General features: G+C 40.0%; 52 protein-coding genes, 1 rRNA gene and 1 pseudogene. 1 reads left to right on the top strand and 53 read right to left on the bottom strand.

Annotation, left to right across the window (positions count from 1 at the left end):
- Window positions 1–561: 561 nt before the first annotated feature.
- From lysS to metG, 42 genes and pseudogenes are all read right to left on the bottom strand, one after another.
- A complete protein-coding gene (gene lysS, locus M5A78_RS21825) occupies window positions 562–2,046 on the bottom strand; it encodes a lysine--tRNA ligase (protein WP_248737388.1) in 1,485 nt (494 codons plus the stop codon).
- Window positions 2,047–2,251: 205 nt separating this feature from the next.
- A complete protein-coding gene (gene dusB, locus M5A78_RS21820; RefSeq protein ID WP_248737387.1) occupies window positions 2,252–3,253 on the bottom strand; it encodes a tRNA dihydrouridine synthase DusB in 1,002 nt (333 codons plus the stop codon).
- Between the two features lie 113 nt (window positions 3,254–3,366).
- Entirely contained in the window at window positions 3,367–3,573 is a 207-nt protein-coding gene (locus M5A78_RS21815; RefSeq protein WP_248737386.1) for a helix-turn-helix domain-containing protein, read from the bottom strand.
- Window positions 3,525–4,046 (bottom strand): 2-amino-4-hydroxy-6-hydroxymethyldihydropteridine diphosphokinase, encoded by a 522-nt coding sequence (gene folK, locus M5A78_RS21810; RefSeq protein ID WP_248737385.1) that lies wholly within the window; start codon window positions 4,044–4,046, stop codon window positions 3,525–3,527. The genes M5A78_RS21815 and folK overlap by 49 nt, the downstream gene beginning before the upstream one ends.
- Before the next feature lie 2 nt (window positions 4,047–4,048).
- Window positions 4,049–4,408: a dihydroneopterin aldolase gene (gene folB, locus M5A78_RS21805; protein WP_248737384.1), complete on the bottom strand. Its 360-nt coding sequence runs from the start codon at window positions 4,406–4,408 to the stop codon at window positions 4,049–4,051.
- The gene (folP, locus tag M5A78_RS21800; RefSeq protein WP_248737383.1) at window positions 4,401–5,243 is read right to left on the bottom strand and encodes a dihydropteroate synthase; all 843 of its coding nucleotides are present in this window, start codon (window positions 5,241–5,243) and stop codon (window positions 4,401–4,403) included. The genes folB and folP overlap by 8 nt, the downstream gene beginning before the upstream one ends.
- 109 nt (window positions 5,244–5,352) lie before the next feature.
- Window positions 5,353–6,279 (bottom strand): cysteine synthase A, encoded by a 927-nt coding sequence (gene cysK / locus M5A78_RS21795; protein ID WP_248737382.1) that lies wholly within the window; start codon window positions 6,277–6,279, stop codon window positions 5,353–5,355.
- Window positions 6,280–6,568: 289 nt separating this feature from the next.
- Complete coding sequence (locus tag M5A78_RS21790; RefSeq protein WP_248737381.1) at window positions 6,569–7,468, bottom strand: peptidyl-prolyl cis-trans isomerase; 900 nt, start codon at window positions 7,466–7,468, stop codon at window positions 6,569–6,571.
- Between the two features lie 285 nt (window positions 7,469–7,753).
- Window positions 7,754–8,632 (bottom strand): Hsp33 family molecular chaperone HslO, encoded by an 879-nt coding sequence (gene hslO, locus M5A78_RS21785; RefSeq protein WP_248737380.1) that lies wholly within the window; start codon window positions 8,630–8,632, stop codon window positions 7,754–7,756.
- A gap of 179 nt (window positions 8,633–8,811) precedes the next feature.
- A complete protein-coding gene (locus tag M5A78_RS21780) occupies window positions 8,812–9,579 on the bottom strand; it encodes a type III pantothenate kinase (protein WP_248737379.1) in 768 nt (255 codons plus the stop codon).
- Window positions 9,580–9,687: 108 nt separating this feature from the next.
- Entirely contained in the window at window positions 9,688–11,646 is a 1,959-nt protein-coding gene (gene ftsH, locus M5A78_RS21775) for an ATP-dependent zinc metalloprotease FtsH (RefSeq protein WP_248737378.1), read from the bottom strand.
- A gap of 144 nt (window positions 11,647–11,790) precedes the next feature.
- Window positions 11,791–12,336, bottom strand: coding sequence for a hypoxanthine phosphoribosyltransferase (hpt, locus tag M5A78_RS21770; protein ID WP_454786408.1), 546 nt, complete (start codon window positions 12,334–12,336; stop codon window positions 11,791–11,793).
- Window positions 12,337–12,361: 25 nt separating this feature from the next.
- Window positions 12,362–13,747, bottom strand: a complete 1,386-nt coding sequence (gene tilS / locus M5A78_RS21765) for a tRNA lysidine(34) synthetase TilS (RefSeq protein ID WP_248737376.1) — start codon at window positions 13,745–13,747, stop codon at window positions 12,362–12,364.
- Window positions 13,748–13,979: 232 nt separating this feature from the next.
- Entirely contained in the window at window positions 13,980–14,990 is a 1,011-nt protein-coding gene (locus M5A78_RS21760) for a serine/threonine protein kinase (RefSeq protein ID WP_248737393.1), read from the bottom strand.
- A complete protein-coding gene (locus M5A78_RS21755) occupies window positions 14,959–15,696 on the bottom strand; it encodes a VWA domain-containing protein (RefSeq protein ID WP_248737375.1) in 738 nt (245 codons plus the stop codon). Before M5A78_RS21755 ends, M5A78_RS21760 begins: the two co-directional genes overlap by 32 nt.
- Window positions 15,697–15,789: 93 nt before the next feature.
- Complete coding sequence (gene spoIIE, locus M5A78_RS21750; RefSeq protein WP_248737374.1) at window positions 15,790–18,264, bottom strand: stage II sporulation protein E; 2,475 nt, start codon at window positions 18,262–18,264, stop codon at window positions 15,790–15,792.
- A 285-nt stretch (window positions 18,265–18,549) separates the two neighbouring features.
- Window positions 18,550–18,987 carry a S1 domain-containing RNA-binding protein gene (locus M5A78_RS21745; protein ID WP_248737373.1) on the bottom strand — a complete coding sequence of 146 codons (438 nt, stop codon included), beginning with the start codon at window positions 18,985–18,987 and terminating at the stop codon, window positions 18,550–18,552.
- Between the two features lie 95 nt (window positions 18,988–19,082).
- The gene (locus M5A78_RS21740) at window positions 19,083–19,466 is read right to left on the bottom strand and encodes an FtsB family cell division protein (RefSeq protein ID WP_248737372.1); all 384 of its coding nucleotides are present in this window, start codon (window positions 19,464–19,466) and stop codon (window positions 19,083–19,085) included.
- Between the two features lie 15 nt (window positions 19,467–19,481).
- Window positions 19,482–20,114: a spore cortex biosynthesis protein YabQ gene (gene yabQ, locus M5A78_RS21735; protein ID WP_248737371.1), complete on the bottom strand. Its 633-nt coding sequence runs from the start codon at window positions 20,112–20,114 to the stop codon at window positions 19,482–19,484.
- Complete coding sequence (yabP, locus tag M5A78_RS21730) at window positions 20,111–20,413, bottom strand: sporulation protein YabP (protein WP_248737370.1); 303 nt, start codon at window positions 20,411–20,413, stop codon at window positions 20,111–20,113. Before yabP ends, yabQ begins: the two co-directional genes overlap by 4 nt.
- A 180-nt stretch (window positions 20,414–20,593) precedes the next feature.
- Window positions 20,594–20,872, bottom strand: a complete 279-nt coding sequence (locus M5A78_RS21725) for an RNA-binding S4 domain-containing protein (protein WP_248737369.1) — start codon at window positions 20,870–20,872, stop codon at window positions 20,594–20,596.
- A gap of 93 nt (window positions 20,873–20,965) precedes the next feature.
- A complete protein-coding gene (locus tag M5A78_RS21720; protein WP_248737368.1) occupies window positions 20,966–22,432 on the bottom strand; it encodes a bifunctional methyltransferase/pyrophosphohydrolase YabN in 1,467 nt (488 codons plus the stop codon).
- A gap of 165 nt (window positions 22,433–22,597) precedes the next feature.
- Window positions 22,598–24,223 (bottom strand): putative polysaccharide biosynthesis protein, encoded by a 1,626-nt coding sequence (locus M5A78_RS21715; protein ID WP_319942325.1) that lies wholly within the window; start codon window positions 24,221–24,223, stop codon window positions 22,598–22,600.
- Between the two features lie 142 nt (window positions 24,224–24,365).
- Entirely contained in the window at window positions 24,366–24,902 is a 537-nt protein-coding gene (gene spoVT, locus M5A78_RS21710; protein WP_319942324.1) for a stage V sporulation protein T, read from the bottom strand.
- Between the two features lie 223 nt (window positions 24,903–25,125).
- Window positions 25,126–28,668: a transcription-repair coupling factor gene (gene mfd / locus M5A78_RS21705; protein ID WP_248737367.1), complete on the bottom strand. Its 3,543-nt coding sequence runs from the start codon at window positions 28,666–28,668 to the stop codon at window positions 25,126–25,128.
- Window positions 28,669–28,945: 277 nt separating this feature from the next.
- Entirely contained in the window at window positions 28,946–29,176 is a 231-nt protein-coding gene (locus M5A78_RS21700) for an anti-sigma-F factor Fin family protein (RefSeq protein ID WP_248737366.1), read from the bottom strand.
- 149 nt (window positions 29,177–29,325) lie between these two features.
- A complete protein-coding gene (gene pth / locus M5A78_RS21695) occupies window positions 29,326–29,889 on the bottom strand; it encodes an aminoacyl-tRNA hydrolase (protein WP_248737390.1) in 564 nt (187 codons plus the stop codon).
- 131 nt (window positions 29,890–30,020) lie between these two features.
- Window positions 30,021–30,656, bottom strand: coding sequence for a 50S ribosomal protein L25/general stress protein Ctc (locus M5A78_RS21690; protein ID WP_248737365.1), 636 nt, complete (start codon window positions 30,654–30,656; stop codon window positions 30,021–30,023).
- A gap of 162 nt (window positions 30,657–30,818) precedes the next feature.
- Entirely contained in the window at window positions 30,819–31,775 is a 957-nt protein-coding gene (locus M5A78_RS21685; protein WP_248737364.1) for a ribose-phosphate diphosphokinase, read from the bottom strand.
- A 23-nt stretch (window positions 31,776–31,798) separates the two neighbouring features.
- Window positions 31,799–33,172 carry a bifunctional UDP-N-acetylglucosamine diphosphorylase/glucosamine-1-phosphate N-acetyltransferase GlmU gene (glmU, locus tag M5A78_RS21680; protein ID WP_248737363.1) on the bottom strand — a complete coding sequence of 458 codons (1,374 nt, stop codon included), beginning with the start codon at window positions 33,170–33,172 and terminating at the stop codon, window positions 31,799–31,801.
- Between the two features lie 222 nt (window positions 33,173–33,394).
- Entirely contained in the window at window positions 33,395–33,685 is a 291-nt protein-coding gene (spoVG, locus tag M5A78_RS21675; RefSeq protein ID WP_003347151.1) for a septation regulator SpoVG, read from the bottom strand.
- A 186-nt stretch (window positions 33,686–33,871) separates the two neighbouring features.
- The gene (ridA, locus tag M5A78_RS21670) at window positions 33,872–34,246 is read right to left on the bottom strand and encodes a 2-iminobutanoate/2-iminopropanoate deaminase (RefSeq protein ID WP_248737362.1); all 375 of its coding nucleotides are present in this window, start codon (window positions 34,244–34,246) and stop codon (window positions 33,872–33,874) included.
- Between the two features lies 1 nt (window position 34,247).
- The gene (purR, locus tag M5A78_RS21665) at window positions 34,248–35,075 is read right to left on the bottom strand and encodes a pur operon repressor (RefSeq protein WP_248737361.1); all 828 of its coding nucleotides are present in this window, start codon (window positions 35,073–35,075) and stop codon (window positions 34,248–34,250) included.
- Between the two features lie 56 nt (window positions 35,076–35,131).
- Window positions 35,132–36,001 (bottom strand): 4-(cytidine 5'-diphospho)-2-C-methyl-D-erythritol kinase, encoded by an 870-nt coding sequence (gene ispE, locus M5A78_RS21660; RefSeq protein WP_248737360.1) that lies wholly within the window; start codon window positions 35,999–36,001, stop codon window positions 35,132–35,134.
- A gap of 251 nt (window positions 36,002–36,252) precedes the next feature.
- Window positions 36,253–36,438 (bottom strand): small, acid-soluble spore protein, alpha/beta type, encoded by a 186-nt coding sequence (locus M5A78_RS21655; protein ID WP_248737359.1) that lies wholly within the window; start codon window positions 36,436–36,438, stop codon window positions 36,253–36,255.
- A 209-nt stretch (window positions 36,439–36,647) separates the two neighbouring features.
- Complete coding sequence (gene veg / locus M5A78_RS21650; RefSeq protein ID WP_007084178.1) at window positions 36,648–36,911, bottom strand: biofilm formation stimulator Veg; 264 nt, start codon at window positions 36,909–36,911, stop codon at window positions 36,648–36,650.
- Between the two features lie 205 nt (window positions 36,912–37,116).
- Entirely contained in the window at window positions 37,117–38,010 is an 894-nt protein-coding gene (yabG, locus tag M5A78_RS21645; protein ID WP_406603736.1) for a sporulation peptidase YabG, read from the bottom strand.
- A 113-nt stretch (window positions 38,011–38,123) separates the two neighbouring features.
- Window positions 38,124–39,002, bottom strand: a complete 879-nt coding sequence (gene rsmA, locus M5A78_RS21640; protein WP_248737357.1) for a 16S rRNA (adenine(1518)-N(6)/adenine(1519)-N(6))-dimethyltransferase RsmA — start codon at window positions 39,000–39,002, stop codon at window positions 38,124–38,126.
- Window positions 38,995–39,555: a ribonuclease M5 gene (rnmV, locus tag M5A78_RS21635; protein ID WP_248737356.1), complete on the bottom strand. Its 561-nt coding sequence runs from the start codon at window positions 39,553–39,555 to the stop codon at window positions 38,995–38,997. Before rnmV ends, rsmA begins: the two co-directional genes overlap by 8 nt.
- 383 nt (window positions 39,556–39,938) lie before the next feature.
- Window positions 39,939–41,120 (bottom strand): annotated as a pseudogene (locus tag M5A78_RS25040) (ubiquitin-like domain-containing protein).
- A gap of 233 nt (window positions 41,121–41,353) precedes the next feature.
- Window positions 41,354–42,124, bottom strand: a complete 771-nt coding sequence (locus M5A78_RS21620) for a TatD family hydrolase (RefSeq protein ID WP_248737354.1) — start codon at window positions 42,122–42,124, stop codon at window positions 41,354–41,356.
- A 219-nt stretch (window positions 42,125–42,343) separates the two neighbouring features.
- Window positions 42,344–44,314: a methionine--tRNA ligase gene (metG, locus tag M5A78_RS21615; protein ID WP_248737353.1), complete on the bottom strand. Its 1,971-nt coding sequence runs from the start codon at window positions 44,312–44,314 to the stop codon at window positions 42,344–42,346.
- 481 nt (window positions 44,315–44,795) lie between these two features.
- Here metG and M5A78_RS21610 point away from each other — a divergent pair, with 481 nt between their 5' ends.
- Window positions 44,796–45,080 carry an AbrB/MazE/SpoVT family DNA-binding domain-containing protein gene (locus M5A78_RS21610; protein ID WP_248737352.1) on the top strand — a complete coding sequence of 95 codons (285 nt, stop codon included), beginning with the start codon at window positions 44,796–44,798 and terminating at the stop codon, window positions 45,078–45,080.
- A gap of 96 nt (window positions 45,081–45,176) precedes the next feature.
- Here the strand turns inward: M5A78_RS21610 and rsmI are convergent, their stop codons facing one another.
- The 11 genes from rsmI to rrf all read right to left on the bottom strand — a co-directional run.
- Entirely contained in the window at window positions 45,177–46,055 is an 879-nt protein-coding gene (gene rsmI, locus M5A78_RS21605; protein WP_248737351.1) for a 16S rRNA (cytidine(1402)-2'-O)-methyltransferase, read from the bottom strand.
- Window positions 46,033–46,320: a GIY-YIG nuclease family protein gene (locus tag M5A78_RS21600; protein ID WP_248737350.1), complete on the bottom strand. Its 288-nt coding sequence runs from the start codon at window positions 46,318–46,320 to the stop codon at window positions 46,033–46,035. The genes rsmI and M5A78_RS21600 overlap by 23 nt, the downstream gene beginning before the upstream one ends.
- Window positions 46,310–47,050 carry a tRNA1(Val) (adenine(37)-N6)-methyltransferase gene (locus M5A78_RS21595; RefSeq protein WP_248737349.1) on the bottom strand — a complete coding sequence of 247 codons (741 nt, stop codon included), beginning with the start codon at window positions 47,048–47,050 and terminating at the stop codon, window positions 46,310–46,312. The genes M5A78_RS21600 and M5A78_RS21595 overlap by 11 nt, the downstream gene beginning before the upstream one ends.
- Window positions 47,051–47,298: 248 nt before the next feature.
- A complete protein-coding gene (yabA, locus tag M5A78_RS21590; protein WP_248737348.1) occupies window positions 47,299–47,670 on the bottom strand; it encodes a DNA replication initiation control protein YabA in 372 nt (123 codons plus the stop codon).
- Window positions 47,671–47,683: 13 nt separating this feature from the next.
- A complete protein-coding gene (locus tag M5A78_RS21585; RefSeq protein ID WP_248737347.1) occupies window positions 47,684–48,511 on the bottom strand; it encodes a PSP1 domain-containing protein in 828 nt (275 codons plus the stop codon).
- Window positions 48,504–49,511 (bottom strand): DNA polymerase III subunit delta', encoded by a 1,008-nt coding sequence (gene holB / locus M5A78_RS21580; RefSeq protein ID WP_248737346.1) that lies wholly within the window; start codon window positions 49,509–49,511, stop codon window positions 48,504–48,506. The genes M5A78_RS21585 and holB overlap by 8 nt, the downstream gene beginning before the upstream one ends.
- Before the next feature lie 42 nt (window positions 49,512–49,553).
- Window positions 49,554–49,883 (bottom strand): cyclic-di-AMP receptor, encoded by a 330-nt coding sequence (locus M5A78_RS21575; RefSeq protein WP_248737345.1) that lies wholly within the window; start codon window positions 49,881–49,883, stop codon window positions 49,554–49,556.
- 326 nt (window positions 49,884–50,209) lie between these two features.
- Window positions 50,210–50,845, bottom strand: coding sequence for a dTMP kinase (tmk, locus tag M5A78_RS21570; protein ID WP_248737344.1), 636 nt, complete (start codon window positions 50,843–50,845; stop codon window positions 50,210–50,212).
- Between the two features lie 27 nt (window positions 50,846–50,872).
- Window positions 50,873–52,312, bottom strand: a complete 1,440-nt coding sequence (locus M5A78_RS21565; RefSeq protein WP_248737343.1) for an aminotransferase class I/II-fold pyridoxal phosphate-dependent enzyme — start codon at window positions 52,310–52,312, stop codon at window positions 50,873–50,875.
- An 85-nt stretch (window positions 52,313–52,397) separates the two neighbouring features.
- Window positions 52,398–52,601, bottom strand: a complete 204-nt coding sequence (locus tag M5A78_RS21560; protein ID WP_396954604.1) for a sigma factor G inhibitor Gin — start codon at window positions 52,599–52,601, stop codon at window positions 52,398–52,400.
- A 228-nt stretch (window positions 52,602–52,829) separates the two neighbouring features.
- A 5S ribosomal RNA gene (gene rrf, locus M5A78_RS21555) occupies window positions 52,830–52,914 on the bottom strand; the annotation flags it as partial.

Genomic DNA, 52,914 nt, shown 5'->3' with positions numbered 1-52,914 from the left:
TGAGCCAGGATCAAACTCTCCAAGAAAGTTGATTAGCTCATAAATGTTACGTTGGCTTAGTTTCAATTGAAACTAATAATTTTTTGTTTGTTGACGTTTTTGTTTGTTTAGTTTTCAAAGATCAATTTTTCTCTTTCGCTCAAAAGCGACTTTATAATCTTACCAAGTTATCAACTGAAAGTCAATAACTTTTTTTATTTCTTTTTTTCAATCGTGTTACTGTCTCGCAGCAACAGATATTAATATACCACCATTATTAATTCAGCGCAATAGTTTTTTGTGTTTTTTTACTTAAAAAAGTGAAAAAGGATTCAAACACTTCCTTTGTAACTAATAGTAAGAAAAGCGCAAGCGGCCGTTAAGCGGCGTATGGACTGGAGCTCTTTGACTGAGATAAAGGAAACACGGAGAGCGATAGCGATCCGATGTTGACTTATCGTAGGGAAAAGGGCGAAGTACACTAGACGCTGGCCGCTGGAGCTGGACAATTCTCAAAGTCAAAAATTTTATACTTTCTTATCTTTAAATAAAGTGCCGGCGGGTACCGGCACTTTAATACAATTAACGATGACGCATTAATGGGAATAACAGTACGTCACGGATAGATGGGGAGTTGGTTAACAGCATAACTAAGCGATCGACTCCAATTCCTAATCCTCCTGTTGGCGGCATCCCATATTCTAATGCCTCAACAAAGTCTTCATCCATCAAATGGGCTTCGTCATTACCTTGTTCACGCTCCATTAACTGCGCTTCAAACCGTTCTCTTTGGTCAATTGGATCATTTAATTCTGTAAAAGCATTTGCATGCTCACGCGCTACGATAAACAATTCAAACCGATCGGTGAATCGTGGATCTTCGTCATTTTTCTTTGCTAACGGTGAAATCTCCACTGGATGTCCATAAATAAAGGTAGGTTGGATTAACTTTTCCTCTACTTTCTGCTCGAAGAACTCATTCACAATATGACCATATAACATATTATCGTTAATTTCGACCTCATGTTCTTTAGCAAGTTCGCGTGCTTCTTCAACACTCATTTCTTTCCAGAAATCAGCACCTGTATATTCTTTAATTGCGTCTACCATATGGAGTCTTTTCCACTCTGGTTTAAGATCTACTTCATAATCTCCATATGGAATCGAAGTTGTTCCTACTACTTCTTGAGCAATATGGGCAATTAAATTTTCAGTAAGGCTCATGATATCGCGATAGTCTGCATATGCTTCATAAAGCTCAATCATTGTAAATTCTGGGTTATGACGGGTTGATACACCCTCATTTCTAAATACACGGCCAATTTCATAAACCTTTTCGAGACCGCCGACAATCAAACGCTTCAAATGAAGTTCGATGGCAATTCGCATGTATAACTCCATATCAAGAGCATTATGATGGGTAATGAAAGGACGTGCAGATGCGCCGCCTGCAATCGCATGCATCATCGGGGTTTCAACCTCCAGATAACCATGGCTATCCAGATAGCGCCGCATTGACTGAATGATCCGGCTGCGGGAAATAAAGGTCTGTTTACTTTCTTGGCTCATAATTAGATCCAAATAACGTTGGCGGTACCGCTGCTCAACATCTTTAAGACCATGGAATTTATCCGGTAATGGCCGAAGCGCTTTTGATAAAAAGGTAAAGTCTTGAACTTTCACCGAAAGTTCACCCGTTTTGGTTTTAAATACAATTCCAGTTGCTCCGATAATGTCGCCTAAGTCAGCGGAATTGAAAATTTGATACTGTTCTTCCCCAACAGCATCTTGCCTAACGTAAATTTGAATTTGTCCTTTTAAATCTTGAATGTGGGCAAAGCCAGCTTTCCCTTTACCGCGCTTTGTCATGATCCGACCGGCTATACTAACAGTAATATTTTTACTCTCTAGCTCTTCATTTTCTAATTCTCCATATTGTTCAAGCACTTCAGCACCGTAGTGGGAACGATCAAAACGCTTACCAAATGGATCTAGACCATTTTCACGCATTGCGCTCATTTTTTCACGTCTGACCCTTAATTGGTCATTTAATTCTTCCTGACTCATGATTAATTCAACTCCATTACTTTCTTTTTTATGTAAAACGTAAAGAATACTCACCGATTTTTTTTACATACTATATTATTTTACACAAACTTGAGAATTCAGACATCAAAAAAGTTTTTAATAGAATAAAAACTGCCAGTCATTCCACCGGCAGCCTCCGTTAGTAATCAACAGCATTTAGAAAATGAGAATAAGGAAGGCAAACTCAACCAACTATCGCCTGGCTTTGCTCCTTTTCTTCTACCTCAATTACCAAATCGGTTAACAAGGATACTAAATGTTCTCTTGTATTGCACTCATTAATAGCATTACGGACTCTAGCATTACCGCGAACACCTTTTAAATACCAAGCCGCATGCTTACGCATTTCTCGGACCGCTATATCTTCATTTTTCAGAGCAATCAATCGATCTAAATGAAGGATGCAGACATCCATTTTTTCACGAACAGATGGCTCACCCATTAATTTACCTGTTTCTAAATATTGAACCGTCCGGTAAATCATCCAAGGATCCCCAAGGGCCGCTCTACCAATCATGACTCCGTCGACACCTGTTTCATCGAGCATTCTCTTGGCATCTTGCGGTGTTTGGACATCACCGTTTCCAATAATCGGAATGTTAACGGACTGCTTTACCTCACGAATAATATCCCAATTTGCTTTTCCCTCATACATTTGTACCCGTGTGCGTCCATGGAGAGAAACAGCCTTTCCGCCTGCCCGTTCAACTGCTTGGGCATTTTTGACGGCATAAATATGTTCTTCATCCCACCCCATCCGCATTTTCACGGTAACAGGTTTTTCCACCTCTGCGACAACAGCCGAAACCATTTCATAAATCTTATTGGGGTCAAGCAGCCATTTTGCTCCGGCATCACATTTTGTGATTTTCGGAACTGGACAGCCCATATTGATATCGATAATATCGGCATTCGTGTTTTGATCAACAAATTTCGCTGCTTCAACAAGTGTTTCTCTTTCACCACCAAAAATTTGCAGGCTTAACGGTTTTTCACGCTCATCGATATAGAGCATATTCATCGTTTTTTCATTTTTATAAACGATTCCTTTGTCGCTGACCATTTCCGCACAAACTAACCCGGCTCCGAATTCTTTAACCGTTAGACGGAATGCAGAGTTACATACACCGGCCATTGGAGCCAAAACGACTGGATTCTTCATTTCAATATCGCCAATTTTCAACATCTAACAACCTCCTATTCTATGTTCTAAAATAGATTTTACCTCATTGAACTTCGATAACAGCCTAACATCAGCGCTTAGCGACGAATGAGCTTCGCTAACCGGGCGCTTCCGCTTTATTCTTTTGGTGCTAAATCATCTATTGTTATTTTTAAGGAATGAGCAATTCTCTCAAGTAAATCACCTGCTGGCAGGCGGTTACCTCTTTCAATCTCCCCTAAAATCGATACAGATACACCTAGTTCCCTCGAAAAGCTCTCCTGTGTGTAACCTTTCAGCTTCCGATAGGCTCGAATACGTCTTCCCCATTTTTCTGCTTCCATATTCGGACTCCTTCTTTATCAGGTAATTCAGCTAACATTTGGTTAAGAGGCTTTTCCATCCACAAAAAAGCAGGCTTCACTTCGATAAGTGGAATTAATACAAACGCCCGCTCAAACATCCTTGGATGTGGAACAATAAGCTTCTCTGTTTCAATATTTTCTTGGTTATATAGAAGAATGTCAAGGTCAATTGTTCGCGGACCCCATCTTGTTTCCCTTTTTCTCCCAAGTTCCAACTCCGTTTTTAAACATCTATCTAATAATTCATTTGCATCCAAATCAGTGGTAACCTCAATCACCATATTCAAAAATAAATCCTGATCTTCATAGCCAACTGGATCTGTTTCATAGATAGAGGAAAAATTCGCCAACCGTATGTCTGCATAACTAGTCAATTGTTTAATTGCCTTCGTTATATTATCATAACGGATTCCTACATTCGAGCCAAGAGCAATAAATGCTGTGTTTTCCACTTTTATCTTCCCCTTGTAATTTCTACGGCAACAGACTTGTAATGACCAGGAATGGGCGGATCCGGTTTAATTACTTTTACCGTGACATCGGATATGAGTGGGAATCCATTCAGGACACTCCCAGCAATTTTTTCCGCAACAGCTTCGACTAATTTATATGGACTTCCTTCTACGATTTCTTTACACAATTGATATAACTCACCATAATGGACCGAATATTCCAACTCATCGGTCTCCCCGGCCCTTTTCAAATCAACAGAAACCGATAAATCCACTGTAAAACGCTGCCCGAGCACTTTTTCTTCCGGAAAAACTCCATGGTAGCCATAAAACTCCATCCCATTTACATATATTTTATCCAATGAATTCACCCTTCCCCATCATAGCATCCATCATTTGGGCCATTCTGCTCATTTCCTTGACATCGTGAATACGAATGATTTGACAGCCCTTTTGAATCCCGTAGCAGACCGTTGCACCAGTACCTTCCATTCTTTCTTCAATTGGAAGATTTAATGCTTGTCCAATTATGGTTTTACGTGATGTTCCTAAAAGGACAGGGTAGCCAAGCATCACGAGCTTATCTAAATTTTGCATCATAAGCAGGTTTTCCTGAAAGTCCTTGGCAAAACCAATTCCAGGATCTAAGATAATATTCTCATCCTTGACTCCAGCTTTTTTTGCAATTGCGATGCTTTCATACAGGTCATTAATTACATCCCTAATAAATAATTGATAATTTCGGTCATGACGATTATGCATTAAAATAATAGGTACTTCATACTCGGCTGCAACCCGTCCCATCTTTTCATCCGCTTTTGCTCCCCAAACATCATTAATAATATGGGCACCAGCCTCTATAGCTTGTTTCGCTACCTCTGCTTTATAAGTATCAATAGAAATTGGTATTTGAACATGATCGGAAATGGCTTTGATAATTGGAATCACCCGCTCAAGTTCTTCCTCAACGGGAACAGCTGCAAAACCCGGGCGTGTGGACTCCCCGCCGATATCAATGATATCTGCACCGTTTGCTACCATTCCTTTCGCACGTTTCACAGCACTTTCAACTCCATTGAATTTACCGCCATCTGAAAAGGAATCTGGAGTGGCATTTAATATTCCCATCACAATTGTTTTTTTTGTAAAGTCCAAGGTAAATGGACCACACCGGATTTGTTCTTGGGCTGATTTCATTCCATAGTCCCCCAAAGCTTTTTTTCACTCATTTTATCATACCTAAACAATCATTGGTTTACAAAAAAAGAAGCATCGGCAATCGCCAACGCTACTGTTAATTTATTTATTAAACTTCATATTGGTATAGCTGTGTGCTTAGGTAACGTTCGCCGTTATCAGGGATAATAGCAAGTACCTTTTTACCTTTTCCTAGTTCCTTCGCTACTTTTAATGCTGCGTGTATAGCTGCTCCTGAAGAAATTCCACCAAGAATCCCTTCTTCTCTTGCCGCACGTCTTGCCGCAGCAAATGCTTCTTCGGTACCAACTTGAATAATTTCATCATATATATTGGTATTGAGGGTATCAGGGACAAATCCCGCCCCAATACCTTGAATTTTATGGGGACCTGGTTTACCGCCAGATAATACAGGGGAATCAACTGGTTCAACTGCATATATTTTGATATTTGGAAACTTTTCGCGAAGCACATCTCCAGCACCCGTGATTGTTCCGCCCGTTCCGATTCCTGAAACAAAACCGTCTACTTGATCCATTTGTTCAACAATTTCTTTACCTGTCGTTTTACGATGAACCTCAGGATTGGCTTCGTTCTTAAATTGCTGCGGCAGAAAATACCCATGTTCCTTTACAAGTGCTTCAGCCTTGGCAATTGCCCCTTTCATCCCTTCTGGTCCAGGTGTTAACACCAGCTCAGCCCCATATGCACGAAGCAGATTTCGTCGCTCTAAGCTCATTGTCTCAGGCATAACAAAAACGGCTTTATATCCCTTTGCTGCAGCAATCATCGCTAGCCCAATACCTGTATTTCCGCTCGTAGGCTCAATAATCGTATCAATATCTGGCTTAATTAACCCCTGTTCCTCAGCTGCTTCAATCATCGCTAAAGCGATTCGGTCCTTAACGCTACTGCCAGGATTAAAATATTCAAGCTTTAAATATACCTCTGCACTGTTTTCATCTACTAGTCTGTTTAGCTTAACAATTGGTGTTTGGCCGACTAAATCGGCTACTGAATTTGCAACACGAACCATAAAGGGCACCTCTATTCCGAGTATTTTTATTGGATTTATATAGAATTTACCAGTTTTATACTTGTTTTGTCAATCATTTTGAATGGAGAAATTTATGAACTTTTCAGCAAATTAATAAAGTGAAACTTTATCAGTGGGGTTCTGCTCATCCTCCACTAATTTTTAGTTGCACCAATCGGGATTTTCCAGGCCCTTAATCCCCCGCTTAGTTTCCTTAAGGTCTTGATGTGGGCGTCTTACTGCCAACCAATAAGGGATAAAAGAAAAACACAGAAATGCTCCTGTGCTTTTAGTTTGACTTATTATTGCTGCCATAAAACCAGTCCACCTTTGCTTCATCCCAAAAGGTAGCGGCAGAAGCAGGTGATTTCATTTGCTCGAGAGCAATTTGCCGGCGAATTTCTTCTTTAACTTCATCGTAAGAATAATTTTTCCCGTTAATTTTCCCTTCGAGTTTTAAAAGTGCGTACCCTTGCTCCACCTTAATTGGTTTACTGTATGTACCCTTTTTCAGCTTCTTTGCAGTTTCAATATAGGGCTTAGGGTAACGCTCATCCTCTTCACTAATATACCCAATATCCCCACCTTCATTAGCTGAAAACTCTTCAATAGAACGTTCCATTGCTAATGCAGAAAAACTTGAACCTTGAGACAGTTCCTTTGAAGCCTTCTCTGCCTCTTTTTTTGTTTTTACAATAATATGTGATATATGATAGAAAGTTGGAACATTGAAAAGGCTTTTATTTTTTGCATAATAGCTTTTTAACTCTTTATTCGATACGACAACGTCTTTGGTCAAAAGTTCTTCTAAAAGAAGGCTAGCACGAATTTGTTCCTTCCACTTTTTCTCATTCTTGATGTTTTTTTGGCTAAAAGAATGATTAGTGGTTTGGAGCATTCTGAATTCCCGTTCAACCTCTTGATCAGATATTTTTATCTTATATTTTGCTGCCATTTCTTCAATAACCCTTTGATCTATCATTTCCTTTAAAACATCTTTTCCATACCTTGCTTCTAGTTCATTAAGCCAATCCTGTCTTGAGATCGTCACTTTCCCTACCGTTGCTACGGCCTCTTCATTGGCCAATACTCCAGATGCTTCATTCACCTTCGATAGGAAAAAGACAAGAGTCAGGCAATTCAGCATAATAAGGGCAGCAATAACCATCCAAAGCTGCTTTTTCCCCAAATTTCTCTCCCCCATTAAGAAAAGCGCAAGCGCCTGTTTAGCGGCCTAAGGACTGGAATGCTTCGACTGAGATAAATGAAAACTCGCCGACTGGCAAGCCGTAAGGCGCTGACAGAGGCGAAGTTGAATGATGCGTTCAGAATTCAGGAAATAAACTCTGATTAGCTAAATAAAACACAGAGAGCGAAAGCAATCCACTGTTAATTTATCTTAGGGAGAAGCGTGAAGTACACTAGCCGCTAGGCACTGACCTAGTCAATAACTTTTCTAATCTTCTATAAAAGCTTATTTGGTAGCCTTTTTAAGCTCCTCTAATTCTTCCTTCGAAAAGAGGTATTTTTCATTACAGAAGTGGCAATGAGCCTCAGCCTGGCCGTCTTCTTCAATCATCGCATTTATTTCCGCAGTCCCTAAGCTCGCAATAGCATTAGCAAAGCGGTCCTTTGAACAATTACATTGGAATTGAACCGGCAAAGTTTCTAACACCTTCACTTGCTCTTTTCCAAAAAGCTCTTCAAGGATTTGCTCAGGTACTAGCCCTCGTTCAATTAATTTCGAAATAGGCTCAATCGTTTTTAACCGTTCTTCTAGTTTCGAAATAATTGGATCTGGAGTTCCAGGCATCAATTGGAAAATAAATCCCCCTGCCGCTAAAATAGTATCGTCCGGATTAACCAAAACCCCAACACCAACCGATGAAGGTACCTGTTCAGACGTTGCAAAATAATAAGTAAAGTCCTCTCCTAATTCTCCTGATACAAGTGGAACCTGACCGGAAAAAAAGTCGCGGAGTCCTATATCCTTGACAACAGCTAACATACCGTCCGTTCCAACAGCGCGGCGGACGTCGAGCTTACCATGCTCGGTTGATTCAAAATCAACCTCAGGATTTGTTACATAGCCGCGAACGTCCCCTTTCGCATTACTGTCAACCACAATTGGACCAAGCGGACCGCCGCCATTGATTTTTATCGTTAGTTTATCTTCACCCTTAAGCATGGCACCCATCATGACCCCTGCGGTCATCGCGCGGCCAAGCGCGGCTGAAGCCGTCCGCCATGTTTGATGACGGCGCTGCGCCTCACTAACTGTTTCCGTTGTGCGAACAGCGTATGCTCGAATATTACCATCAAAGGCTAGTGCCTTAACAAGATAATCTTTCATTGTAAAACCCCCTTCCAAAAAGCAAAGAAATATAAATTTTGACTTCGAGAATTGTCCAGCTCCATAAGAATAAGCTTCGGAAGCGATACCTCGCACGAAGGAAAAGCGTTAGCTTTTTCGAGGAGCGCCAAGCGGCTAGTGTACGCCGCGCAAAGGAAGCTTACGCTTTTCTTACTAGGTTATCCTATATTTCGTTTATAAATAAGCTGTAATCCTTTTAAAGTTAAAAATGGGTCAACTACATCAATGATCTTCGATTCTTGAGCAATTAATGGGGCTAGCCCTCCCGTCGCAATCACAGTTGGGTTCTTATCGCTTTGCTCCATCATCCGTTTGACAATTCCCTCTACTTGTCCAACATACCCATAGACAATACCGGCTTGCATGGCTGCCACAGTGTTTTTCCCAATTACCCCTTCAGGGCGGGCAATTTCAATTCGCGGTAATTTGGCCGCTCTCGAATAAAGGGCCTCTGTCGAGATACCTACACCAGGAGCTATCGCACCACCTAAATATTGACGTTCCTCATTCACATAACAATAAGTGGTTGCTGTTCCGAAATCGACTATAATTAGGGGGCTTCCATACTCATGAATGGCAGCAACTGCATTGACAATTCGGTCAGCACCAACCTCCCTAGGGTTTTCATATTTAATATTCAAGCCTGTTTTTATTCCTGGTCCAACAATGAGCGGCTTAATATGGAAATATTTTTGGCACATTCTTTCTAGTGCGAACATGATTGGAGGAACAACTGATGAAATAATAATCCCGTCAATATCGGAGAAATTGAGGCCGGAGTGATCAAACAAAGCCTTAATATTCATTCCAAACTCATCTTCAGTGCGGTTTCGATTCGTTTCAACCCGCCAATGGTATTTAAGTTCATCCCCATCATAAACGCCTAGAACAATATTGGTATTACCCACATCAAATACGAAAATCAAATCTATCACTCACTTTTCGGATTTTTCTTTTTTAACATGCCAACATCATACCATAAATCGTATAGGCGTGAAAAAAAGAGTGCTTCAGGGGAAGCACTCAGTCACAAATTACTTATAATCAATTTCGTCAGGAGGGGTTTCCAAAAAGGATTTTTCCTCTTTTGCGACCTCATCCTTTTTCGTACCAATGTTTACTTTCACATCTTCTGCCTTTTTTGGTTCAATCCTCACAGCTTCTAAGCTGATAGATGGATCCGGCATATGACCATGATCAACTAAATATCTTATTTGCTCAGCATTAAGAGTTTCCACTTCAAGAAGGGTTTTCGCAATGAGATCTAATTTATTGCGATTTTCAGTGAGAATCTGTCTTGCTCTTTCATAAGAATCTTTGATAATGCGTTGAATTTCAAGGTCAATTTCATAAGCAATTGCATCTGAATAATTTTGTTCATTATGAATATCACGACCAAGGAAAACCTGACCACCTGATCCCTGACCAAACTGAAGTGGACCAAGCTTATCACTCATGCCATATTCAGTAACCATCTTACGAGCAATTGCTGTCGCACGCTGGAAGTCATTATGGGCACCAGTACTTACTTCACCAAAAACAATTTCTTCAGCTACACGGCCGCCCAATAATCCAACAATCTTATCAAGCAATTCCGGCTTGGTCATAAAATAACGATCTTCTCTTGGAAGCATAACAGCATAGCCGCCGGCTTGACCACGCGGTACAATCGTTACCTTGTGAACCATATCGGCTTCATCGAGCACCAAACCAATAACGGTATGACCACCTTCATGAAAGGCAACAATATTACGTTCTTTTTCCGAAATGACGCGGCTCTTTTTCGCTGGTCCAGCAATAACACGGTCGGTTGCTTCATCAATATCAGTCATATCGACCTTCTTCTTATTTTGACGGGCTGCCACTAGGGCCGCTTCATTCAATAAGTTTTCTAGGTCTGCACCGGAAAAGCCCGGTGTACGCATGGCCACATTTTTTAAATTTACAGATTCATCTAATGGCTTATTACGGGCATGGACTCGAAGAACTGCCTCACGTCCAGTTACATCTGGTCGGTCAACGGTAATTTGACGGTCGAAACGTCCCGGACGAAGAAGTGCAGGGTCGAGAATATCCGGACGGTTGGTTGCCGCAACAATAATAATCCCTTCGTTTGCACCGAATCCATCCATTTCAACTAGCAATTGGTTCAAGGTTTGTTCGCGCTCATCGTGACCGCCGCCCAAACCTGCACCACGCTGTCGCCCTACAGCGTCAATCTCATCGATAAAAATGATACATGGCGCGTTTTTCTTTGCATTTTCAAATAAATCACGGACACGGGATGCTCCGACCCCAACAAACATTTCAACGAAGTCAGAACCACTGATGGAGAAGAACGGAACACCCGCCTCACCGGCAACCGCACGGGCAAGTAATGTTTTACCTGTCCCTGGAGGTCCGACAAGAAGGACACCTTTTGGAATCCGTGCTCCTAGTTCAGCAAATTTACGTGGGTCTTTAAGGAACTCGACGACCTCAACTAATTCAGCTTTTTCCTCATCTGCACCTGCAACGTCTTTAAAACGAGCCTTTTTCTTATCATCGTTATAAAGCTTTGCTTTCGATTTACCAAAGTTCATGACACGGCTGCCGCCGCCTTGAGCTTGGTTTAATAAGAAGAAAAATAAAATAAAGATAATCACGAACGGAATAATTGATGTAAAAAAGGTAACCCAGCCACTAGTTTCCTTTGCCGGCATCACTTCCACTTTTGAATCTGACTTATCAATACGATCCAAAATCTTTTCGCTGTTAGGAATATAGGTTATAAACTTTTTATTTTTCACTTGAAGCTCACCACGAACTTCATAAACCCCTCGTTCAGGCTGCATCGAAAATGATTTTACTTCACCACTCTCTAATTGCTGAACGAACTTATCATATGAAATATGATCGGTCGGTTCATTGCTTCCATTAAAGAAGCTCACTACGCCAATAATGACTAAAAATATCAATAAATAAAAGATGGTATTACGGAAAATCCGATTCATCTCTTACCTCCTCCCGCAAGTAAAAACTATCTTAAATAGTATCATAGAAAATCTTACTAATTCAAGGAATTGCTCTCAGTTAAATGGGTCTAGATTTCCAAAACTATTTGAACTTCCACCCGACAATTACTTATTACCTATTACCTATTGCTTATTGCTGTATACTTCTGGTTTTAATACACCAATATATGGAAGGTTTCGGTATTTTTCGATGTAATCCAAACCATAACCGACAACAAACTCATCTGGAACAATAAATCCAACATAATCTGCTTTAATCGCACTCTTTCTTCCCGTAGGTTTATCAAGTAAGGTGACAATCTTGATAGACTTTGCTTTCCGGTAACGGAATAAATCAACCAAATAACTGAGCGTCAGGCCGCTATCGATGATATCCTCGATAATTAATATATCCCTGCCTTCCACAGAAGTATCTAAATCCTTTAGGATTTTTACTTCTCCAGATGATACCATTGCATTACCATAGCTTGAAACATCCATAAAATCCATTTCTAGATAGCAATCCATTCGTTTTAATAAATCACCCATAAAAGGCATTGCACCTTTTAAAACACCAATCGCCAGCGGGTATAGGTCTTTATACTCTTCCGTTAACTCTGCCGCTAACGCTTTTATCTTCTCTTGAATTTCCTCTTCTGATACTAACACCTTTTCAATATCCTGTTTCATCATAAATGCGCCCCCTAGAAGATTGTTACTTATCATATGTGAGTAGTATATATCGTTTTGCCGTGTAATCTATACCTTCAAAAGAAGATTTTTTTAAACCTGGTAACCAAATAATACAATCTTCTTTATCCGTTATGACTGGCCATGTTTCTCGGTCTTGAATGGGAACCTTCTGATCAATAAAAATATCCTTTAACTTTTTCGACCCTCGCATCCCTTTTAGTGTCATTCGATCGCCCTTTTTCCTTGTTCGAACTACAATTGGTAAGTGAATACTTTCAACTTTAAACAAGGCTGTGTATTGATTTGTCTTAGGAAGTTCTCCATCTGAATAATCGATACGAATACTCCCACCATTTGGCAGTTCTATTTTCCCCGGCTCTTTTATTTCATAAAGATAAGCTTCAGCCTTAGTTACTTGTAACTGGAAAGATAGGTGATAGTAGGAGCGAATTACTTTTAATCCATTAGGAAAATCAAGTTTACCCGAAGGCTCCTGATGATGGATTAAGAAAAAAACTTGATCGATATGTATAGCAGAAAGTGAAGCTGGTTTTTCATTGTAAAGATATTTTAATATTAGTTGAATCCCTCTCCTTTGTAAAGGTAAAGGCACTCGAAGAAATCTTTTAATGTCAATAGTAATTTTGCCCTCTTCTTTGGCGGTGATTACTGGATTTATTTCCTTTTCAGTTAATTCCTGTAGAAATAGCTCATCGGATTGGATTTCTTCACTGAACCGCTGAAAATGTTCGTGAACATGATGATTTTCTGTCTTTAAAAAAGGAAGAACTTGTTTACGAATTCGATTTCTACTATAAATTCCCTTTTCATTGCTTGGGTCTATCCTAGGAGTAAGACTGTGGTTTTGACAATACTGCTGAATCTCATCCTTCGTTAAACCTAAGAAGGGGCGAAATAGGGTACCTTGCTTAAAAGGTCGTGAGAATGGAATTCCTGCTCTAGCCTTTCCACTGCTTCCTCTTGTTAACCGCATCAGGATGGTCTCAACTTGATCATCTCCATGATGGCCAAGAGCTAAATAAGAGCAATCATATCTCTCCATTATTTCCGCGTAAAAATGATATCGGACTTCTCTTGCGGCGATTTGCGAACTTTTTCCTGTAATGCCCATTAATTCTGTTACGTTTACTCTTGTCATTTCAAAAGGAATATCGTATTGTTCACACATCCTTTTGACAAACATTGCATCTTCGTATGACTCCTGACCACGAAACATATGATCAACATGGGCAACAATAATAGAAAGATTCCGCTTATCCTTTATCCCCTGAAGGTAGTGGAGAAGAGCTAAAGAATCCGGTCCACCTGATACACCAACAACAATTTTCTTATTATAAAGCTCGAATGAGTGTCGGTTAAGTAATGCTTCAACCTTGGATTCCAACATATGATTGCACTCTTTCTAAATCAAAATTTTTCTAGTTTATGCTTTGAGAATGATCAACATTAACGACTAGTGGTTATTGAACTTCACTAAACAGGCGTTTCTGTTTCTATTTAGCTTACCACTAACGATAATTAACTATCAAAACTTAGGCATTACAATCGAATTAGAAATTTTTTCATGTGTATTATTATCTCCTTTTATATACGAACTAAGTAATAAATAGTTACACACATTAAAGTAATTTATTAAATGTGTACCAGGCATATAAAATACCAAGAATGACAGCTATCAGTAAAAATTCCTTCCAGCCGCTCTTTTTTCTCTTCTTTCGATAGGTTTGCCTTGTCATTGGCTGACTTGCCTTTGCATTTTTCACTGAATTTTGACTGGATGCAGGACTAGTCGCTTTGATTGGTGGTAAAGGAGGGTCTGAAATCCTTTTATCAACCATTTGATCTAGTAAATCTGCTCTCATTTGCTTTGCATTCGTGTAATGCCCCTGCAGCGCTTTTAAGATTACTTTTTCAAATCTTAGCAGTTCTGGTTTTTGCTGAATCGCTTTTCTAAGCTGTGAGACACCTCCTGTTGTTTTCGTAAATCTTTTTGGATAAGCTGTGCTGATCATAATCATTGCTGCTGCAAATAAATCATAAGACGGCTCCGCTCTCCTGGAACCTAAGCCCCAATAGCCTCGGTCATAAAATTCAGTGAATTCCTTAATAGCCCTGCCTTGAATCGTTGTACCTCCCACATCAATGCATCGAATTTTAGGCGGAGGGCCTGTAACAATTAAGTTCTCTGGTTTTAAATCACCAAATACCCAGCCGTTTTCATGGAGTTTATCTAAATCGCTCAGCAACTGTAAAAATAAGACTGTCGTCCACGATCTACCCTTTTTCTGTAAAAAAGACAGGAGGTCGGGTCCTTGAATATATTCCATGACATAAAAAGAAATAGTTCCCCGATTACTTTTCCAATCGTCGACATCAAGCAAAGAAGGTCCGAGGGGAGACCCCTGGACCTTTGCAAAGGATTTTAATACATTTACCTCAGAGGTGATAGACATCCCATTATCACTCATTTTCAAAGCCACTTGAGTATTTTTGTGCTTTGCAAGGTAGACCACCCCGTTTGCTCCAAAACCAAGTTCCTTGATAACCGTATATTTATTTGCATGCCATTTCCCTGAAATGATTGTCCCGGGACCTACTTTACATTGACTCTTCAAAGTATGATTCATCATCACGTGAAAGTCGGCTCCTTAATGATTGTTTTTGATTGAACGAAGATAGGGCTGTCCGTAATGCCGGACCGGTCGGTGTAATCCCTCCGATAGACAGCTGGGAAAAGACATTTGTCAAAGATTGTAGCTTTGGTGTCCAATCCAGCAATTTTTCGACATCATTCTTTTTCCCGGGAAATACATAAACAGAAAATTGGTTTTCACCGGTTCGGGCATTTAGGCTTAGCGATAGGTCAAGAAGGGCTTCCTTTACTGTCGGAAGCTTATGTTTCATACTTGCGCTTGTATCGACAAGAATCAACACTTCTAATTCGACAGTTTCTCCTAATTCATCAACGACCTCCATAACCTCACCCCGTTTTTCAGGCGGCAGGTCCTCCATCGTTTGCGAACGACCCAATATTTGCTGCAATTGACTATTCACGACACCTTGAATCGTTTGATTCATCGCTTTACGGGTTACCATTTGCACAGTATGTGAAAGCTGCTGGGCATAGACTATCTGACTGACACCTCCACCTGATAAGGCAATTCCTTCAATTTCAGTCATTCCCTTTTCATCAATTACATCCTGTTCCATGACGCCAATGACATTGACCGTAATTCCCTGCTCCTTCGCAAGGGCAGCCATGGCAATTGGATCGTCTCCCTGATTTGAACAACCATCTGTTATTAATAAGATTTGGCGAATCTTCCCTGTATACATAATCTTCCCCTCCGCTTAGCGTATTGATACCATTTTCGACGGGATAAAGGTGATTTATACATATTTATCGAGAAGTCTGCCTAAAATAAGTGGTTAAGCCTGTCGTTTTAATTTGCTGACAGGAATGCTGGCCCATTTCGGTGTATTATGCTTTATTTTGGCCACCGTCACGGTCATATCATCATCAATAATATCCGCCTTAGAACGAATAACCTCCTCTAAAATTAAATCGGCTATCGCCTGTGGATCGTCTGTTTCTAATTCCAGCAGTTTTCGTTTCATCCATAAATCGGAATTTTCCACATGCTTTGGCCCCTCAAACACACCATCGCTCATCATGACTAACAAATCACCAGCTTTTAATTGCTCACTGACGACATCGACTTCCAACTCTTGGAGAATGCCCATCGGCAGATTACTAGCCTGGATTTTAATAATTTTTTTGCCTCTTTTAATAAAACTTGGTGTCGAACCAATTTTCAAAAATTTTGCTGAGGCATTTTTCAAATCAATCATCGCTAAATCCAGGGTAGAAAATATTTCATCTGTTGTCCGTAATGAAAGGATGGAATTAATTGATTTTATCGCCACCTTCTCTTCAATTCCTGATTGTAATATTTTTTGTAGCAGCTGCAGTGTTTCTTTACTTTCATAATGGGCTCTTTCACCATTTCCCATGCCATCACTAATCGCTATCGCATACTTGCCTAAACCGAGCTCTATGGTTGAAAAGCTGTCACCAGATACTAACCCACCATCCTTGGCAGCATGTGCCACCCCTGTTTCCACGGTAAAGGCCTTAGACGACCTGAATGTCACATGACAAAACCCATTAGGATAGGTTGCACATTCCTCCTTATTAACGACAATTGTTTCTCCAAGTATATCCGAAACACAAGGTGCAATTAATTTCTCACACTCTCCATACCCATTACAAAATGGAATGGACATTTCGATATCCACATTCCCTTGGTCCAAACTATAAATTTCTACCTGTTCAATATGAATCCCAAAGCCCTGAAGCGCTTCCATAATTTGTTCTTCCTGCTTGTGATGATTTTCCCTTTCGCGCTGAATCTCCTTTGCAAAATTTTCCATAACTTCAGAAACACCTAATAATTGATCAGCAACAAGCCTGCGGCTCTCCTGAACCTGTTTCTTTAATTTTTGATTGGCTTGAAAAAAGGTTAATTCCTGGCCAATCGTCTTATATACTTTTTTAGAACGGGTACAGAGCTTATCCCATTCTCTTGCAAGTTTTGGAGAAACATTCCCATCATTTTGATCCATTTCGTGAATAATTTCTTCCATATAGGCATAGGTTGTATTAAAATTCTTTGCCCAACATTGTTCTTTTTTGAAGCATGTTTGACATGTCTTTTCCGTTACATTGCTCATAAAGAGATCCATTTCCCGATGGTCTTTCTCTTCGTCCGGAAGTTCTTCCATTTGCGTAAAACTCTTTGAAAGGGCATGGAACACATTTGAAAATTGTGACACCCGTTGTGCTGTTACATCACGCATTTTCCTCATATATTTTTGCTGCTCGGCCGTGTATTCCGGTGTACCTGGAATATATTTTGCTAATCTGGAAGTAAACGTTTGTGGTGTAAGTAGAAATAAAAATACAGCAGCCGTTGTTTCTAACACCGTCAGTAATAAGGAGCCGCCGCCTTCGCCATACATGCCGATGAGAAGGGTGGCAATAAATAGTCCAATCGAAACACCGATTTTTTTCCCTTCCTTTAGTAAACCGCCAAGAACACCCGAAAAAGCTAATAAGCTCATGTGAGAAAAGCTCGAAACACTAGCCAAACTAAATATTAGCCCGGTCACTACACCTACTGTTGAACCAACCGTTGCACCGGCAATAAATGAAAATACCAATACTAGATAGCGGGACATGATATGTTCAAGCGACAAATCATAAATCTTCCAGCCAATGGTTCCTGTCATAATCGAGGCAAGCATGATAATTAAGCAGACGATTTCTTCTGTTTTTAACAACTGCCTCCTTTTATTCAAGGTTAATAATGGAATGCTTTGCAAAAAAATGAGTGTCAATATAAAAGCCAGACTTGCTTGTACACCGATCATCATTAAATCATACATCGTCAATTGCTGTGATAGGATGAGTGCTTCGCCCAATTTTCCAATTCCCAAAATAATGCCGACATAAAAAGGCAATGCTCTCAATTCATTTGTCAGCCACTTTTGACTGATTCGAAAAATAACTAAGAAGAAGATAGTGACTATGAAAGTAAAAGTTGCATTTGCGATTGACAAGGTTGCAGCACCGACAATGAGTCCGATTAGAGCAAGCGGTGCCCGGTCACGTTTAATTATATAAACGGAGGCGAAAAACGGGAGACAAAACGGGGTAAGCTTCGCTAAAATTAAGGCTCGCCCAAGCAAAAAGCCCACCAATAATAAGAGGTATCCCTTTTTTATAAAAAAGGATTCGATCACTTGGTAAAATTTCCTCAGCCCACTCTCCAAATTCCATTTTGATGAACGAAGGTTGACTTCTCCGACCGGTTCTATGAAACTTACGTTTACCTTTTCCATAAATCACACTCCCTATTCTTTCATCGTTGCCCACTATTATAGAATTAATAGAATTAAAAGTTTGTCAAATCAGTGAACAAGATAAATAAATCCTTCGACGGTTTTCACTATAATCATTCAAATAACATTACCTATCTTGATTTCTGTCGTAATAGGGTGACTCATTTTTACTGCGCTCCGCCCCTTTTTCCATACAAAAACAAAAAAGGCAGGTCATATAGACCTGCCTCTGTTTATAAGATATTAAGTGAAACCTGCCTTATCCGATTAAAAGCGAGCAACAAGTTAACCCCGTCTAGCTCCTCTTCCTCCGCGCTTGGACTCCGTATGACGCTTTAAGGAAGATAAACGATCCTCACTATCTTTTAGGAATTTTGCCATTTTTGTTTCAAAATTTTCTGGTCTTGCATTATTACGATCGTTTGCTCTGCCTTGACGAGGTCGTTGCGAGTGTGAGTGCGAATGTTGTTTTCTTTCTGGCTCTGGTCGATCCTTTGCCTTTTTAATCGATAGGCCTATTTTCCCATCTTTCTCAACATTGATGACTTTTACCTCAACTTGATCGCCAACTTTAAGATGGTCGTTGATATCTTTCACATAGTTATCAGCAACCTCACTGATGTGTACGAGTCCTGTTGAGCCATCAGGCAACTCCACAAACGCTCCGAAATTTGTAATCCCTGTTACCTTTCCTTGTAACTTGCTGCCTACTTCAATTGACATAAAAAGAATGTTCCTCCTTAAAATGATAAAAAATCAATCTTACTATATATTATACAGAAAGTAAAAATTCAGTGTCAATAAGACGCCTCATTGGTTCATTTTTCCTTCTTTTCTTTAGGGATATTAAAGATAATTTCATTTTTTTCTGAGAAAAAGTACTCTTTTCTTGCCAATTTGGCAATGTAATCATCATCATTTAACTTTATAATATCCTCTTTCAGAATTTCCTGCTGCTTTTTTAGTTCCGTCAGTTCTCCAGCAATCTGCTTCTTTTGCGCAATTTTCGCATCAAGTTTGGTGGTTTGGGAAAGATAACTGGAAATCATCAGATACGATAGTAAGCTCGCAAATACCAAAAATAGCGAGAGCCGCCTTATTAATAATTTCCTTTTTCTAGCTGATGCTATTTCCGCATATTCCTGCTGCTCGACATAACTTGTCTGGATTTTTGACACATTTCTTTTTCGTTCCGCTCCCAATTCCCGTTAACCTCCTCACTCTTTTTTCTTTTTCCATCTATCAATTAACTTACTAATATAATTCCTGATTTTCTTAAAATTTCCTGCTGCTCTATTATATAACTTCTCGACGGTTTTTTTAAGACCTTTCGGCAAAAGTTTCCATAAAATTAATAATATTTTTTGCAATGGTATTAAAAATACTTTTAGTATAAAGAATAAAACCTTTAAAGCAAAGTTGACAAGGGTCTTAAGTCCCCTGCCAAGTACAAGAATGATGGCCATCACTAGATGAATAAGACCACGTACGGGTTTATAAACCAGGAGATGAAAGGTTTTCTTCATAAATCTCGAAATGGAAATTATTGTATCAATTACCATCTCAAGCAAACTCTGATAGATCCCTTTTAACAAGCTCTGATAGGCTGCAAACCCGCAAATAAGCGCGATAAAGATATAAAATCTCAATTCTCCATTATTAACCGTATATAAGGTGTAAAAAATAAGCAAAGCTTGGATGATCCAAAATAACAAATCATTTAGGAAGACAATCCACATTTTTCGTTTCGGCCGATTTAAAAAGCGTTGATACGTATCAAACATGACGCCAAACAATGACCCCATTCCTATCATAGAAAGCATGGTAAGAAATTGCGTCGAAAGGGTCATCGGAATAACTTGCTAAAGAAGCCTTTAGCTTTCTCCCCATGCTGCTCATCTAAGTAGACTAAATCGAAAATCTTACCTTTGATGGAAACGATGCCTTTTTCAACATCTAGATTCTTCATTTGCAGATTTTGTCCTTTGATTGCCAAAAATCCCATCGAAGTTTCCAATAAGAATTCCTCATTATCAAAGCTTTCTACTTGCTTCACCCCGGTAATATCAAGAAGCTTTCTTCCTCTCATGATGACATCATGATCTGGAACACTGCTTTTCGGTGGATTGTTCTCATAGTAGTGGCTCATCCTTCATCCCTCACAATCATTTGTACAACCTTTTTGTAAAATGTATGTGAAAGACGTCTGAAATAGAACAAAAAGCGAAAAGCGCAAGCGCCTTCGGAACAAGCACAGCTTGTTCCTGCGAGGATTAATCTATGGAGCTTTCCTTAGTGATCAGGCGCTCAAGCTAGACACAGACTCCGTTTAGTCTGTTGGGTTTTCCACTGAACCAAGTCTCTCTTCCTTCAAAATGGTATACATCTCTGCCGCTTCCTCTTTACGAGACATTTCTTGAATCCGGTCAATTCTTGCAGTCACCTTTCTTTGCCCGAGTCGAATCGTTAATTCATCGCCCACTTTTACAGTCGAACTGGCCTTTGCCTCTTTTCCATTAATTTCAATCCTGCCTTGGTCGGATACCTCTTTGGCCAATGTTCTCCGTTTAATTAATCTTGATACTTTTAAAAACTTATCTAAACGCAAGATAACTTCCCCTCTTTTCTATAATACTAGAGTTACTATCATTTCACTTCGAGAAATGTCCGGATCCAGCGGCTGATGTACTTTGCTCTTTCCTTATAATCCTGTTGATTTTGCTTCGTCCCAGAACTGGTCGAGCTCCTCAAGCGTATATTCCTCAAACGGCTTGCCGCTTGCCTTTACTTTTCCTTCAATATACTGAAACCGGCGCCTAAACTTTTCGTTTGTTTCAAATAACGCTTCTTCCGGATGAATTTTTAAGAATCTTGCCACATTGACAAAAGCAAATAATAAATCACCAAATTCCTTTTTTGCACGTAGGAGGCCTTCCACGGTTCCATCCAATTCATCGATAAATTCATTAAGCTCTTCCTTCACTTTCGCCAAAGCAGGGGTAATTTCCTGCCAGTCAAAGCCAACCTTTGCCGCTTTCATTTGCAGCTCATATGCCCTTAACAAATTAGGTAAGGATTTAGGGACTCCCTCAAGGAAAGAAGCCGGTGCTTCTCCTTTTTCCTGTTTCTTAATTTCCTGCCAATTGTAAACGACCTCTTCGGCATTTGCAGCACTAACATTCCCAAATACATGGGGGTGCCTGCGAATCATTTTAGTGGACAGTCCTTCAATCACATCATCAATGGAATAATACCCATCGTCCTCACCAATTTGTGCGTGCAACATTACCTGCAGCAAGACGTCGCCAAGTTCTTCAATTAGGTGATCAATATCTTTGTTATCAATGGCCTCAATGACTTCATAGGTTTCTTCAATTAAGTACCTTTTTAATGATTCATGGGTTTGTTCCTTATCCCATGGGCAGCCATTAGGACCTCTTAATTCGGCAATAATCTCGCGCAGCTTGGAGAAATTTTTCAACAAGATTTGATCTTCTGTCACTGGCGGGACATAGACCGAAGTGAGGTTGTTGATGGATACATTCCGATCTAACTCATACAAGGGCACTTTTTCTATGATTTCATTTTTACTTCCTGCTGCTGTTACGATATACACTTGGTAATCATCCGGTAATTTGTCCATTAAGGTTAACTTTACATTTGAAGCAACGAATTGGTCGTATACCTGACTAATAAATATATGCTGATCTATTTGCAGCTGGCAAGCATGGAGTGCTGTGCCATCAAGCAATTGAAATCCTTCAATCGGGTCAATTTTTAATGAAGCAAATAGGGCATCAATAAAGCTCTGCCCGCCGCCAATGATGATTTCAATTTCTTCCTTCGGACCATATTCCAAAAGAAGCTGTACGGTCCGCTCGGCAACGAGCGGATGTCCCGGAACAGCATAAATTACAGGTTCAGTTTGTGCCCTTGTCAATAACGTCCTGGCGATTTCCTCATATACTTGCTCAAACTGATCGTATTTTTCATAGATACTGTCAAAGGAGATATAGTTCAATCCTTCTTTTTCCAGTTCAGAAATGACTGGATGTTCTTTTGTCCTTAAAAAAAGCAGACGTGCTTGAAGTAATTTCTTATACACTCCAACCGGCAGTTGCTCAAGGTCACCTGCTCCTAACCCAACAATTTCAATTTTTTTGACCATTGGTTAATTCCTGTCCTTTCATGAGAAAAGCGCAAGCGCCTTGCTCAGCCCCGTCAAGCACAAGACGAGCCGGCCGAAAGGTTGTTTTTTAACCTTTTGGACGGATTGGCTTGTGACCTCGAGGGGCTAGGCGCTGGAGCTAGACAATTCTCGAAGTCGAAAATTTTATACTTTCTTTTTAAGTAAATAAATTAGTTTGCTTCCAAATGGGAATAAACTTAGTTCTTCCTCTAGAAACACGTTCCCTCTAAAGATGATGACTAAAAATAGCACACCTCCGAGTGAAGCAGCACTTAAGGATTGCAAGGCAGCCCCTAACCGTTCTGACCCAAGCCTGTCAATAAAATAATTAGTCAAAAATAGATAGCCTTTTAAAAATAGAACCATCGTTATTGCCGCCGTTAATAATATCCCTAAAAAACGAATCTTTAACAGCCGAACTGGCATCATTTTTTTAAATTTAATACATAGGAGGATTGTTACCAGCCCCAAAGCCAGCAGGGTAGAAACAGCGGCCCCCATTGTTCCTAATAATGGGATGAACACAATATTTAACAAATATTTAATCGGGAATGACACCACCACTGCTAATGCAGGAAAAAACAGACTACCGAGTCCCTGCATTATGGCGATGATGGTTGAAATTATCGAAGTAAATAGAATAACAAAACTAAGAACTCCTAATACCGATGAGCCATTTGCATTCTCAAACAGCATGGTATTGGTAGGCTCGATAATAGCCCACAAACCTGCAGACGCACCCAGTCCAATGACCACGCTTACCTTAACGGCCACTTGAACTTTGTGATTTAAGAATTCTGGTGTTGCCGCTAATCGTGCGCGGCTAATGAGCGGGACAAGTGTTAACGACATGGAGGTAGCAGCGACTGTCCCCAATTGAATTAGGGGCTGACCGCGGTCAAAGACTCCCTTTAAGCTTTTGGCAAGATCTTGTTCCATCCCGCTTGATACCAATAAGGCATATAAATTTAGAGAATCCGCTAATTGCATAAATATGATTAGCATTCCGCTTAGACAAATCATCAGCCCTTGAAAAGAGAGCAGCTTAACAATCCGAATGGCTTCCAAAGAGTAATTTTGAAACATTCCCCGCCTTGGGGCGATTACTTTCCATTCTTTACGTATCCATAAAAACATAAACAAAATAAGGCCGGAGATTATACTTCCTGTAATAGAGCCAAACATTGCCCCGCCGCCGACCAGATAGAGGGAATACCCTTTTTGCATGAACAAATAAGATAAAAAGATAATCGTCAAGACACGGATCGTTTGTTCTCCAACTTGTGATAAAGCAGTCGGGACCATGTCGCCAATACCTTGATAATATCCTCTTAAGAGCGAAACAATCGGAAAAGTCAAAAACACAATCGAGACAACTCTTAATAATATCGATAGATGCGGGTCGTTCATCCAATGTGCAATTTGATCGGACCCGGTATAAAGAATAAGAAAACAAAGGAAGCCAACTATCTGTAAATAAACAAAGGATACGAGGAGAAGCAGACGGGATTTTCCATCGTCCCCTTTTTCCCTTTGCTCCGCATATAGCTTCGAAATCACAACCGGGAAGCCTGTCGTCGACAGGATCATCGCCATCCCATAAAACGGGTATACTTGTTGATAGATATAAAAACCAATATCCCCGACGATGTTTTGAAAAGGGATCCGGTAAAAGGAACTTAATATTTTTGTAATTATCGCCGCAATGGTTAGGATAGCGGCTCCTCTAAACAGTGCCTTCGATTGATTCACGGAATTCATTGAATTCATTACTTCACCCACTAAAATATAAACTCGACAGTTATTATAGCACATAGAAAAGCGGAACCGACGAAGCAAGACAGTTATTAATGTATAAAAAAGTAAAAAAGACAGCTTACGCTGCCTTTTTCCGATAGATAAGTTCGATGTACTATGACTCCATCTGTCTTGCTAAGAACCCTGCAGCTGTTTCCACAGCTTTTTGTTCTACTTCGCCTAATGTTCCTTCTTTAGAGAAAATAATAACTGCACCAATTGGGTCCCCATTTGCAATAATTGGCCCAATGGTATAGGAAGATACCGCTTCATCATTTCCATCAACTAAAGCTATATCTCCTTGCTGGGTATGAAGAATCGAGTTACGGTCCTCCATTGACTTTTCAACTAAATCACTGATTTTTTTATTTAAATAATCTTTTTTAGAACTGCCAGCAAGGGCAATATACGTATCTCGATCACAGATTAAAACAGGATTACCGAGGCTGTCAAATAGGGCTTCTGCATATTCTTTGGCAAAATCGCTTAATTCGCTGATTGGTGAATACTTCTTTAAAATGACTTCCCCGTCACGATCCACAAAAATCTCTAACGGATCCCCTTCGCGAATACGCAGTGTTCTGCGTATTTCTTTGGGAATGACAACACGACCCAAATCATCAATTCGACGAACTATTCCAGTTGCTTTCATCCAATGTTGCCTCACTTTCATCTGATGATTTTTCAACTTGGTAATGATAATCCTTCCTTTTATTGAATTCATCACCAACTTTGAACTTAGTATCTTTCATCTGGAAAGTTCTATACACAATCGGAATATTTTTTCACAAATATTGAGAAAAAGAAAAGCGGACGCTCCCAGCGATAGCGGCATTATGGCAGAAAAATAACATCTTATTTTCACTTTTATGTTTCTAATTCACAGGATTTTCCTGCCCTCTCTTAGCTAAAGGGATTCCTTTAATCATTTCAAGGGCCACATGGAGCCATTGTGTTGTCCTATACTCCTTAATACCAATGACTATTTTTAGCCTAGAGCCTTCCATTCCAGGGTTAACATTTCTCCCAAATTGACCGCCAATATGGAAGATTTTACTTCCGTCTATTGTTTTTGTAACCTCGTCACCAACTAAAATGGTTACCTCCTGCTTCGCTTGTTTAATCTGATCAACACCATTTTTTAAGGCATAAACCTTCATTTCAGCAATTTGGAACAAGTAAGAAACCTCATCCGGATATTCACCAAAACGGTCAAGCATTTCCGTTTGCAGCTCTTCAATATCCTCCAGTGACAATAAACCCCTGAACCGTTTATACATCTCAATCTTCTGATGCCCATCCTTTATGTATGTATCCGGAATATAAGCATCAATCTCAAGATCAATTTCAACTGATTTTTTTATTTCAGTTTCAGCTCCCAGCTTTCCTTTTCGTTCTTCAATCGCTTCCTTCAGCATTTGTGAATAAAGGTCAAAGCCGACGGAATCAATAAACCCGTGCTGCTGGGCTCCTAATAAGTTACCTGCACCCCTTATCGATAAATCACGCATTGCAATTTTAAAGCCCGATCCTAATTCCGTGAACTCTTTAATGGCTTGGAGGCGTTTTTCAGCGACTTCGGTTAACACTTTATCCTTTCGGTACGTGAAATAGGCGTAGGCTACACGATTGGACCTACCAACGCGCCCGCGGAGCTGATAAAGCTGAGAAAGTCCCATTCGGTCCGCATCAAAAACAATCAAGGTATTGACATTCGGAATATCAACCCCCGTTTCAATAATGGTCGTACTCACGAGGACATCAAATTCGCCAGCCAAGAAACTTATCATGACCGATTCTAATTCATTTTCCGACATCTGCCCGTGGGCGCACGTCACACGGGCGTCAGGGACAAGCATGGAAATTTCCTCTGCCTTCCGTTCAATATCTTCCACCCTGTTATATAAAAAGTAGACTTGTCCGTCACGGGCAAGTTCCCGTTCGATTGCCTCCCGCACCAGTGATCCATTGTACTCCATTACATAGGTCTGTACAGGAAAGCGATTTTCCGGTGGCGTTTCAATGACAGATAAATCTCTAACACCCAGCATCGACATATGAAGTGTTCTTGGAATCGGTGTTGCCGTCAATGTTAACACATCGACATTGGTTTTTAACTTCTTTATTTTCTCCTTGTGAGTAACACCAAATCTTTGCTCTTCGTCGATAATTAACAGCCCTAAATCACGGTAAACAATATCCTTTGAAAGCAGGCGATGGGTGCCGACCACAATATCGACTGACCCAGCCTTTAAGCCCTTCATTGTTTCTGTCTGTTGCTTTTTGGAACGGAAGCGGCTTAATAGGCCAATATTAATCGGATAATCCTGGAAGCGTTCCCTTAATGTTTCGAAATGCTGCTGTGCCAAAATCGTGGTCGGCACAAGGAATGCTACCTGCTTTCCGTCAGCAATCGCTTTGAAGGCAGCCCTGATTGCTACCTCTGTTTTTCCGTAACCAACATCCCCGCACAATAGGCGGTCCATCGGGCGTGGCCTTTCCATATCCTTTTTAATTTCATGAATCGAACGAAGCTGATCCACTGTCTCTTGGTAGGCGAACGATGTTTCAAACTCCCTTTGCATATCCCCGTCTGGCGAATAAGGGTAGCCTACAGCTGCTTCTCGTTCTGCATATAACTTAATTAAATCGTCAGCAATATCTTGAACCGAGGATTCAACCTTCTTCTTTACCTTTTTCCAATCGGTGCCTCCGAGCTTATAGACCTTTGGCTCTTTTCCTTCCGAACCAACATATTTCTGAACAAGGTCAATTTGTTCAACAGGCACATACAGTTTATCTGTCCCCTGATAACGGATATGAAGATAATCTTTATGAATTCGATTAATAACAAGCGTTTCGATTCCTAAATACTTACCTATCCCATGATTGACATGAACCACATAATCGCCAATTTTAAGCTCAGAATAACTCTTTATTCGTTCCGCATTGGAAAGCTTTTGCCGGTTGGCAGACTTTTTCACACGTTTATTAAATAATTCTTCCTCGGTGATAACCGCTATTTTCTGGATGGAAAGTTCAAAGCCCGAATGCAGACTGCCCTTCATAATTTGTACTTTACCTGGTAAAAGCTGCTGATTTTCCTTAATAATACTGCCATCAATCTCATAATCCTCGAGGACGCGCTCGAGCTTTTTAACCCGCTCTCCATCTGCTCCTAAAAATAAAATAGAATAATTACCTTTTTTCCACCTGTCGATTTCCGCTTTTAATACATGCATTTGTCCATGGAAGTTTTGCATTTGTTTACAGGAAATATTGATAATATTTTGCGGACTTGTATTGGCGACATGCCGTAAAAACAAGGACATATAAAGGGTCGGGAATTCCTTTTTTTGCAAAAGCGCAGGCAAGTCATGAGAAATGTGTAAATCATGGATGATCTTACCTTCTGCAAGTAAACCGGTATACCATTCTGCCTCCTCTTTAATGAGGGAATCATTCATCTCTTGGACCCTGCTAATTTCATCAATAAACACGAGTCCATTCTTAGGAAGGTAGTCTAGTAAACTAGTAGGCCGGTCGTAGGCTAGTGATAAGTATTTATATACTTGATCAGGCTTTTGACCGTTTTTTAACTGTTCAAGTTCTTGAGCGATATTTTGCGTCAGCAGCATTTTATCTTTATCGTTTTTAAGTTTGCTAAGACTATAAGCTAAGCCCTCTTCAATCTTGCCAATAATCTGGCTATAATCCTCCTCTTCTAGCAGGATTTCTGTTGCTGGTCCAATCAAAATCTCGTTAACCTTTTCTTTAGATCTCTGGTCATCAAGAGAGAAATAACGGATGGATTCAACTTCCGTGTCAAACAATTCAATTCTCAGCGGGTTTGCTTCCGTAAGAGGGTAAATGTCGATAATACCGCCCCTGACGCTGAATTCCCCTGGGGTTGAAACCATTTCCGCCCGTACATATCCCATTTTGACAAACGTAGGTAATAGCTTATCACTATCTATTTCTTCCCCTAATTTTATTGACAGCTGATATTGTTTCCATAATGCCTTGGGAGGAATGATTTTCTTTAACCCTGCAATCGGTACAATTAAAACACCAAGGGTTTGCTTACTCCAGTGGTTTAATGCTTCTATTCTTTGAGCCTTTAGTTCCGGACTGGCAATACTTAGCTCAGCAGCAATTAATTCATTTGCCGGGAAAAGAAAAACTTCTTTCTCACTTAATAGATTAACAATATCATCATAAAGTTTTTGTGCTTGTAATAGATTATGGGTTACCAGTATGATGGGCCGTTGCATCTGTTCGTAAATGGACGCGGTTAGCACCGTTCTAGACGAGCCAGATAAGCCTGCAATCAACTGTTCCTTCAACCCTTCCTCCACTCCTGAAATAACAGAGTGGACATCTTCCTGCTGAAGGAATAAGGACTTTAATCCGTCCAAGAGTTTCTCCTCCTTTCTCAAATTTCATAATAATAGCATTGTTATAGTAGAAAATAATAAATAGAAAAACGTTTTGGAGTTTAATCCAAAACGTAAATGGCGTACACGTCACCATCTATTATGGAAATCAACTTATTGAAAGAACAAACCTAACATATTAAAGGCGGTGTAAGCAGAGCTGAACTTTACTTATTCTAAGTAAAAATGTTAATTTTTTGCTCAGATTAAATAAAATGATTCGTTATTGCGGCGCTCCGCCCCTTTTCCATACAGCTTGTTAATGAATAATGAAATCATATTGATGGTAATCAGGACTCCGTTCTAAAGCCTCCTGACAGTCTTCACAAATGGCGGTGATGTGAATATCTCCGGTTGAGTCATACACAACCATTTCCTGTCTTTCTTGTTCCGTTAGTTTATGAAGACCAAGGGTTTCTGAGTGTATCGAGGCTTTATCAATGGAACCTAGTTTTATACCACAATGGTGACAATGATAATGGATAGCCATGCAATCCCTCCCTAATCTAAGATTCCTTATTAGTATGAACCTTACCGGAGGAACTTATTCAACTAGGTTAACCACTTATCTATAAGCTTGAATCTTACTATTTTCAGTTTTGCTTTATTGTATGAAAGAAATGCTAGTATCATGAACAATTACTGATTGTATTCATTCATTACTTGTAGGAATGGCTTTTCCAACCAGGCTGTGCATGCCTCAGCGCTCTTTCTTACAGCCTCCTGGGTGAAATCCATCTCATCCTTACGAAAACGTCCGAGAACATAATCAGGTACGCTTATGGTCCCTGCTACGGGGCGGTCAATGCCTATCCTAATTCGGTTAAATTGCTGGGAGCCCAGATGAGCCACTGTCGACTTAATCCCGTTATGTCCGCCTGGACTTCCTTTTTGACGAAGCCGGATCTTCCCGACAGGTAGATCAAGGTCATCATAAATAACGAGTAAGTCTTCAAGATCTATTTGATAATAATCCATGACTGCTCTAATCGATTCCCCAGATAAATTCATGTAAGTAAGTGGCTTCAACAACAAAACCTTTTCCCCTTTAAAAAAACCAACCCCATAAAGTCCTTTAAATTTGGACTGGGTGAGTGGTATCGCCAATTGGCTTGATAAGGCATCAATGACTTCAAAGCCAATATTGTGTCTTGTTTGTTCATACTGCTTTCCAGGGTTACCTAAACCAACGATTAATTTCATATTCCCCACCTCTTTCGGTTCAGCCAACCTCTTAAAGATTTTTCTAAACATGGTATGTCTCCCATAGTATAAATTAATTCATATTGTAATGCGACAAAAGACGTAACCTTAAATAGGTTACGTCTGCTTTTCTATTCTCCAATCGGAGTTGTTTCTCTTCCCTCTTCATTATCAGGATGGCCTTCTTCTTGCTGCTCACCTGCGTTAATCTCCACTTCCTGCCTTGGAGGAAGAATCGAAGCAATAACTTCCCCTTCTTCGTGATTAATGGTAAAAGAGCCTTGATAAAGAATATCAGCAACCGATAAGGTTTCCCCCACCAGTAGATTGGTTATATCCACTTCAATTTGCTGCGGAATATTATCTGGGGTAGAAGTAATCGATAGCTGGTGAACTGGCTGCTGCAGAACCCCGCCATCTTTTACTCCAGCAGCCTCGCCAACAAGGACAAGTCTAACATCGACATTGATTTTCGAGGATTTATCTACGGCTAGAAAATCAACATGAAGGATTCCCTTTTTGAAACAATCCTCTTGAAAATCAGTTAGCACTACATCCTGCTTGCTACCATCAACATCTAGGGAAATGACTCCATTTCTGCCAACAGCCCTTAACGTTTTTGTTAAATCGGCTGAACTAACAAACACTGGTTTACTATTAACTCTTGCACCATAAATAACGGCAGGGATGTTGCCATCATCTCTAATTTTCTTTAACGCGGAATGACGGAACTCCTTCCGCTCCTTTGCTTGTAAAACAGTACTCATATGTTTAGTCACCTTCCTATTTTAATGTCTATATAAAAATGCCCTAAAATAGGAAGGTCTAATCATTTTTTATGATAAGAAAGTAATTTTGACTTTGATAATTGTCCAGCTCTAGCGTCCAGAGACTAGTTACTTCTTAAAATGGACGCTTCCGCTTTTCTATTAATCAAACAAAGTGCTTACAGATTGTTCTTCGTGGACACGAATAATCGCTTCACCGATTAACGGTGCAACCGATAGGTGAATAATTTTATCAGCCTTTTTCTCTTCTGGAAGAGGAATAGAATTCGTAACGACTAATTCTTTTATTTTTGAGTTTTGTATTCTTTCAATTGCCGGTCCGCTTAAGACAGGGTGTGTACAGCATGCATACACTTCACTAGCCCCATTTTCAACCAAAGCGTTGGCTGCAAGAGTAATCGTTCCTGCCGTATCAATGATATCATCGATCAAAATGGCTACTTTTCCTTCAATGTTACCGACGATATTCATGACTTCTGCCACATTCGGTCTTGGACGGCGTTTATCGATAATCGCAATCGGTGCTTTTAAGCGCTCTGCCATTTTCCTCGCTCTTGTTACCCCACCATGATCTGGAGAAACAATCACGATGTCACCATTTAATTCCTTGTTTTTAAAGTACTCTGATAAAATCGGCACGCCCATCAAGTGGTCAATAGGAATATCAAAGAATCCTTGAATTTGTGGTGCATGCAAATCAAGACAAATCACCCTGGTTGCCCCAGCAGTCTCGAGCAGGTTTGCTACTAATTTAGCGGTAATTGGTTCACGGGCACGTGCTTTCCGATCCTGACGCGCATAGCCATAGTAAGGCATAACAATATTAATGGTTTTCGCCGACGCCCTTTTTAAGGCATCAATCATGATTAACAATTCCATAATATTGTCATTTACAGGTAAACTGGTCGATTGAATAACATAAACATCACAGCCACGGATACTTTCTTCAATATTAATTTGGATTTCTCCATCACTAAACTTTGAGACTGAGCATTTTCCGAGTTCCACTCCAATAACCTTTGCGATTTCTTGAGCAAGAGGAATATTTGAGTTTAAACTGAATACCTTTAAGTTCGGATCTAAATATTGATTTGACATGATGGCCCTCCAATTATTTTTGCTTATTTCTTTAAATTAAGCTTCTGTACGTAATTTTCCTTATTGACTTGCTGTGCACGTGCAATGGATAAAGCTTCACTTGGTACATTTTTAGTTATCGTTGAACCGGCAGCCACGTATGCGCCCTTACCAATTGAGACAGGGGCAACTAAATTTGAGTTACAGCCGATAAAGACACCATCTTCAATTTTTGTTAAGTATTTATTTTTGCCGTCGTAATTCACTGTAATTGAACCGCAGCCAATGTTTACATCACTGCCAACCTCAGCATCGCCAATATAGCTTAAATGTGATGCCTTGCTTCCTTTTCCGAAAACAGCTTTCTTGATTTCGACGAAGTTGCCAATTTTCACCTCATCATTTATCGTTGAGTCCGGTCTGATATGGGCGAATGGTCCGATATTAACATAGGCACCAATCGAGCTATCATAGGCAGCCGATTGACGAACAACGCTGTCATTACCAATTTTACATGAATCAATTTCTGTGTTTGGGCCAATTTGACAGTCAGAACCGATAATTGTTTTACCTTTTATCATCGTTCCTGGATAGATAACAGTATCCTGTCCAATTTCGACATCCGTTTCAATGTATGTGTTCAGAGGATCAATAATGGTTACCCCATTACGCATGTGGGCCTCATTCGTCCGGTTCCGCATGATGCGCTCTGCTTCTGCCAAGGCAACCCGGTCATTTACACCTAGAGTTTCTGCAAAATCAATGGTTTGGAAAGCTGTGACAACTTCACCCTGTTTTTTAAGGATTTCAATAACATCCGGTAGATAGTATTCGCCCTGAACATTGTCATTCGAAACATTCCTTAAGGCATGAAATAAAGCCTGATTGTCAAAGCAATAAGTACCTGTATTAATTTCATTTATTTTCCGTTCACCATCTGTTGCATCCTTATGCTCAACAATTTTTTCTACGAGACCGTTTTCATCTCGAATAATCCGGCCATACCCTGTTGGGTCATCTATTTTTGCTGTGAGGATTGTAGCTTTTGCCTTTAATTCTTCATGATGTTTAAAAAGGGACTCCATCGTTTCCGCCTTTATTAAAGGGGTATCACCGCAAACAACAATGGTTACGCCCTCTTTGCCATCAAGAATACTCCCTGCTTGCATGACAGCATGGGCCGTACCCAATTGCTTATCCTGCAAAGCATAAAGACTGCTGTCACCTAATTGGGCTTGCACCTTTTCAGCACCATGGCCAATAATGGTAACCATTTCCTGAATATGAAGCGATGTTATTTGATCAACAACATGCTGAACCATTGGTTTGCCGCAAACTGAGTGTAATACTTTATACAGCTTAGATTTCATCCGCGTCCCTTGCCCTGCGGCCAAAATCACAGCATAACGATTATGCATGTTCAGTCCTCCAATTTAACCTTTTTATCCATTAAAAATATTAACGTAAATGGGCTCTCTTTTCAAGGAATGAAACATAAGTGTTTTTTTTTTGTAATTTTGAATTTTTTTGAGGAGAACAGCGAAAGGGGGGTTAGAGGAGCAGTGGCTAGGTCGATCCTGTTAATTGTAAACAATAAAAAGAGCCTTACTGGAGAAGAAAGGCCCTAGTTGTTAAAATCCTTAGGAAGCTCCGGCTTCTTCAAATTCTACTTCCAATTCACCTAAACGGTGGTACTCAGCCAAAACAGCTTCTTGGATTTTACCGCGTGTTCCTGAATTGATTGGATGCGCAATGTCACGAAATTCTCCATCTGGAGTACGTTTGCTTGGCATAGCTACAAATAAACCGTTGTTACCGTCGATAACACGAATATCATGAACGACAAATTCATTATCCAATGTGATCGATGCAATCGCTCTCATGCGTCCATCCGTATTAACCCGGCGTAATCTTACGTCAGTTACTTCCATGTGCTCACACCCTTTTTGTTAGATAAAATGCTAAATAAATAAATTCAACATTTTATTCAGGAATCCTTCTTTATATTCAAAATATTTTAGAAAAATTAGGGCGAAATAGTGAACTTTTGTAAAAAATGGACATTCACTGACAACGCAGGAGTTTTGAGAACATATATTGAGATAAAAATCGTCCGTTTACTTCACAAGGGCGACAACTTCAATTTCAACCAAAGCATCTTTCGGCAAACGGGCAACCTCTACACAAGAGCGGGCTGGTTTATGTACATTGAAATATTTACCATACACTTCATTTACTGCAGCAAAATCATTCATATCTTTAATAAACACAGTTGCCTTTATAACTGTTTCAAAGGAAGCGCCCGCTTCACTAAGCACAGCTTGCAAATTTTGAAACACCTGTTGGGTCTGGACTTTAATATCTCCTGTAACCATAGTTCCTTCAGCTGTTAACGGAATTTGTCCAGAACTATAAAATAGGTTATTCACTACAATTCCTTGCGAATAAGGCCCAATAGCAGCCGGTGCTTGATTCGTTTGAATGGCTTTCATGTCAACCCCTCCATTTGTTGAGATAATTTCCCGATTCTACCTTAATCTTCTTCTCTTTCACGTCCACGTCTGACAATTGAACGAGAGATAAATATTCATCCACTAACCGTTCTTGGATTTTTTCAGCCTCTACTAACACGGCAATCCCTGCGAGATGTGAATTAAATTCCTCAAGCATACTGATCATTCCCATTACCGTTCCGCCAGCCTTCATAAAATCATCAACAATCAAAACGCGAGAATTCTGTTTCATGCTCTTTTTCGAAAGAACCATTGTTTGAATTCTTTTTGTTGAACCGGAAACATAATTGATACTTACTGTCGGCCCCTCCGTGACTTTATTATCCCTTCGGACAATTACAACAGGGACATTCAGCTGACTCGCGACCGCATAGGCAAGGGGTATCCCTTTAGTAGCAACGGTCATCACCACATCAATTTTAGCGTCGGCATAGGCGGAAGCAATGATGCGCCCGGCCTGTTGCACAACTTGTGGGTCGCCCAAAATATCAGTTAAATATAAATAGCCTCCAGGTAACAGCCTATCCGCATTGCCAATTAATTCACACAATTCATCGACAAAAGGTTTTGCCTCTTCTTGACTCACCTTAACAAAGAATTTAACACCGCCAGCAGCCCCTGGTACTGTTTGCAATGTGCCTATTCCTCTTTGTTCAAAGGTTTCCTTTACAATAGCTAAGTCTTCACTGATAGAAGACTTGGCAGACGAATAACGCTCAGCAAAAAACGTCAGTGGTACTAACTGGCGAGGATGGTCCAATAAATAATTAGTCATATCAATCAAACGTTCACTGCGGCGAAACTTCATAAACACCCTCCAAAAAACCGAATATTCTTATTTAATAATAGCATTATTGTTCGTTTTCAATCAAGTGTATGTCGTTCTCCGAGCATCCGGACAGCGAATACCTGATCACAGAATCCTCTTAGTCCATTATAGATGCGGTGCATTCTGGAATCATGCTGAACGATCCCAAAAACAGTTGGGCCGCTGCCGCTCATTAAAACGGCATCTGCTCCAAAACGCTTCATTTGCTCCTTTATTTGCGCCACTTCAGGGTGAAGGCTTAAGGTAACATCCTCTAAAACGTTCCCGACCTTCCTGCATACCTTTTGATAGTCGTGATTGTTAATAGCTCCAATCATCCCATAAATGTCAGGATGGTTCATTCCCTTTATATCAAGTCGGCGATAAACCTCTGCTGTTGATACTCCGATGAATGGTTTTGCAAGGATAACCCAGCATGTTGGCGGTGCAGGAAGTTCAGTGATGATTTCTCCTCTTCCCTTCGCCAATGCAGTGCCTCCATAAACGCAAAAAGAAACATCCGATCCGATTTCTGAGCCAAGCTCTGCTAATTCGTCTAAAGTTAAACCAAGGTCCCAGAGTTTATTTAGCCCTCTTAAGGTGGCAGCAGCATCACTGCTCCCTCCAGCAAGCCCCGCTGCAACGGGAATCGTTTTTTCAATGGCAATCATTACGCCTTTTTTAACTTGAAACCGATCTTTTAAAAGCTGTGCCGCTTGATAGGCTAAGTTTCGCTGATCATCCGGTACGTAGCGATTATGGGAGAGAATATGTATTTTATCGTGATTTAATAAGGTTAGTTCCACCCGGTCTGCCAAATCAATCGTGGTCATAATCATTTCCACCTCATGGAAGCCATCGGAACGTTTATGTAAAACATCTAATGCTAAATTTATCTTGGCCGGTGCCTTGACTAAAAGCTTCACTACGTCCACCTACTTTAGTTAATTCCAAATTCCACATTTTGTCCTATTTTACCACAAAACTATTAATGTAAGACGTGAGATATTATATATCCTAACAAATTTAATATTTTATCATTAGTTTTGTTTAGAAAAAAGCAAAATTTTGGAGATGGAGTTAAATGAAAAGGCCAGCAGGGATAGGAATCCCCAAGCTGGCCTGACTGTGGTAAAGATTTGTTTAAATTTAAAACGGTAGTGCCCTTCTTTAGGACTTAAGACTTCGGCTTCTGATTGGCCAGTTGCTCTTCCGCAAGTTCAATAGCACGCTTCACCATATTCCCTGCATCCCTTGCCCGGATGCCGCCCCATCCCTCTTTTTGAACCACATCGTAAAAGCCAAGTTCTTTTGCAAGCTCCTCTTTAAACCTTTCAGACATGATTCCTCTTCTTCTACCCATCTAAACAGCCCCTTTCTTACCACAGTATTCTTAGTATGAGGTAAAAACGGATTTTCATAATATCCAAATAAGAAAAGCGCAAGGCGCCCGCCTATCGGCGTATGGACTTGCTGAAGCTAGACAATCCTCAAAGTCAAAATTTATACTTTCTGTTTTAAGATAGCAAAAGGCAGTAAACGTTATGTTTACTGCCTGTCATTGCTTATATACTAGCTTAAAGCCACATGTCCTGCTGCATCATCATAGAATGTAATTTGAACTGTTTCTGTTAATACATCTGCGTAGCTGTAAGAAACACGTTCGAATGAATTTTCATCTTGATCTAACTCAATAACAAAAACAGATGGGTAAGTTTCCGCTAAAACACCGGAACGTTCGATTGTTTTCCTTCGTCCTCCGTTTGCTTTCAGCAACAACCTTTTCCCTAAATTTGTGTCGAGAGCCTTTTTAATATCGGCTAAGGTTTTTGGCATTCGGTCCACCTCACTATGTAAAGTATAACACGCTGACATAGTTTTGTCAAACAAAAACATAAATTATATCAGTCCGACAAAAAGATTGTCAATATTTTTTATTCTACTTTTTCATCCAAATTTCAACATTTCTAGCGTTACCATATTGGAAGGGGAATATGTATCCCACCAAAAAATAAAAAATAAGCCCTTTTTTACTAAAGGCTTATTCTTCATGTTCCTGGATTGGCCGATAAGGCATGCCAGTTCGTAACACACCTTTTGTTTCAATCCCCCCTAGCCCTTTATCTCCTGTTAGGGTATTCCGTAACACATCCCAAACGTTAATTCTCTCCATAAACGGGGTAAAGCTGATTTTTGCCACAATATAGACTGGGTCGAGGGCATGAATATTAATCCGTGATGGGGAACTGGCAAAGTTTGCTCCTGCATGAATGAGGGATTCAAAGTGCGATTGGCAGGCTCCTGCAAAGATAACCAGTTGATCTAAATGAGGAATTTTTCTCCTTGCCTCCCTGACGGTTTGAACGAAATGTTTCGAATGGCGATAGGCGTTTATATCTGTCATCTTCCCTTTCGCCTTTGAATAGGCATCATGTCCGGTGATAACAAGAATATCCGGCCGATAGTGATTAATCATTTCTCCTATCTTATTAGGCATTTCCTTTTCATTACAGTGGATGCCCAATACGGGGATGCCAATTTTTTCATATAACGTCATGCATTTTTTCAAATAAGCTGGATCCCCATCTAAATGAAGGACCTTCCCTGGTATTTGGAAATAATTGCTTGGTTTTACATATCCTCCGGTGGCTTCATACTCCTGCCTGGATTTTAATAAATCAACATCCTGTGTAAAAAGTCTTAATGACTGTTCTTCAAGTGTTCTGTATTCTTGCCTCAGCTTTACTCGTTCATTTTGGGCGATCACAACCAAATCAGAATAAGGTGCATCCGCGACAAGGCGGAAATCCTCTCCATATAGAATTGCAAATTTCTGGTCGTTTATTATTCGAATATCGATGACGCGAAATAGAATATCACAGTTATATGATGTTCTTCCGACAATATCGTTTACTTTTATATCCACTGCCGTCACTCCAGTAAGACCAGCATAAAGGCCTTTCAGTTAAAGGTTCTCTCATAGGCTATGCGAGAGGCTTTGTCTGTGTGAGAAAAGAAGGTAAGAAAAAAGACCTTTACAAAAAGGCCTTAATGGAAGTGGGGATATAATTCATCGGCTAACCGGCCAAATTCTTCTAAGGACAGGGTTTCTCCTCTTCTTGAAGGGTCAATCCCACTTTGGCTTAAGGCCGTGAGAATCTCTTCCTTCTTCTGTTTCCCATCAGGAAGTTGGCTAGTTAAATTATTAAGAAGTGTTTTTCTTCTTTGCGCAAAACATGCTTTAGTGACTTGAAAGAAGAATCCCTCATCCTTTACAGTTACAGCTGGATGCTCGCGTCTTGTCAATCTAATAACAGCAGAATCGACATTTGGCTGCGGGACAAACACCGTTTTCGGGACAATCATAACCGTCTCCGCTTCTGTGTAATATTGAACAGCAATGGAAAGTGAGCCATAGTCCTTCGTACCAGGCCTTGCTGAAATGCGGTCAGCCACCTCTTTTTGGAGCATACAAACGATGCCGCGAATGGGTAGCCGTTCCTCTAACAGTTTCATAATGATAGGGGTTGTCACGTAATAGGGTAAATTCGCTACTACCATGACATCCTCGATCCCTTTAAGTTCCTCATCCATCACTTCTTGGACGTTCGCCTCTAACACGTCTTTATGAATAATAGTTACGTTTGAATACGGTGAAAGCGTATCCTTCAAAATTGGCAATAATCTTTGATCAATCTCAAAGGCAACTACCTTTTTACTCATACGGGCAAGCTGTTCAGTGAGGGCACCAATTCCAGGTCCAATTTCAATGGCACCGGAATTCTCATTCAAATTAGCAAAGCTGACAATTTTTTTTAAAATATTTGTATCAATTAAAAAATTTTGACCAAGGCTTTTCTTAAAAGAAAAACCGTATTTCTCTAAAATAGCCCTTGTTCTCACAGGGGTTGCGATATCTTTATTCATTTAGTTCCTCCCGAATGACAACAGAAAGTGCCTCTGCAAATTCTTGTTTACTTATTTGAAACATCATTAGCCGCTTATGCAGTTGTTTACCATTTGTATAGCCAATTTTCAACAGATTGCCAAGCATGATTCTTCGCTCTTTTGCACCCTCGCCACCGATCAGGCCAGCCGTAATTAAATCTTCCTGCGTGATTTCTTCTATTATCGACTCATGCATCAGCTGAGCATCCTTCAGGGCGGCTCGAATCGCTTCAGGGCTGGCATGTTCAACACCCAGACCTCTGCCGCCTTTAGCAATCGCTTCTTCTTTTGGTATAAAGGCATGCTTACACCCAGGAACACGATTAGCAATCGTCTTTCTGATTTTTTCACCAGGAAAATCAGGGTCTGTAAAAATGATCACACCACGTATTTCCTGAGCCCTTCTTACTTTCTCAATGGTTGCATCATTCACAGCAGACCCGTTTGTTTCAATAGTATCAGCATCAACAGACCTTTTTATCGCTGTTGTATCATCTTTACCCTCAACGACAATTATTTCCTTGATTTTCATATGAAGTGGAATCCTCCGTAATAAAAATAATAAATAATGAAAATTATTTGAAAAATATTTGAAACATTTTTGTAATGTCCCTCGTCTATATTATCGTAAGCATTCATACAATTAAGTAAAAATAAATTCAGCAAAATTGAAGTATGTACCCGTTGTTAGTATATAGAAATCTACGGAAAAAGCAAAATGCAGAGGATAATCCTCTGCATTAAGAAAAAAGCAAGCTTCCTTTACGCGGCGTATGGACTGGAGTGCTTCGAATGAGTATGGGAGCGCAAGCTTTTCAGATGTTGACTTATTGTCGGAAAAGCCTGAGGTCGCCTGTGCGCCGGACCTGGGCAAATCTCAAAGTTCAATGATAAAAATTGGGTTAGTAATCTAGCTTACTGTAAAATTTTTATTTTCACCTTTTTACGGCCCCAGCGATAAGCATCCGTTTTGGACGGCATGAATAAATCAATGATATACCCTTTGATCGCTCCGCCAGTGTCAGCTGCTATAGCATAGCCATAGCCATCCACATACACCTTTGTACCAAGCGGAATGACTCTTGGGTCAACAGCAATTACTTTCATGTTCGGGTTAGACTTGAGGTTAAGTCCGGTTGCCGTTCTTCCTGAACAACCATTGCAGTATGCAGTATAGGCGGTTGCAGTCACGTAAAATTCTGTTCCCGTTTCCGCAGCACCACGAGATACCTGCACGGTCAAATCCTTCGTTCCGACAGCCACAACCTTATCCTGTTTCTCGGTAATATTCTGCTCACTAATTAATTTTCTTGATACTTCTTTACCATTTTCAAGCAGGACCTCGTACTGTTTAGATACGCGCCCATGTTTACCCATGGTAATGATTTTTTCCTTGCCTCTTTCTAAGCTTTTATCCTTTTTTGTTACCACGGCAAATTGAACAGGTTCTTCCACTACATCGGTGACTTTTTCTACTCGAATGATGTTAATAACACCATTCTCCGCTATTGTTTCTGTTAATTACGGTTCAACTCGGTCTAGTTCATTTAACTTTGTGCCCTGTTGTGTTAAAAAGTCAGCGACCGTAGCCGAAGTAGCCCAAACTTGCTGCTCTTTACCGCCGTCCACAAACGTAAGAGGAAAGGCAATTTTTATATCTATATTCATCTTGTTTTTAATTGCCGTTTGCGGTCTAGCTGAAATCTGATCCTGTTCCTTCAAGACAATTTTCTGCTCTGTCAGGAGCTCAGCCACAGTACCGGCTGTAGTCCAAATCGTTTTCTTCTCGTTGTCTTTGACAATGTGAACCTTGTTTGCTTGCTTCCAAACGACTTTAAGGTGGTCCTCCACCTTCGTATTTGCCTTTGGAGACAAGTAGTCTTGTGAGCGGGGGGATACATCCAGTTCATCCAATATTTCTTTAATGGTATCTGCATGCGTTTTTACGACCATATGCTCGTCATTAAGTGTAATTGCCACCGTATTCTTCGAGCCTTCAAAAAAAAGAACTCCCAGAATTGTTAGCAAAACAACGAAACTAGCAAAAACAATGATCAAATTCCTCCCACTCAAAGACTTAGAAAACAGGTTTTTCATGTTTTTGAATACGATGAAAAACGCCTCCTTTTCTCGGAGAGAATATTAGTACCATGCTGCCGGCTGTCATTCCTTGCATTTCCTGTGAAGGTATTTCTAATTATGCACATAACTGGTAAATTTGCAAAGAAAAACTTCTCGACACGGTTATCCTATGTTGAAAAGGAGACATGTAGAACTTTTTGTTTTCATAAAAAATTAAGACAAGCTTCCCTCCTCTTCGACAATTTCTTTTAGCATTTTATGGCGAATACTTTTTTAGCATTTCGTGTCGTTACTTCCGCTACCTCTTCAAATGTCAACCCTTTTATTTCAGCAATTTCTTCCGCAACCAGCTTTACATAACCGGGCTCATTCCGTTTTCCGCGATATGGATGCGGTGCTAAATAAGGGCAATCCGTTTCAATCAATAGTTTATCTAATGGAATTTCAGCAGCTACCTCTTTCGGTTTTTTAGCATTTTTAAAGGTTACTGGGCCGCCAAGGGAAATATAAAAGTTCATATTTACGCATTCCTTTGCCACTTCAGGGCTACCGCTAAAGCAGTGCATAATTCCCCCTACTTCCTCTGCCCCTTCTTCCTTTAATATTTCCACGATATCTGCTGTCGCCTCACGATTGTGTATGACGATTGGCAGCTTCACTTTTTTGGCCAGCTGGATTTGCTTACGAAATACCTTCTTTTGGATTTCCTTTGGAGACTTATCCCAGTGATAATCCAAACCCATTTCACCTATGGCTACTACCTTAGGGTGGGCTGATAATTCCTCAATCCATAACAGGTCCTCATCTGTCATGTCAATCGCATCAACTGGATGCCAGCCCACACAGGCATAAATAAAGTCATAGCTTTCGGCTAGTTCCATTGCCCGTTGAATCGTCGGATGATCGAAGCCGACAACGACCATATTCGTGACGCCCTCCTTTTGAGCTCTGGAAATGACTTCTTGTAAATCTTCGTTATATTGTTCATCATTTAAATGGACATGTGTGTCAAATAACATAATTTAGCTCCTAATTTCATTTTTTTCATCATGATAGCGCAAATTCCGCTAACAATTTTTCACTTAAAATGATCATTCTATTTTTCAGCAAAACCTTGCAATTAGTAGGCAAATAAAAGAAAAATAGCGAAAATTGTTACACGTGAAACAATTTTTAAAAGAAAAGCTCCAGCACCTTGATCCGGGCGATGGAGCTTGTAATGAAAGCTGTAGAAAGACTTATTTAACCTTTGAGCCATTTGGTAATGTTTGATCAACCGTTGCAAGGGAGAGCTGGCCTTCTTTTGAACCAGCCAAGATCATTCCCTGCGACAATTCACCGCGAAGCTTTACTGGTTTTAAGTTCGTAATACAAATTACTTTACGGCCCACTAATTCTTCCGGCTTATAGTACTGGGCAATCCCGGAAACGACTTGACGCTTTTCATAACCAAGATCAAGCTGAAGCTTGAGAAGCTTATCTGCTTTCTTAATCGGCTCTGCTTGAATAACTTCGGCGACACGTAAATCAATTTTCATGAACTCATCAATGCTAATTTCATCGATTGCTTCAGGCTTTTCCTCTTTCTGCTCTTCTACTGCTGGCGTCGTGGCCAAGGCCTCACCGCCTTGCATCTTTGTTTTAATGAAGGCTACTTCATCAGCAATTTCAAGTCTTGGGAAAAGTGGTGCGTCCTTTGCAACCTTTGTGTTGCTTGGAATGACGCCAAAGTTTTCAAGGCTGTCCCATGCCTTAAGCGTTTCATCCAGAATGCCCAATTGGGTAAAAATTCCATTAGGTGTGCGAGTTAAAAACGGCTGGAGAAGAATAGCGATTCTCCGTAATGATTCTGCCAAATGAACCATTACACTAGCAAGCTCCTCTTTACGTCCCTCATCCTTTGCTAACGTCCATGGTTGTGTCTCATCAATATATTTATTTGTACGGCTGACTAACTGCCAAATGGAAGTTAACGCAACTGAAAACTCCATTTTTTCCATTGCTTCCTCATATTTAGTTACCATGTCACGATTTACCTGAAGTAATGAATCGTCAAATTCGCTAACGGAACCAGAATAATCAGGAATGACACCGTTAAAATACTTTTCAATCATGGCGACTGTTCGATTAAGCAGATTTCCAAGATCATTTGCCAAGTCAAAGTTAATTCTTTCAACGAATCCTTCAGGTGTAAACACACCGTCGGAACCAAAAGGTACTTCTCTCAATAAATAATACCTTAGTGCATCAAGGCCGTAGCGGTCTATTAGTGTAACCGGGTCGACCACATTTCCTTTTGATTTGGACATTTTCCCGTCCTTCATCAACAGCCAACCATGGGCAAACACTTTCTTTGGAAGTGGTACATCAAGAGCCATTAACATAATCGGCCAATAAATCGTATGGAAACGGACAATTTCTTTCCCGACAAGATGAACATTTGCCGGCCAATAATTCAAATACTTGGAGTCATTTTCAGTTCCATAACCAAGGGCTGTAATGTAGTTGGACAAAGCATCAATCCAAACATAAATGACATGCTTCGGATCCCGCGGAACCTTGATGCCCCAGTCAAAGGTTGTCCTTGAAACCGCTAAGTCCTCAAGACCTGGTTTAATAAAGTTATTAATCATTTCATTTTTTCGAGATTCCGGCTGGATAAACTCAGGATTTTCCTCGTAGTATTTTAAGAGACGATCGACATATTTGCTCATTCTAAAAAAGTAGGATTCTTCTTTAACCCTTTCAACAGGGCGGCCACAATCTGGACAGTTACCATCCAAAAGCTGCCTATCAGTGTAAAAAGCTTCACATGGTGTACAATACCAGCCCTCATATTGATCAAGATAAATATCCCCTTGGTCAAGTAGTCTAGCAAAAATCTTTTCGACTGTCTGTTTGTGCCTTTCCTCGGTTGTCCGGATAAAATCATCATAGGAAATATCAAGCTTTTTCCAGAGTTCTTTGATTCCATCAACAATTTCATCAACGTATTGCTGCGGTGTAATCCCCGCTTCCTCCGCTTTACGCTGAATTTTTTGCCCATGCTCATCCGTACCCGTTAAATACATTACATCATAGCCGCGCATCCGCTTATAACGCGCCATTGCATCACCGGCTACTGTCGTATATGCATGTCCAATATGTAAATTACCGCTTGGATAGTATATTGGTGTGGTAAGATAAAAAGTCTTTAATTTTTCCTCCATTTGTATCCCTCCTTAATAATAGGCAATTTACAAATCCCCATTTAACCATTATTGCCTCTTTTTCCCGCTTCTATCATCAAAATATACCGAAAAATGAACTTTTGTGCAAGAAACCATTACTCATCGAATTCCAGTTTTTAAAAATTATTTCCTAATACACCCATAAAAAAATAGTAGCTTCCGAAACCTATGGACGTGAAGATTTTATAATTGTAGAATTTTGTCGAATATTCTTTTTAAAAAAGTAAATTTTCGCCATCCAGATACTACTAATAATTCGTTTTAATTGTAGGGATTTTTTGGTAATCTTTGTTAAATCAGTAGTTGGTTGCTGGCAAAAAATTTTTTGTATTTTTTAATATAAAATAATTGACGGATATGGGAATTTCTTGTATTATAAAGCTATGAAAAATTTGTCGAATAATGACGAATAAAAAATAGATAAATAATCTTTGCATTTGTGAGAGGAGATAGGAATAGAATGAAATCTACAGGTATTGTTCGTAAAGTTGATGAATTAGGTCGTGTGGTTATTCCGATTGAATTAAGACGTACACTAGGAATTGCTGAAAAGGATGCACTTGAAATTTACGTGGATGATGAACGCATTATCTTAAAAAAATACAAGCCAAATATGACTTGCCAAGTTACAGGTGAAGTATCTGATGATAACATGGCTCTTGCTGGCGGCAAATTAATTTTAAGCCGTGAAGGTGCAGAACTGTTAATAAAAGAGATCCAAAGCAACATTGAATTAGCTAAATAATAAAAAAAAGCGCACTCGTACTTTTTCAAAGTTCAATGATTTTAAGTCTGATAGTAAGAAATAATCCAGCACTTTTAAGTGCTGGATTATTTCTTACTATTCATTTTCGACATGATAGGCCTGGTATACCTCTCTTTTATTGAGGCCTCTGTCTTTTGCTGTTAGTTTAATGGCTTCTTTAGAAGTAATCTTTTGATCAGAGATATAGTGATTTACATGCTCCTCAAGTGATAAATGATTCCACCAGCTAGGCTCTTCCTCCTGCTTCTCATTCGTTCCTTCGATAATGATACAAAACTCACCGCGAATTTCATCCTGATGAGCCCAGACCATTACTTCTTCAATGGTTCCTCTAATAAATTCCTCATATTTTTTCGTTAACTCTCTGCATAAAGCAATCTTTCTATTTCCGAGAACATCTTGCATGACTGCCAATGTTTCCTTAAGGCGATGTGGAGACTCATAAAAGATGATGGTCGCCGTTTTCCACTTTAAAGCCTCTAACTCCGCCCGTTTATCCTTTTTGCTGCGATTTAAAAACCCATAAAAATAAAAGGGCTGACAGGCCAAGCCTGAGGCAATTAATGAGGTAAGGGCCGCATTTGCCCCAGGCAGTGGTACAACGGGTACTTTTTCTTCAATTGCAGCAACCACAAGCTCATAGCCCGGATCAGAGATGGCTGGCATGCCTGCATCGCTAACAAGGGCAACCTTAAAGCCATCCTTCACCTTATGAATAAGTTTCTCCCCGCTTGATTCCTTATTGTGCTCATGATAGCTGACGATAGGGGTTTCAATTTCAAAGTAATTACATAGCTTTTTCGTATTCCGTGTATCTTCTGCGGCAATCAGGTCCGCCTCTTTTAAGATTCTAATTGCCCGAAAGCTTATATCCTCCAGATTTCCAATCGGCGTGGGAACGAGGTAAAGAATTCCTTTATGGTCTTCGTTCTCAAAGCTTTTCTGCTGCCACATCTTCATCACCCGTTTCACTTAATAAAAACTCAAGCTTTTTCTTCCGTGGTAAACTCTTAAAATGGTATTCCGCCCTTAAGGCGTCACTTTTATTTTCATAGCCTTTATAGTAGGTCAGCTTGACCGGTCCCCGCCCTCTTGTGTATTTTGCCCCTTTCCCCTCATTATGCATCCTAATTCGACGTTCCAGATTATTGGTATAGCCGCCATAAAGACTGTCATCTGCACAGGTTAATACATAAAAGTAGTGATCGCTATTCTCCATATAAAATCGCTCTTATTTCTTTTGTATATTCATCGTTATCATTATACACAATGATTGGCGGAAGAATCTTAAGATCCGGGCTGCCATCCTTTATCGCTTCAATTAATAGCGTATTTGCTTCCTTGCCTTTTTTCGGGTAAACAAATTGTACCCGCTTTGGCTCAAGTCTATATTGGCGCATCAAGGTGATGATATCCAAAAACCTGCCCGGGCGGTGGACAAATGCCACCTTCCCGCCTTGTCTGACAAGGTCACTTGAAGCTTTGATAGCGTCTTCCAAGGTACAAAGAATTTCATGGCGAGCAATCGCCAGATGTTCATTTGGGTTGACTTCTCCCGTTGACGGTGTCGTAAAATAGGGCGGATTGCAGGTTACGACATCGAACTTTCCATAGCCTAACCGCTGAGCCGTGTCCTTAATATCACCATGAATCATCTGGAGGCGATTTTGCAGACCATTATACTGGATGCTTCTAACCGCCATATCATAAAGGCGCTCCTGTATTTCGACACCAGTAATGTGTCCTTTTGTCCTTGCGCTTAAAAATAAAGGAATCACGCCATTCCCGCTGCAAAGGTCCAGTAAGTTCCCTTTCTGAATGGGAACATAAACAAACCTTGCCAAGAGAACAGCATCAAGAGAAAAGGCAAAAACAGAAGGACTCTGAATAATCCTTAAATTTTCAGCAAGTAAATAATCCAACCGTTCATCTTCCTTCAAATTGACCACATAAATTCATCCTATCTTCTTATGTATGGAAAAGGGGCGGAGCGTCGAAAAACGATTCAATTTATCCGATCTAAGTGAAAAATAAACAAGTTTCACTCCGAATTAGATTAAACTAAAGCTCTGCTCACACCACCTAATTATGTTAGGTTAATGCTTTAAATTAATGCATTTCCAAAGTTAGTAACGGCTGGAAACGCTGTTTGCGGTTTGTAAGAAAAGAGAGGCTGATTTTCTCAGCCTCCTCTAGGTTATTTCTTATTAAGAAAAGAAAGACAAAATAAACAGTCGCCTTCCTTCCGCAAGCTCCCGAAATGAAGATTGCAAATATGAAACCCTTCTTGATAAAGACGGGCGAGGTTATCATATCCTTCCCCTACATCAAACGGCTTTATTCCAGGAGACTCAGCAAGGGTTGTACCCTTTTTATTAGCTGTTTCTTTCTTTCCTTCTCCTGTGGTTACATCTAAACGGCGCCTTAGATGCTCATTCTCAAGTTTTAAATAATGATTTTCTTCTAATATTTCGGCTAAATGCTGCTTTAATTCTCCAAGCTGCTGGTATAGACTGCCAATTTGTGTTTCCATATTACTTACCGACTCAAATATTTCTTTTTTATCCACGTCTTCCACCTCATTAATCTGTGGATTGTATAGAAAAGGCACCTACTTTAATGATTTCATCTAATGTATACTCCAGAACCCGTTCTTGTTCCTTTAGTTCCACTTGAAGTACCCGTTCTAATATATTTAATCCTACTACTTTCCCAGCACCCTGCGGTGTTTCAATGATTTCCCCTATATCCGGCAGAGCCTCTTTCGCAGATTCATATTCATCATTTTCATATTTTAAACAACACATCAGTCTGCCACATAAACCAGATATTTTGGTAGGATTTAAAGATAAATTTTGATCCTTCGCCATCTTAATGGAAACAGGGTCAAAATCCCCTAAAAAAGTAGAACAGCACAGCATTCGGCCACATGGGCCGATACCGCCAAGCATCTTGGCTTCATCGCGGACACCTATCTGGCGTAATTCAATCCGTGTCCGAAAAATTGCTGCTAAATCTTTCACAAGCTCACGGAAATCAACTCTTCCATCTGCGGTAAAGTAGAAAATGATCTTGTTTCGATCAAATGTATATTCAACATCAACCAGCTTCATATCCAATTGATGCTCAGTCACTTTTTCATTACAAACCTCATATGCTTCCTGCGCAGCTTGCTTATTTTCCTCAACAATCATACGGTCCTTTTGGTCCGCAAGTCTGACCACTTTTTTTAATGGAAGGACAACATCATGCTCCTCAACCTGTTTACGGGCAATTACCGCCCTACCATATTCCACTCCGCGGACTGTTTCAACAATCACGAAGTCATCCTTTTCAAATGAGAGGTCTCCAGGGTCAAAATAATAGATTTTTCCCGCTTTTTTAAAGCGTACTCCTACAACATCATACAAATGAAGATCCCTCCTGCAATTTTAACACAAGTTGTTCCATCATCAGCTGAGGATTCATATTCTTCTCGAGCTTCCGTTTTGCTCCAAGAATAGCTGACATTTGAATCGATAAGCGCCGTACAGAAGTTTTTAATGCGAATTGTTTTAACCGTTCATTTTCTCCTTTAAAAACAATTTGCTCCTGCTTATCTAAATGTATATATAATAAATCCTTAAAAATAAGAAGTAAAAGATCTAAACCACGATGAATCTGTTCTTTCTCTTTAAAATGTTGAAACCATTCACTTTGAAGTGTTACCAGTGCCTCCAAAGAATTTTTCTCCAACACCTCATATAATTTTAACACTATTTTTTGAGCTTGTGCAAACCATTCATCGACATTTAATTTCAGTGCCTCATCGAGATTATTAGTTAGCTGAGCAAGTAATGGAGCCTTTACTGATTCAACGCCGTTTTCCACTAGCTGTTTAATCATAGCTTGAGGCGATAATGGATGAAATGCTAAAATTTGGCACCTCGATAAAATAGTAGGCAACATTTGCTGCGGCTGTTCGGTTAATAAAAAAGCCACCGTTTCTGCACTCGGTTCCTCAAGAAACTTAAGCAAACTATTGGAGGCACTCACACTCATTTTATCTGCACCGGATATCAGGTAAACTTTTTTTAACGATTCTACTCCCTTTTTCGAAAACTCAGCTTGTAGGTTTCTTATTTGGTCTACTTTGATTGATAACCCATCCGGTTCAACAATATGAACATCAGGATGATTTCCGCTATTAACGCGGCGGCAATTATGACAATCCTCACAAGGTTTAAAGCCATCAATAATCGATTCACAAAAAAGAGCCTTCGTGAGTAATAATCCTATCTCCCTTTTCCCTGTCCCTCTCATGCCTTCAAAAAGGTATGCATGGGCTACTCGATTTTTCACTATGCTGTTTTTTATCATTCGGAGTATGGCTGGCTGCAATTCTTCTAGTTGATCCCATGTTTTTACCAAGCTAATCACTCGCTTACTTTATAAAATAAACCGACAGGTACATTAAAATTGCAAGTATTGCTCGATAGGAAGGACGAAAACTGTTGCCCCGCCAACCTCAACTTCAACAGGATATGGTACATAGGCGTCTGCATTCCCCCCCATTGGAGAAACCGGTGAAACCAGCTGATCCCTAGACCTGCAGTTATCCTTAATAATTTGAAGAGCTCGATCAACGCGAATATCCTCAGTTCCAATCATAAAGGTGGTGTTCCCCGATTTCAAAAACCCACCTGTACTCGCTAATTTTGTCGCCCTAAAATTATTCTCTACTAACGCCTTTGATAAACGATTACTATCCTGATCTTGAACAACTGCTATGATGAGTTTCATCAAACCACCCACTCTCCAATTTTCCGACTCTAGTTACCTCTTCCTATATTATAACAGGTTATCGCCCTTCTTACATTTGTAATAGGACTGAAAGACTTATTAATTTCATATAATACGTTTCTTACTATTAAGAAAAGCGGAAGCTTCCTTTGCGCGGCGTATGGTCTGGTGCGTTTCGAGTTAGTATTGGAAACACGGTGAGCGTTAGGTGAACCGAAGTTCACTTATCGTAGGGAGAAGCGCCAGTACATTAGCCGCTGGGAGCTGGGGCTGGACAGTTCTCGAAGTCAAAATTTTATACTTTCATATCTTTCAAAAAAAAAGCCTTACAGTGAAGGCTTTTTATCCGCTAAATTGGCTTCGACAAGCTCGATGGTTTGCTTAAATACCTCAGCCACCGAACCTGAAGCATCGATAGCAACGATTCTAGTTGGAAAACGTTCCATCAATTGCTGATACCCTTGTCTAACCTTGTGATGGAATTCAAGATTTTCTAAATCCAGCCGGTTAATCTCTCTTCCTTTATTTTTGTTAATCCGCTTTAATCCTAACTCTGGTTCAATATCAAAATAGATGGTTAACTCGGGCATCATTTTTTCAATAGCAAATTGATTAATCTTCCATACCTCATCTATTCCCAATCCTCGTGCATAGCCCTGATAGGCAAGCGAGCTGTCAACAAATCGGTCGCAGAGAACGACTTTTCCCGCTGCTAACGCAGGCTTCACTTTTTCCATCAAATGCTGTCTTCGTGCTGCAGCATAGAGTAATGCTTCCGTTCGTGGATCCATTGCCGTGTTCTCTTTAGCCAATATTACTCTTCTTATTTGCTCGGCGATATCAATGCCGCCTGGCTCCCTAGTGACTAGGACGTTAGTAAGCCGATCAGCCACCATGTTGATTATGGTCGTCTTTCCCGCACCATCCGGCCCTTCAAAAGTGATAAATGTTCCGTTCTTCATCGAAATAAAACCTCCAACTGTTTCTACTTAAGATGTACTAAAAACCTTTAGTAAGCCATTTTTTAACGAGGAGCCCCCTTGAAACCTTGCTCCGGATTCAATGAATTGATTTAGCAGATGGAGCTTGTCTAATGTTATGGTTTCACCCCTTAAAAGCAGTGGAATTCCTGGTGGGTAGGGGATAATCGTTTCCGCACAAACCTGGTCTAATGCACCTGCAATTAGGACTGATTTCTCGGTAAACCTATCCATTTCTTTAAAGGGAATAGCTAACTCAGATATTTTTTGATTGTCAATATGAAATTCTTCCTTCAATTCCTGAATAGGGAAACCTAGAAGAGCCTTGTTTATTTTGGCAGCAGCTTCTTCAAAGGGGTAACTCTGCCCCTCTTTTAATAAGGGAAGAATCAAAAGCACATTATATGGATCTGCCAATTCTGGATAGATGGATACCTCTTCCAATCTATTTTGCAGATCAAAGCCACTTAATCCACATCTAGATTGAATAGTAATTTTCAAAGGATCTCCTTGATTATTTGGAAAATCTAACACTTTAATAGTTGGAATTTTACTTAATTCCTCCCTAAAGCGCCTGGTTTTAGTCAAAAAAAAGGATAAATCCCCACTGTCATATGTAGCTAAGTAATTCCTTGCTATGTCCAATGACGCCATAATGGGATAAGAAGGGCTGCTGGATTGAAGCATTCCTAGAAATTCCTTTACCCTATTTACATTAATTAACTCGCTGTTAACATGTAAAAAAGAGCCCATTGTCATCGCCGGGAGTGTCTTATGGGCGGACTGAACAACGATATCTGCGCCCATTTGGGTGGCTGAAGCTGGAAAAGGATCACCGACAATAAAATGCGGTCCATGTGCCTCATCAATTAGTACTGGGATATGACGAAGATGAGCCTCCTTAATGATACCTTTTAAATCATAAACCATTCCATAGTAGTTAGGATAGGTCAAAATAATAGCTTTTGCATCCGGATAAAGGAAAAGCGCTTCCTTGACTGTTTCAATGTTGATGCCTCCGGCTACTTTCCAATCCTGATTATATCCCGGCTCTATAAAAACAGGTTTTGCTTTAGCTAATCTAAGGGCATTTAAGACTGATTTATGACAATTCCTTTGAACAAGGACAATATTATTTTCCTCACAGGTCGCCATGATCATGGCCAGGTTTCCTATAGTTGAACCATTGACAAGAAAAAAACTATTATTAGATTGAAATAATTGTTCTAAAAGCCTTTCAGCTTTCAATATTGCCCCGTTGGGTGAATGCAAATCATCTAAACCTGTTAGCTCCGTTGCATCAATTTGTAAAATTTGCTTGAAATAAGTATTTGCTTGAGGCTGATTTATTGAGCCATTTTTATGTCCAGGAACATGAAAGGAAATTGGATTCTTGTTTACATGTTCCATTAAAGCTTGATATAAGGGTGTTTCCAATTGAGTATTCATTTTCGATACTTCCTTCTAAGAGTCTTATTAATTTTAAATGAAATCCCCTATCATAGCAAAAAAATAAAGCCCATTATGGGCTTTGTTACGAAAAAATTTCTGGGGTTGTAATTTTTTTCAGCTGTTTCAGGAAGTATTTATATTTTGGATTGTTTGTATCTGTTTGAATTAAATCATTTTCACATTCTGTACAAATAAAAGAAGTATATAGATGTATGCCTTTCGGTTTTAAATTTTCACAAATAACGCACGTTTCTTCATAATGATTATGGGCTAAAAATGAACTCAATTCCTCCACCTCCATACACCCATTCTGCCCTCAAACTCCAATTTGTATACAATTTTTCGAATACTCTTTCCCAATCCCATCCTGTAATATATTATGTTGCAGTTAGCTATTGGTTGTATGTCTATAAGTGAATTCTTTCAAAACAATTCGTACTTTTTTTGTTTTGTAATATTTTCTTACAGCAAAAAAGAAAAAAAGGACAATCCTCTCGGATTGTCCTTTACACATGCCTGGCAACGTCCTACTCTCACAGGGGCGCCTGCCCCAACTACCATCGGCGCTGAGAAGCTTAACTTCCGTGTTCGGTATGGGA

The organism is Neobacillus rhizosphaerae (assembly GCF_937468385.1).
Classification (GTDB): Bacteria; Bacillota; Bacilli; order Bacillales; family Cytobacillaceae; genus Neobacillus; species Neobacillus rhizosphaerae.
The sequence above is the reverse complement of the archived record's forward strand: the minus strand, read 5'-3'. Positions and strand labels throughout refer to the sequence as shown.

Excerpts from the sequence above, each read along its gene's own strand:
- lysS (WP_248737388.1), bottom strand. The coding sequence starts at position 2,046 with ATGAGTCAGGAAGAATTAAATGACCAATTAAGGGTCAGACGTGAAAAA.
- dusB (WP_248737387.1), bottom strand. The coding sequence starts at position 3,253 with ATGTTGAAAATTGGCGATATTGAAATGAAGAATCCAGTCGTTTTGGCT.
- M5A78_RS21815 (WP_248737386.1), bottom strand. The coding sequence starts at position 3,573 with ATGGAAGCAGAAAAATGGGGAAGACGTATTCGAGCCTATCGGAAGCTG.
- folP (WP_248737383.1), bottom strand. The coding sequence starts at position 5,243 with ATGAAATCAGCCCAAGAACAAATCCGGTGTGGTCCATTTACCTTGGAC.
- cysK (WP_248737382.1), bottom strand. The coding sequence starts at position 6,279 with ATGGTTCGTGTTGCAAATTCAGTAGCCGATTTAGTCGGCCAAACACCA.
- hslO (WP_248737380.1), bottom strand. The coding sequence starts at position 8,632 with ATGAAAGATTATCTTGTTAAGGCACTAGCCTTTGATGGTAATATTCGA.
- ftsH (WP_248737378.1), bottom strand. The coding sequence starts at position 11,646 with ATGAATCGGATTTTCCGTAATACCATCTTTTATTTATTGATATTTTTA.
- hpt (WP_454786408.1), bottom strand. The coding sequence starts at position 12,336 with ATGAAACAGGATATTGAAAAGGTGTTAGTATCAGAAGAGGAAATTCAA.
- tilS (WP_248737376.1), bottom strand. The coding sequence starts at position 13,747 with ATGTTGGAATCCAAGGTTGAAGCATTACTTAACCGACACTCATTCGAG.
- M5A78_RS21760 (WP_248737393.1), bottom strand. The coding sequence starts at position 14,990 with ATGATGAATCATACTTTGAAGAGTCAATGTAAAGTAGGTCCCGGGACA.
- M5A78_RS21755 (WP_248737375.1), bottom strand. The coding sequence starts at position 15,696 with ATGTATACAGGGAAGATTCGCCAAATCTTATTAATAACAGATGGTTGT.
- spoIIE (WP_248737374.1), bottom strand. The coding sequence starts at position 18,264 with ATGGAAAAGGTAAACGTAAGTTTCATAGAACCGGTCGGAGAAGTCAAC.
- M5A78_RS21745 (WP_248737373.1), bottom strand. The coding sequence starts at position 18,987 with ATGTCAATTGAAGTAGGCAGCAAGTTACAAGGAAAGGTAACAGGGATT.
- yabQ (WP_248737371.1), bottom strand. The coding sequence starts at position 20,114 with ATGACCCTTTCGACGCAATTTCTTACCATGCTTTCTATGATAGGAATG.
- yabP (WP_248737370.1), bottom strand. The coding sequence starts at position 20,413 with ATGAGCCACTACTATGAGAACAATCCACCGAAAAGCAGTGTTCCAGAT.
- M5A78_RS21720 (WP_248737368.1), bottom strand. The coding sequence starts at position 22,432 with ATGGTCAAAAAAATTGAAATTGTTGGGTTAGGAGCAGGTGACCTTGAG.
- M5A78_RS21715 (WP_319942325.1), bottom strand. The coding sequence starts at position 24,223 with ATGAATTCAATGAATTCCGTGAATCAATCGAAGGCACTGTTTAGAGGA.
- spoVT (WP_319942324.1), bottom strand. The coding sequence starts at position 24,902 with ATGAAAGCAACTGGAATAGTTCGTCGAATTGATGATTTGGGTCGTGTT.
- M5A78_RS21700 (WP_248737366.1), bottom strand. The coding sequence starts at position 29,176 with ATGGCTATCCATTATCATTGTCACCATTGTGGTATAAAACTAGGTTCC.
- pth (WP_248737390.1), bottom strand. The coding sequence starts at position 29,889 with ATGAAATTAATCGTTGGTTTAGGTAACCCTGGAAAGCAGTATGAACAA.
- M5A78_RS21690 (WP_248737365.1), bottom strand. The coding sequence starts at position 30,656 with ATGAGTACTGTTTTACAAGCAAAGGAGCGGAAGGAGTTCCGTCATTCC.
- M5A78_RS21685 (WP_248737364.1), bottom strand. The coding sequence starts at position 31,775 with ATGTCAAATCAATATTTAGATCCGAACTTAAAGGTATTCAGTTTAAAC.
- glmU (WP_248737363.1), bottom strand. The coding sequence starts at position 33,172 with ATGCATAATCGTTATGCTGTGATTTTGGCCGCAGGGCAAGGGACGCGG.
- spoVG (WP_003347151.1), bottom strand. The coding sequence starts at position 33,685 with ATGGAAGTAACTGACGTAAGATTACGCCGGGTTAATACGGATGGACGC.
- ridA (WP_248737362.1), bottom strand. The coding sequence starts at position 34,246 with ATGAAAGCCATTCAAACGAATCAAGCACCGGCTGCTATTGGGCCTTAT.
- purR (WP_248737361.1), bottom strand. The coding sequence starts at position 35,075 with ATGAAGTTTCGCCGCAGTGAACGTTTGATTGATATGACTAATTATTTA.
- M5A78_RS21655 (WP_248737359.1), bottom strand. The coding sequence starts at position 36,438 with ATGGGTAGAAGAAGAGGAATCATGTCTGAAAGGTTTAAAGAGGAGCTT.
- veg (WP_007084178.1), bottom strand. The coding sequence starts at position 36,911 with ATGCCAAAAACCTTAGCCGATATTAAAAAGGCTCTCGACACAAATTTA.
- rsmA (WP_248737357.1), bottom strand. The coding sequence starts at position 39,002 with ATGAATAAAGATATCGCAACCCCTGTGAGAACAAGGGCTATTTTAGAG.
- rnmV (WP_248737356.1), bottom strand. The coding sequence starts at position 39,555 with ATGAAAATCAAGGAAATAATTGTCGTTGAGGGTAAAGATGATACAACA.
- M5A78_RS21620 (WP_248737354.1), bottom strand. The coding sequence starts at position 42,124 with ATGTTATTTGACACACATGTCCATTTAAATGATGAACAATATAACGAA.
- metG (WP_248737353.1), bottom strand. The coding sequence starts at position 44,314 with ATGGAGGAAAAATTAAAGACTTTTTATCTTACCACACCAATATACTAT.
- M5A78_RS21610 (WP_248737352.1), top strand. The coding sequence starts at position 44,796 with ATGAAATCTACAGGTATTGTTCGTAAAGTTGATGAATTAGGTCGTGTG.
- rsmI (WP_248737351.1), bottom strand. The coding sequence starts at position 46,055 with ATGTGGCAGCAGAAAAGCTTTGAGAACGAAGACCATAAAGGAATTCTT.
- M5A78_RS21600 (WP_248737350.1), bottom strand. The coding sequence starts at position 46,320 with ATGGAGAATAGCGATCACTACTTTTATGTATTAACCTGTGCAGATGAC.
- M5A78_RS21575 (WP_248737345.1), bottom strand. The coding sequence starts at position 49,883 with ATGAAACTCATCATAGCAGTTGTTCAAGATCAGGATAGTAATCGTTTA.
- tmk (WP_248737344.1), bottom strand. The coding sequence starts at position 50,845 with ATGAAGAACGGAACATTTATCACTTTTGAAGGGCCGGATGGTGCGGGA.
- M5A78_RS21565 (WP_248737343.1), bottom strand. The coding sequence starts at position 52,312 with ATGAATACTCAATTGGAAACACCCTTATATCAAGCTTTAATGGAACAT.